At 69.3% G+C, this 55,352-nt stretch carries 33 protein-coding genes and 3 pseudogenes (1 of these 36 only partly in view); 20 read left to right on the top strand and 16 right to left on the bottom strand.

Annotated features, from left to right (window positions below; all coding sequences use genetic code 11):
- Both ACIQVD_RS28820 and ACIQVD_RS28815 read left to right on the top strand, forming a co-directional pair.
- Positions 1 to 409, top strand: a pseudogene (locus ACIQVD_RS28820) (hypothetical protein); the annotation flags it as partial.
- 223 nt (positions 410 to 632) lie between these two features.
- A complete protein-coding gene (locus ACIQVD_RS28815) occupies positions 633 to 2,075 on the top strand; it encodes a hypothetical protein (RefSeq protein WP_402292160.1) in 1,443 nt (480 codons plus the stop codon).
- A gap of 330 nt (positions 2,076 to 2,405) precedes the next feature.
- Here the strand turns inward: ACIQVD_RS28815 and ACIQVD_RS28810 are convergent, their stop codons facing one another.
- On the bottom strand, positions 2,406 to 3,620 hold the full coding sequence (locus tag ACIQVD_RS28810; RefSeq protein WP_402292159.1) for a helix-turn-helix domain-containing protein: 1,215 nt from the start codon (positions 3,618 to 3,620) through the stop codon (positions 2,406 to 2,408).
- Positions 3,621 to 3,787: 167 nt separating this feature from the next.
- Entirely contained in the window at positions 3,788 to 3,943 is a 156-nt protein-coding gene (locus ACIQVD_RS28805; protein WP_402292158.1) for a hypothetical protein, read from the bottom strand.
- 629 nt (positions 3,944 to 4,572) lie between these two features.
- On the opposite strand from ACIQVD_RS28805, the gene asnB reads away from it, so the two are divergent.
- From asnB to ACIQVD_RS28730, 15 genes are all read left to right on the top strand, one after another.
- Positions 4,573 to 6,762: an asparagine synthase (glutamine-hydrolyzing) gene (gene asnB, locus ACIQVD_RS28800; RefSeq protein WP_402292157.1), complete on the top strand. Its 2,190-nt coding sequence runs from the start codon at positions 4,573 to 4,575 to the stop codon at positions 6,760 to 6,762.
- A complete protein-coding gene (locus tag ACIQVD_RS28795; RefSeq protein ID WP_402292156.1) occupies positions 6,756 to 7,082 on the top strand; it encodes a PqqD family protein in 327 nt (108 codons plus the stop codon). Before asnB ends, ACIQVD_RS28795 begins: the two co-directional genes overlap by 7 nt.
- Entirely contained in the window at positions 7,079 to 8,332 is a 1,254-nt protein-coding gene (locus tag ACIQVD_RS28790; protein WP_402292155.1) for an MFS transporter, read from the top strand. Before ACIQVD_RS28795 ends, ACIQVD_RS28790 begins: the two co-directional genes overlap by 4 nt.
- Before the next feature lie 173 nt (positions 8,333 to 8,505).
- Positions 8,506 to 9,402, top strand: coding sequence for a diiron oxygenase (locus tag ACIQVD_RS28785; protein ID WP_402292154.1), 897 nt, complete (start codon positions 8,506 to 8,508; stop codon positions 9,400 to 9,402).
- Complete coding sequence (locus tag ACIQVD_RS28780) at positions 9,399 to 10,187, top strand: hypothetical protein (protein ID WP_402292153.1); 789 nt, start codon at positions 9,399 to 9,401, stop codon at positions 10,185 to 10,187. Before ACIQVD_RS28785 ends, ACIQVD_RS28780 begins: the two co-directional genes overlap by 4 nt.
- A 49-nt stretch (positions 10,188 to 10,236) precedes the next feature.
- On the top strand, positions 10,237 to 11,691 hold the full coding sequence (locus ACIQVD_RS28775; protein WP_402292152.1) for a radical SAM/SPASM domain-containing protein: 1,455 nt from the start codon (positions 10,237 to 10,239) through the stop codon (positions 11,689 to 11,691).
- Between the two features lie 34 nt (positions 11,692 to 11,725).
- Entirely contained in the window at positions 11,726 to 13,210 is a 1,485-nt protein-coding gene (locus tag ACIQVD_RS28770) for a B12-binding domain-containing radical SAM protein (RefSeq protein WP_402292151.1), read from the top strand.
- Positions 13,207 to 14,637 carry a histidine phosphatase family protein gene (locus ACIQVD_RS28765; protein WP_402292150.1) on the top strand — a complete coding sequence of 477 codons (1,431 nt, stop codon included), beginning with the start codon at positions 13,207 to 13,209 and terminating at the stop codon, positions 14,635 to 14,637. Before ACIQVD_RS28770 ends, ACIQVD_RS28765 begins: the two co-directional genes overlap by 4 nt.
- The gene (locus tag ACIQVD_RS28760; protein WP_402292149.1) at positions 14,637 to 15,158 is read left to right on the top strand and encodes a hypothetical protein; all 522 of its coding nucleotides are present in this window, start codon (positions 14,637 to 14,639) and stop codon (positions 15,156 to 15,158) included. Before ACIQVD_RS28765 ends, ACIQVD_RS28760 begins: the two co-directional genes overlap by 1 nt.
- Positions 15,139 to 15,942, top strand: a complete 804-nt coding sequence (locus ACIQVD_RS28755) for a nucleoside-diphosphate kinase (RefSeq protein WP_402292148.1) — start codon at positions 15,139 to 15,141, stop codon at positions 15,940 to 15,942. The genes ACIQVD_RS28760 and ACIQVD_RS28755 overlap by 20 nt, the downstream gene beginning before the upstream one ends.
- On the top strand, positions 15,939 to 16,127 hold the full coding sequence (locus tag ACIQVD_RS28750) for a hypothetical protein (RefSeq protein WP_402292147.1): 189 nt from the start codon (positions 15,939 to 15,941) through the stop codon (positions 16,125 to 16,127). The genes ACIQVD_RS28755 and ACIQVD_RS28750 overlap by 4 nt, the downstream gene beginning before the upstream one ends.
- A 50-nt stretch (positions 16,128 to 16,177) precedes the next feature.
- Positions 16,178 to 16,348 carry a hypothetical protein gene (locus ACIQVD_RS28745; RefSeq protein ID WP_402292145.1) on the top strand — a complete coding sequence of 57 codons (171 nt, stop codon included), beginning with the start codon at positions 16,178 to 16,180 and terminating at the stop codon, positions 16,346 to 16,348.
- A 4-nt stretch (positions 16,349 to 16,352) separates the two neighbouring features.
- Entirely contained in the window at positions 16,353 to 18,137 is a 1,785-nt protein-coding gene (locus ACIQVD_RS28740; protein WP_402292144.1) for a carbamoyltransferase, read from the top strand.
- Positions 18,138 to 18,361: 224 nt separating this feature from the next.
- Positions 18,362 to 19,618 carry a hypothetical protein gene (locus tag ACIQVD_RS28735; RefSeq protein WP_402292143.1) on the top strand — a complete coding sequence of 419 codons (1,257 nt, stop codon included), beginning with the start codon at positions 18,362 to 18,364 and terminating at the stop codon, positions 19,616 to 19,618.
- A gap of 151 nt (positions 19,619 to 19,769) precedes the next feature.
- On the top strand, positions 19,770 to 21,416 hold the full coding sequence (locus ACIQVD_RS28730; protein WP_402292142.1) for a proline--tRNA ligase: 1,647 nt from the start codon (positions 19,770 to 19,772) through the stop codon (positions 21,414 to 21,416).
- Between the two features lie 999 nt (positions 21,417 to 22,415).
- On the opposite strand, the gene ACIQVD_RS28725 is transcribed toward ACIQVD_RS28730, so the two are convergent.
- On the bottom strand, positions 22,416 to 22,802 hold the full coding sequence (locus ACIQVD_RS28725) for a hypothetical protein (protein ID WP_402292207.1): 387 nt from the start codon (positions 22,800 to 22,802) through the stop codon (positions 22,416 to 22,418).
- A 253-nt stretch (positions 22,803 to 23,055) separates the two neighbouring features.
- On the opposite strand from ACIQVD_RS28725, the gene ACIQVD_RS28720 reads away from it, so the two are divergent.
- The gene (locus tag ACIQVD_RS28720; RefSeq protein ID WP_402292210.1) at positions 23,056 to 23,196 is read left to right on the top strand and encodes a hypothetical protein; all 141 of its coding nucleotides are present in this window, start codon (positions 23,056 to 23,058) and stop codon (positions 23,194 to 23,196) included.
- Between the two features lie 201 nt (positions 23,197 to 23,397).
- Here the strand turns inward: ACIQVD_RS28720 and ACIQVD_RS28715 are convergent.
- The 3 genes and pseudogenes from ACIQVD_RS28715 to ACIQVD_RS28705 form a co-directional block, all read right to left on the bottom strand.
- Positions 23,398 to 23,697, bottom strand: a pseudogene (locus ACIQVD_RS28715) (hypothetical protein); the annotation flags it as partial.
- Between the two features lie 560 nt (positions 23,698 to 24,257).
- A complete protein-coding gene (locus ACIQVD_RS28710) occupies positions 24,258 to 27,152 on the bottom strand; it encodes a protein kinase (protein WP_402292141.1) in 2,895 nt (964 codons plus the stop codon).
- A 405-nt stretch (positions 27,153 to 27,557) separates the two neighbouring features.
- Complete coding sequence (locus tag ACIQVD_RS28705; RefSeq protein ID WP_402292140.1) at positions 27,558 to 30,782, bottom strand: tetratricopeptide repeat protein; 3,225 nt, start codon at positions 30,780 to 30,782, stop codon at positions 27,558 to 27,560.
- A gap of 588 nt (positions 30,783 to 31,370) precedes the next feature.
- Between ACIQVD_RS28705 and ACIQVD_RS28700 the strand changes: the two are divergent.
- Together ACIQVD_RS28700 and ACIQVD_RS28695 are read left to right on the top strand one after the other, a co-directional pair.
- Positions 31,371 to 31,958: pseudogene (locus tag ACIQVD_RS28700) on the top strand (DUF4238 domain-containing protein); the annotation flags it as partial.
- Between the two features lie 176 nt (positions 31,959 to 32,134).
- Entirely contained in the window at positions 32,135 to 32,398 is a 264-nt protein-coding gene (locus tag ACIQVD_RS28695; RefSeq protein ID WP_402292139.1) for a phospholipase D-like domain-containing protein, read from the top strand.
- A 482-nt stretch (positions 32,399 to 32,880) separates the two neighbouring features.
- On the opposite strand, the gene ACIQVD_RS28690 is transcribed toward ACIQVD_RS28695, so the two are convergent.
- The 10 genes from ACIQVD_RS28690 to ACIQVD_RS28645 all read right to left on the bottom strand — a co-directional run.
- Entirely contained in the window at positions 32,881 to 35,037 is a 2,157-nt protein-coding gene (locus tag ACIQVD_RS28690; protein WP_402292138.1) for a DEAD/DEAH box helicase, read from the bottom strand.
- A complete protein-coding gene (brxD, locus tag ACIQVD_RS28685) occupies positions 35,037 to 36,371 on the bottom strand; it encodes a BREX system ATP-binding protein BrxD (RefSeq protein WP_402292137.1) in 1,335 nt (444 codons plus the stop codon). The genes ACIQVD_RS28690 and brxD overlap by 1 nt, the downstream gene beginning before the upstream one ends.
- A 121-nt stretch (positions 36,372 to 36,492) precedes the next feature.
- Complete coding sequence (gene pglZ / locus ACIQVD_RS28680) at positions 36,493 to 39,378, bottom strand: BREX-2 system phosphatase PglZ (RefSeq protein ID WP_402292136.1); 2,886 nt, start codon at positions 39,376 to 39,378, stop codon at positions 36,493 to 36,495.
- The gene (locus ACIQVD_RS28675) at positions 39,375 to 43,295 is read right to left on the bottom strand and encodes a phage resistance protein (protein WP_402292135.1); all 3,921 of its coding nucleotides are present in this window, start codon (positions 43,293 to 43,295) and stop codon (positions 39,375 to 39,377) included. The genes pglZ and ACIQVD_RS28675 overlap by 4 nt, the downstream gene beginning before the upstream one ends.
- Positions 43,296 to 43,385: 90 nt before the next feature.
- Complete coding sequence (locus tag ACIQVD_RS28670; protein ID WP_402292134.1) at positions 43,386 to 43,856, bottom strand: type II toxin-antitoxin system VapC family toxin; 471 nt, start codon at positions 43,854 to 43,856, stop codon at positions 43,386 to 43,388.
- Entirely contained in the window at positions 43,846 to 44,115 is a 270-nt protein-coding gene (locus ACIQVD_RS28665; RefSeq protein ID WP_402292133.1) for a type II toxin-antitoxin system Phd/YefM family antitoxin, read from the bottom strand. Before ACIQVD_RS28665 ends, ACIQVD_RS28670 begins: the two co-directional genes overlap by 11 nt.
- A gap of 72 nt (positions 44,116 to 44,187) precedes the next feature.
- The gene (gene pglX, locus ACIQVD_RS28660; protein WP_402292132.1) at positions 44,188 to 47,778 is read right to left on the bottom strand and encodes a BREX-2 system adenine-specific DNA-methyltransferase PglX; all 3,591 of its coding nucleotides are present in this window, start codon (positions 47,776 to 47,778) and stop codon (positions 44,188 to 44,190) included.
- Entirely contained in the window at positions 47,775 to 52,448 is a 4,674-nt protein-coding gene (gene pglW, locus ACIQVD_RS28655) for a BREX system serine/threonine kinase PglW (RefSeq protein WP_402292206.1), read from the bottom strand. Before pglW ends, pglX begins: the two co-directional genes overlap by 4 nt.
- Before the next feature lie 164 nt (positions 52,449 to 52,612).
- Positions 52,613 to 53,650, bottom strand: coding sequence for a CBS domain-containing protein (locus ACIQVD_RS28650; protein WP_402292131.1), 1,038 nt, complete (start codon positions 53,648 to 53,650; stop codon positions 52,613 to 52,615).
- Positions 53,647 to 55,352, bottom strand: the 3' portion of a protein-coding gene (locus ACIQVD_RS28645; RefSeq protein ID WP_402292130.1) for a DUF262 domain-containing protein. The gene runs 115 nt beyond the window's last position; 1,706 of the gene's 1,821 nt are visible here — the last part of the coding sequence; the start codon falls outside the window, past its right edge; it ends in the stop codon at positions 53,647 to 53,649. The genes ACIQVD_RS28650 and ACIQVD_RS28645 overlap by 4 nt, the downstream gene beginning before the upstream one ends.

The raw sequence follows: 55,352 nt of genomic DNA, 5'->3' as shown, positions 1-55,352 counted from the left end.
CGCGGTCGGCAACGTCAACCACGTCTTCGCTGTCGCAGCGGACGGTGGCGTCTACACCCGTGACGCCGACTACAACGCGGGCACCTGGACCAACTGGGTCCCCGTCCCCGGCGGAGCCGGCGGTGCCAAGGCCGTTACCGCTGCGGCCACCGGGAGCACCGTGCGTCTGGAGATCATCGGCTCGGACGGTTCCCTGTGGACCAACGACGGCAACTACACGACCGGCACGTGGTCCACCTGGACCAAGATGGACGGCTCGAACCTGAAGTCCGTTGCCAGCGTGGCGGTCGGCAACGTCAACCACGTCTTCGCTGTCGCAGCGGACGGTGGCGTCTACACCCGTGACGCCGACTACAACGCGGGCACCTGGACCAACTGGATCCCCGTCCCCGGCGGAGCCAGCGCCTGACACGGCGCCAAGCCGCCTCTCCGGCCCGGGCCGCACGGCCTCCACCGTGTCTTGCACTGCCCGGACGGGGCCATACCGCAACCTCCCCGTCCGAGTCACGCCCTGCGCCGCGCCCGAACCGCTGTCCCTGCGGACAGTCATCGCTCGCCGCGAGCCGGGCCGTCCGACGCCATCACCCGCTGCTCGACATTCATCGCCATCCACCATCACAAGGAGTTCAGGCATGCGTTCCACCGCCTCCAAGCCCATCCGGCTCGCCCTGGCCGCCGCTGTCACCTTCTCCGGAGCCGTGGCCATGACCGCCGCCACGGTCCCCGTCGCGACCACCGCCCAGGCCGCCTCCTCGGTGGGCGGCCAGATCACCCGCTCGGAGATCATCCAGCGGGCCCAGTACTGGTACGGCAAAACCATCGCCTACGACCAGGGCAGCTCCTACCCTGACTCCAGCGGTCGTCTGTACCGCACCGACTGCGGCGGCTACGTCGACATGGCCTGGCACCTCGCCGACGGCCCCAACACCGAGGGGCTCACCAGCAGCACCTACACCACGTCGATCCCGCGCAGTGACCTCAAGCCCGGTGACATCCTCGACAGCAAGTACGACCACGTGATCCTCTTCGAGAAGTGGGACGACGCCGCGCACACCACCTTCTCCTACTACTCCTTCGGCTCCACTCCGGTGAAGCACCGCACCGGCATCTCCATCAACGCGGCGTACTTCGACTCCCACCCGAACGGCGACTACCAGGCTTACCGCTACAACAAGGTCATCAACGACAGCACGGCCGGCACCTGGGACGTCAACCAGGCAATCACTGCCTCCGCCACCGGTTCCACCGCACGGCTCAACCTGATCGGCTCGGACGGCGCGCTCTACAACACCGACGGCAACTACGGCGGCAGTGGCTGGAAGGGCCAGTGGGCACGGCTGGACGGGAGCGCACTGAAGGCGGTCACCAGCATCTCGAGCGGCAACGTGGTGCACGTGTTCGCACTGGGGGCCAACGGCCAGGTCTACAGCAAGGACGCCGACTACAACGCCGGCACGTGGTCCAGCTGGGCAGAGGTCCCCGGTGGCGCCGCCGGCGCGACCTCGCTCGCCGCCGCGATCACCGGGACCACCGTCCACCTGCAGATCGTCGGCTCGGACGGCGCGCTGTACGGGACCGACGGCAACTACGCCGGTAGCGGCTGGACCGGCAGTTGGGGACGACTGGACGGCAGCGGGCTCAAGGCGCTCACCAGCGTCTCGAGCGGCAACGTGGTGCACGTGTTCGCACTGGGGGCCAACGGCCAGGTCTACAGCAAGGACGCCGACTACAACGCCGGCACGTGGTCCAGCTGGGCAGAGGTCCCCGGCGGCGCGGCGGGCGCAAAGGGAGTGACTGCCTCGATGACCGGCAACTCCGTGCACCTTGAGATCATCGGTGCGGACGGCGCGCTCTACAGCACGGACGGCAACTACGGCGGCAGTGGCTGGACCGGCGGCTGGACCAAGATCGACGCACGTTCGTTGAAGGCGCTGAGCAGCACGGTCACCGACAACGTGATGCACGTCTACGGGGTGGGCTCCGACGGCCACGTCTACACCGTCGACGCCGACTACAACACCGGCCGGTGGGGCAGCTGGGCGGAGGTTCCCGGCGGCGCCACCACCATGTCCTGACCCGATCGTTCCTCGCGTGCCGCCCGGTTCTTCCGGGCGGCACGTCCGCGTGTCTCAGGCCGCCCCTTCCCCGCTGGGCGGCGCAGAGCCTTCTGGTCCTGATCGAAGTAGTGCTCGCAGAACAACTCTGCTGTTTGAAAGCCAGGTTGACTCGCATGTGGCTGCGTGGTGCGCCAGTGGCCAATGGCGGTGCCGCGTGGCCTTGTCAGGGGCGGTGCCGGTCCGCGGGAGCGTGAAGAGGACGTGCCGGTAGTGCGTCGGTCGTGCCGTGGCCGGGCGGAGGTCGGCGGTTTCTCGGGGGTACCGAGGTGCGGGCTGCTCGGAGGTAGGTCAGAGCTGGGCGAGGGTCTCCGCGAGGGCTCGCCAGATTTCCTTCGACAGGTCGATGCTCCCCCGGGCCTGGGCTTCCTCCGCCAGTGTTTGGAGTTCCCTGGTCCCTTCTTCCCGTTCGCCACCGAGCACGCGCAGTTGGCTGCGGAGCATCTTGAGGGCGAGCTCGTCCTGGTAGGCGAGCAGCGGTGTGGTCTCGGCGAGTTCCGCACAGCGGCGGCCTGCTTCGTCCAGGCGTCCTCGGTAGAAGGCCATCTGCGCGCTGAGCAGGGTGAATTCCTGCTGGTGCACGGCTGAGCCGACCAGTTCCACCGCAGGGTGCGCTTCCATGAGGCACTTCTCGGCCACGTCGAGGTTCCGCGGGGACATCTGCAGGTGGAGCGAGGCCGCGGCGAGGCGCAGTCGCAGCCAGAGCAGCGGGCTGACGCGGCTGTCGAGCAGACCGAGCGCCGTACCGAGGCGCTGTGCGGCGCCTGCCTGGTCGCCCAGACGCAGGTGGACGTGGGCTGCGGTCCAGAGCGCCTCGGTCTGCTGGACCTGGCCCAGTGCCTGGGCGAGTTCGCCAAGCTCGGCAGCGTGTTCGCGTGCCTCGATCAGGTTCCCCACGGCCGTCTCGGTGGAGATCAGGACCATCAGCGCCCCGGCGGTGTCGCGCGGGGGAAGGCCGTGTGCGGTGGCGGTGGCGACGGCCTGGACGGCGCTCTCGTGAGCGTGTTCCATCTGGCCCAGCGCCCGTTGGCAACGTGCCCTCGACACGTGCGAGTACACCTGGAGCTCCGGCGTGCCGATGCTGTCGGCAAGGTCGACCAGCTGGTCCAGGGTGTGCAGTTGGGCCTCGCGGTCGCCGATGTCCTGCTGGAATCCGGACATCACGCGCATCGCCTGCCACTGCAGTGCGTAGTCCTCGGAGGGGGCTCCCGCGGCTAGCGCCTCCTCCAGGACGCGCAGGGCTCGGTCAGCGTCCTCGGTCGAGGAGGCGATGGCCAGTGCCTGGGCGAGGGAGTCGCTGCGGGGGCCGCGGAATTCGGCCGTGGAGACGCCGAGTTGGGCGGCCAGGTACTCCGCCGCCTTGGCCGTCGGCGGACGGGCTCCGGATTCCAGCCGGGACAGGTACCCGGGGGACATACCACCGCCGGCCAACTGCTGCTGCGAAAGGCCGCGTTCAGCCCGCAGCGCCTTGAGGCGCTCGCCGAACTCGGGCTGCTGCAGTGACATGCGGCATCCAATCCGTTGCCGTGCTGGGTGGACAAGTGCGTCGACCGAGCTGACTCCTGCGGCCGCATGTCAAATGCTTCCAAATTTGGCAACTGCTGGCAAGTTCGGGGCACCGCTCGACAGGCACGGCCGGGGCCGCAGAGGCGGCCCCGGCCGTGCGCGGACGGCTACGGCCAGCCGATCTCCGCGTCCGTCGTGGCTCCGCCCGATGCCTGGGTGGTCTGCGTGGCCTGGGGTGCGGCCTGAGCTGCGCCCGCCTGGACGGCGAACAGGGCGGCGGCCAGAAGGCCGACTCCGGCGAGGGCGCGGAAGATGCTTTTCACGGACGTGGATCTCTCTCTTGTGGACGGCTGCGGAACAGATCCGCCCCTTGTGCCTGGAGCCAGGGGTGACGTCCCGCCACTGCTTCCCCGACGGCTGAGAAGTTAGTAGACGGATGGCATCTTGGCAACTTGGCGACACAGGGTTGCCATTTTGGAAAATCTGTCGCCCTGGGTGATTCTCCCCGGAGGGGGGCTTTGCGGGGAGAAAGGGTTGGAAGTTCTGCCCCGTGTGGCGAGGGGCGGGCCTCATGGCGCGCTGATCAGCGCGGATGGTGGAGCGCAATTTAGGAGCTATGGGGGAAAAATGGACAGACCGGATGTTTCCTAAATTGGCAACCTGTTTGACACTTCTGGCATACGAGTGTCATGGTTCAGGTCGCGGATAGCCGCATGAAAGTCCAGGAAGTCGATTTCTGGGAGGAGGAGGAATGAAGCGCTACATCAAGCCGACCGTGAAGAAGGTCGGGGCCGGGGCTGTCCTGGCCGCCGAGGTGTGATCGATCGGGTGGGCCGTGCCAGGGGCGCGGCCCACCCGGCCGGTGAAGTGACGTGCCGTCCTCGGATTCACGGGGAGGACGGCGGCGGAGCGCGGCACGGGCTCCGCGGGAAGAGACAGAGGGGATCTGACGATGTGTGGACTTGCCGGCATGGCACGTCTCGGTGGCGGTCCGGTGGAGCCCCATCAGGTGGAGCAACTGAGGGCCATGTCGCGTTGCATCGCGCACCGGGGGCCCGACGACGAGGATCTCCTGGTGGACGGTCCGGTGGGATTGGCCTTCCGGCGGCTCTCGCTCGTCGACCCCGAGCGCGGTGGACAGCCCTTCGTGAGCGAGGACGGCGCACTGGCGCTGATCGCCAACGGCGAGGTCTACAACCACCGCGCGCTGGAGGCCGGGCTGCCCGGTGGCGCCCGGATGCGTACCGACTCCGACTGCGAGGTGCTGCTGCACCTCTACCGGCACGACAACCGCCGCTTCCTGGACGCGGTCCAGGGAATGTTCGCGGTGATCGTGTGGGACCGCCGCCGAGGCAAACTGGTGCTGGCCCGCGACCGGTTCGGCATCAAGCCGCTCTACTTCCACCGAGGCCGGGACCGGATCGTGGTCGCCTCGGAGATCAAGGCGCTCTTCCAGGACCCCGGCTGCCCGCGTCGGCTCGACTGGACGCGCGCGCTCGCGGACCAGAGCCTGCAGAGCTCCGCGCTCTTCGCGCACGGCCCCGTGAACACGTGGTTCAAGGGTGTCGAAGCAGTGCCCGCCGGCACCGTGATGGAGTTCGACCTCGAGGACGGCGCGGTCACCCGCCACCGTTACTGGGAGTTCCCGGACGAGGTCGACCACAGCCTCACACCGGCCGAGTTCATCGGTGGCTACGGGGAACTGCTGGCCTCCTCCGTCGAGATGTGCGCCACCGCGGACGCGGAGCTCGGCCTGTTCCTCAGCGGCGGCATCGACTCTGCCGCGGTGGCCGCCCTGGCCTCGCGCACCACGCCCCTGACCACGTTCACCGTTGTCAATCCCGGTACGTTCGCCAACGGCGACGCGGTCAACGCCAGGCGTACCGCCGACGAGCTCGGCATCCCCAACCACCAGATCCTGCTGGACGCCGCCAGGGTGCCCGCCCCCGACGAGTGGCGAGAGCTGCTCTGGCTGCAGGAGAGCCCGCGCTGCGGCCCCGAACAGTTCTACAAGCGCGAGCTCTACCGGGCGGCCAAGGACCTCCGTCCGGAACTGCGCGGCATGCTGCTCGGCCAGGCATCCGACGAGTTCAACGGGGGTTACGCCGGACAGTTCGGCACGAGCTGGCCGCAGGCACTGGCCGCGTTCGAGCAGATGGCGGGTCGTACGGCCGTCCACCGTCATCCCGAGGTGCAGCCCTGGCTCGACCACGGCACTGCGCCGCTGCTGGGCGCTGCCGCGTTCGGTCCCGCCGACGAGCACTTCCCCGACGCCTACCACCAGTACGTCCGGTGGAAGTACCGCGACGTCCAGCAGTACAACTGCTGGCACGAGGACCGCAACGCGGCCGGCAGCGGGATCGAGGCCCGGGTCCCGTTCCTGGACCACCGCCTCGTCGAGCACGTGCTGCGGATCCCGCCCGCTCTGCGCGAGCGCCTGCTGTGGGACAAGTCCGTGCTGCGCGAGGCGATGCGCGGTGTCCTGCCCGAGCGGGTCAGGACCATGCCCAAGGTGCCGTTCTTCTACGGAAGCGGAGAGCGCCAGGTCCGCCGCACCTTCGTCGAGATGCTCGTGCAGGACGGCGGAATCCTGCTGGACCAGGCGTTCGCCGGCTCAGGGGCCCGGGAGTTCCTGAACCCCGAGGGCATCCGCGCCACCGTGGCCGGCCTGGCCCGCGACCCGGGCGGCATGCCGGTCGAGATCCTGCTGCGGCTGGTCAACCTCGGACTGTTGGAGGGGATGCTCGACACGCTCCCGCCCGCGCCGTCCGAGCGGCCGGCCCGCGATCTCGCGTCCTTCGCCACCGACGGCGACTTCGGCACGGAGGGGCGGCGGCAGCTCGCCGAACGCATGCTGCCCCACTCCGCCCTGCCCGAGGAAGCCGTCCTCCGGCTGGCGGAGCACGTGGACCTCCTGCAGTCCCGCACCACCCCGGACACCTGGTTCCTGATGGTGGGCGGGGAGATCGCCTACACCGTCGACGAGTCAGACCCGGTCGAACGGGCCTGGCTCACCCTGCTCCTCGACCTCGACGACGCCCGGCCGCTGGCCGAGTTGGTGGACCGGGCGGACGCCATGTGGCCGGATCTGGAACCGATCCTGCGCGAAGCGCTGGAAGAAGGAGTGCTGACCCGGTGCTGACCGACGACTCCGCCCGTCCCATCCGCTCCCTGCACGTCCGGGTCCGTGTCTTCGGCGACGTCGTGCTGCTCGGCTCGGCGAGCCGGCAGAGCTTCGAACTGTCCGAGCCCGCCGCGCTCCTGTGGCGGATGCTGGACGGCCGCCACAGCGTCCACGCGCTCTGCCGGGACTTCGGCGCCGAGTACGGCCTCACCGCGCAGGAGGTGCGGGAGGACGTCCTGGAGGTCCTGGCCTCCTTCGTCGAGGCGGGCCTCGTCGTCGATGCCGGACCGGGAACGGCCGCAAGGGGCCACCACACCGCCGATACGGAACAGACATGAGACTCGGGCGACCCGCGGTTCCCCCCTGGGTCCGCACCCTGACCGGGCCGGGACTGACCCGGACCCTGGGCACGGCCAACCTCTGCCGCACCGTCGGCTCCGGCATGCTGCTGTCCACCACGCTGATCTACCTGTCCGGCACGCTCCACCTCGGTACCGAGCGCATCGGTCTCGGTCTCAGCGCCGCCGCCGTGGTCGGCATGCTGGCGAGCGTGCCCGCAGGCACCCTCGCCGATCGCCGGGGCGCCCGCACCGTCGCAGTGCTCGGGCTGCGCCTCCAGGGTCTGGCCGTGATCGGGTACGCACTGGTCGGAGGGTTCACCGCGTTCCTGCTGGTGGCGTGTTCGGTCGCCGCCTTCGGTGCCGTCTCCGGCGCGGCCGCGGGCGCGTTGGTGGCCGACGTGCTGCCGCCGGCCGAGCGGACTTCGTTCCGGGCACTGATGCGTTCGCTCGGCAACACCGGGCTCGCGCTCGGTGCGCTCGGTGGTGGCGCGGCACTGCAGGTGGGCGGGGCCGACGGCGCCCGACTGCTGTTCGTGGTGGCGGGTTGCCTGCACCTCGCTTCCGCCCTCGGCTACCGGCGACTGCCCGAACCGGCGCGCGGCCGCAGCGGGCGGCCCCGCAGGCAGCGGTCCGCCCTGCGCGACGGCCGACTGCTGGCCCTGGTGGGCGCGGGTGCCGCGCTGGCGGCCAACCAGAGCCTGCTCGCGGTGGTGGTTCCGCTGTGGATCACCACCGGGACGAACGCGCCCGGCTCGCTCTACTCGGTGGTGCTGCTCCTCAACTCGGCGGCGGTGATCGCCTTCCAAGTCCGGGTGGGCCGACGGGTCACCGGACCGGTCGAGGCCGGCCGGGCGATGCTCTTCGCCGGCTGCTGCCTTGCCCTGTGCTGTCTGCTCTTCCTCGCCGCAGGCCACGGTCCGACCTGGCTGGTGGTCGCCGTCCTGCTGACCGCCGCGCTGGTCCACGTCACCGGCGAACTCCAGCACCAGGCAGGCATGTGGCTCCTGTCCTACGAGCTCGCACCGGCCGGGCGGCACGGCGAGTACCAGGGGCTGTTCCAGGCCGCGTCGCAGTTGGCCGGCGTGGTGACTCCGGCGTTCGGCACCTGGCTGATCACCCGCTTCCACGAGAACGGCTGGGTGGTGCTGGGCCTGCTGTTCGGCCTTCCCGGGTTGGCCGTTCCCGTGCTGGTTCGCCGGATGCGGTCCGCCGCGGCGGACCGGGAGGAGGCATCGTGTGCGGCGTAGTCGGGTTGTTCGTCGGTTGCGCCGCGCTGGCGTACTGTCCGCGCCGACTGTCTGCGGCGGCTTCGGCCGATCCGGCACCGGTCGATCCTGGGTCGGCCGATCCGCCACCGGCCGGCTCCGATGGAGCCGGTGACTACCGGAGCCCCTTCGGCAGCTGGTACGAACGGTCGAGCGTGCGGGCCGCGCCGCGCCGCGAGGTGGAGGTCCGGCCCGGTGCCGACCGGTTCTTCTCGCCCGAGCTGGTGCCGGTCGCCGGGCACCCGTTGGTGGCCGCGCTCCCGCCGGAGCGCTTCGACCGACTGCTGCTCCAGCACCTCTACCGCTACCTGGACTTCACCGAGAAGCTGGAGACCCTGGTGGTCAACCGGACCGCGGTGGGGATCGCCCAGGGCTCGGTGGGCGTGACGGTGCCCGAGACGATGCGCTTCGACGCGTACAAGATCTACTGCGACGAGGCGTACCACGCGCTCTTCTCCGCGGACCTCGCCCGGCAGGCCCACCGCGTGAGCGGGGTGGCACCCGTGCTGCCCGCCGAACCCCACTTCCTGCGGCGGCTGCGGGTGCTGATCGAGGACGGTAACCGGGACATCGCCCCACTCGTGGAACTCCTGTTCGTCATCGTGTCGGAGACACTGATCTCGGCCAGCCTGTCCGAGGTGCCCGACGATCCGAAGGTCGTGCCGGCGGTCCGCGAGAGCATCCGCGACCACGCCCTGGACGAAGGCCGCCACCACGCCTACTTCGCGGCCTTCCTGCGCTACCTGTGGGCGGAGCTCGACCCTGCTGAGCGACACCGTGCCGCCCTGCTGGTCCCCGACCTCGTCCACGCCTTCCTGCAGCCGGACCGTGCCGCGATGCACGTCGAGCTCGGGCGGCACGGCTTGACCGGCGACCAGGCGCGCCAAGTGGTCGCGGAGACCCTGACCGACGAGGTGGTGAACAGCCACACCGCCGCCACCGCGAGGCTCACGCTCCGCCACCTGGCCGTCCTGGACGCCTTCCGGACCACCGAGGTCCAGGAGCGCTTCTTCCTGGCCGGCATCCCGCTGAACACGGAGAGGGACACATGACCACCCCTGCGGACCACCCCGATTTCGCCACCGTGCTCGCGGCCCGCGGCATGCTGCCGACCGATCCCGTCGCCCTGTTCGTGGCCGGCTCGCTCATCCAGGGCTGGGGCAACCCGCGCAGCGACTACGACATCTACGTGGTCACCCGGACTCCCTGGCAGACCGACCGGACGGTGGCCCACCCCGTACCGCTCACCCCCGACACCTTCCACACCGACGTCCTGCACGAACAGGGGCGGTCCTGGGAGGTCCGGTACTGGCAAGCCGACCAGATCGATCAGATCCTCGCCAGGACCGCCTGGGAAGGGACTCTGGAAACGCTGCCTCCGGCCTCGCGGCTCGGCGTCGACGAGTCGGTGCTCCTGCAACGCCTCCCGCACGCCCTCGCCGTGCACGGCGCCGACTGGGTCGCCGAACGGGCCCGCCGCGCCGAACGGTCGGCCGCCCGCGCCATGTTCATCGTCAAGACCCTGGACTACGCCGACGGCTCGGTGGACGACGCCGTGGGCCAACTGGAGATCGGCGACGTCCACAGCGCGGTGCTGTCCGCCCGCCGCGCCTTCGACTTCGCCGTGGACGCCCTGCTCGCCTCACACGGCCACTACGGCGAATCGCCCAAGTGGCGGGCCCGCCGCTTCCGGGCGGTCCGACCCGCGGCGCTGTCCTTCGACGCCTACTGGAGCGTCGAGACCATGCGCGGTTACGACCCCGCCGACCCGGCCGCATGGGTCCTGAACACCGCCCGCCTGGCCAAGGACCTCCTGCTGGACACCCGGGTGTACTGACGCCGCGGCGCCCCACCGGCAATCCGAGAACCACTCCCTAGGAACACCCATGCCCACTGCAGTCCCCCTTCCCACCCCGTCCCTCCGCAGCGCCCCCACCGAACCCCTCGAAGCCGTCGACGTGGTGGTCCGGCACGAGTTCTGCGGCCCGCTGATCTGGAGCAACCGGCGCCACGCCTTCTTCCTGCCCCCGGACACGGCCACCGCTGCCCAGGTCACCCGTGCCGTCGAACGCCGCCGCGAGGGCCTGCCGTGGGAGGACGGGCTCCCCGCCGACGTGGCCGCGGAGCTGCGCATCCTCGGCCTGGACGGACGGATCCGTGAGATCCACTCCACGCATCCCAACCGGCTGAGCGGACCGCTGGAGATCTACTTCGACTACACCTGGCTGTGCAACCTGGCCCGGCACAAGTGCGGTCAGGACTCCTTCTGCTACGCCGCCGAATTCCTCGGCCCGACCACCATGCGCGAGCAGCGGGTTCGCGAACTGATGGCCGAACTCGCCCAGTGGGGCGTCATGAGGGTGCACCTGGCAGGCGGCGAGCCGACCATCAACAAGCGGGCACTCGCCAACTACCTCGACTCCGCGGCCGAACACGGCCTCTACACCTCGATGGCCACCAACGGCCTGCTGATCAACGACGAGGTGCTGGACATCGTCTTCCGGAACAACCTCAAGTCGATCAGCTTCAGCATCGACGGAGCCTCCGAGGAGACCCACGGCGCGATCCGGGGCGCCGGCCTGTTCGACAAGACGGTCGCCGCGCTGAAGTACACCGTCCGCCGCAAGCGCGAACTCGGCTCGTCGATGCGTGTGTGCGTCAAGCCGACCTACGAGCCCTCGACCCCGTACTCCGAGCTGGAGGCACTCGTCCTGCTCGGCATCGAAGCCGGCGCCGACGTCGTCAAGTTCGCCAACCCCGAACGCTGCCTGCACCACGAGGAAGGCTTCTACTCCCACCAGGTCGACGAGTACTACGCGACCATCGAGTACATCGGCGAGCTCCAGCGCACCTACGGATCGCAGATCGCCATCACCAACGTCAGCAACCCGATGGCCGGTTGCGGGGACATCGGCATCCCCGGCCTCACCGGCTGCATCGGGGGCCAGGAGCTGATCGCCCTCAACCCGGACGGCAGCGTCACCCCCTGCCTGATGCACCCGCACAAGCTCGGCAGCATCGACGGGGAGTACGCCAGTCTGCGCGACTTCTGGAACGGGTCCGGGAAGCTGACCGACTTCTGGAAAGCCCTGGAGAAGCCGGCCGCGTGCTCGGGGTGCGACATCTACAGCTCCTGCCGCTCCGGCAGCACCACCCGGCGCATCGTCCAGATCGGCCGCTTCAACCCGGACCGCACCTCCGGCGAGTTCAGCGCCGTCAAGGACCCGCTGTGCACCCGCGACTACCTGGCCCGCCACCCCGAGAAGACGCTCCCCGAGCCGGTGCAGGACCCCGCTGCGCTGCGTCACTTCCGCGAGATCGCCGTCCGCCACTCGCTCTAGCCGCCTGAGCGACGGACATGACTGGAGGACACCCGTGAAGATCGCGATCATCAGCTTCTTCGACTCGCTGCGGTTCGACGAATACCCCATCACCCACTCGCTCGGCGCGATGCGGCTCGGCGCGTACCTGCAGCAGCGTCACCCCGAGTGGGAGGTGAGACTGCGCGCCTTCGACGAGCGCACCTGGTCCGCCGAGCAGGCGGGCGCGGCCCTGTCCGCGGAGGACTTCGACACCGTCGGCGTCCCCGCATACATCTGGACGCTGCAGCGCTCCCGCGAACTCGCCGCCGTCCTCGCCGCAGCCGGCACCGCCCCGCTGGTGGTCTGCGGCGGTCCGGAGACCCGAGCCATGGACCACAGCGACTGGCCGGATCAGGCGGTCTTCGTGATGGGACAGGGCGAGGAACCACTGACCTGGTTGTGCGAACAGCGCGCCGCGGACGCCGCTTTCACCGGCCTCGTGCTCGACCCCGACCTGCCGCAGCCGATCTACTCGGCGGCCCGCCCCCGCAAGGGCGCGTTCCGCTACGCCGTCCCCGACCGCGGTGACCGCCGACTGCCGCACGGACTCCCGCTGTTCGGCAGCGACTTCGACCGGATGGCGCAGGGAGACCCGGTGGAGACCGACTTCGCCTGGTACGAGACCGCGCGCGGCTGCATCTACGACTGCAGCTTCTGCGGCCACAACACGCTGCCGTTCTTCGCCACCTTCGACCTCGACTTCGTGCGGACCGAGATCGTCAACATGCGCGACCGCGGCATCCGCCGGATCTTCCTGATCGACCCGATCCTCGGGGGGAAGCCGGCCCGGGGCAAGGAGATCATGCGGATGTTCCGCGACCTCGCTCCCGAGATCGCCATCAGCGCTTACATGCGGCCGGAGTTCCTCGACGACGAGTTCGTCGAGGTGCTGGTCGAGTCCAACATCCACGAACTGCTGATGGGGCTCCAGACCACCAATCCGAACGTCCCCAAGCACGTCCGCGGCAACCACTTCGAGAAGATCATGAAGTTCGTGCCGCACCTCGCCGCCCGCGGCATCCCCTGGCGCGCCGAACTGATCGTCGGCCTACCCGGTGACGACATGGCCGGGCTGCGCGAGTCCCTCCGCTTCACCGTCGAGGAACTGCGCCCCTGGTCCGTGCACGCCTACCACCTCACTGCCATCCCCGAGACCAAACTGTTCGAACTCCTCGACCGCACCGACGAAGACGTCTGGATCAAGGCCGACGAGCGCCTGCGGGTGGTCTCCGCCAGCAGCTACGACGAACGCGAACTGCGCGACATGCTGGTGTACGCCGGAGCCGTCACCTCGCTCCACGCCCACCTGCGCGACAGCGGCGTCACCCGGCCCGACTACGACCTGCTCGATCATGAGGTCAGCCGCATCCTCGCCGACCCGGCCGAGCGTCCGCGGGCGGCGGCGGCGTTCATCCGCATGAGTCAGGACCTGGGCCGGGAGATCTGGCGCCACCGTACCCCGGCGGCTCCTCCTGCGGCACTGGCGGGCCGGGCATGAGCGCGCCGGTCGAGTTGCTGGTCCGCCGACACGCCCGCTCGCGGTGGAACGCCGAGCACCGTATCCAGGGTCAGGCGGCCGCACCCGGTCTCGCCGCTGACGGCACTGCCGAGTCCCGAGCCTGGGCCGGTACCCTCTCCCCGGCCGACGGGATCCGGACGGTGTGGAGCAGCACCGCGGCCCGGGCGATCGAGACCGCCACGCCCGCCGCCCACGGGCTCGGTGCCCGGCTACGCAGCAACCCCGTCCTGAACGAGGTCGGCGCCGGCCGCCTCGAAGGACTCACCCACGACCAGGCCGCCCGCAGACACCCCGACTGCCACCGCGTCTGGACCGCCCGTGGCGACCTCGACGCGATCCCCGGGGCCGAGACGGGCGATGCCCTCCAGGCACGTGCCCTCGCCTTCCTCGCCATCGCCGCCGGCCCTTCGGGCGCGGCAGCCCATGGCACCCGCCAACTCGCCGTCACCCACGCCGCGTTCCTGCGCTCCCTGGTCAACACCGCGGAACGCCGCGAACGGACCTTGCCGGTCCCGATCCGGCACACCGATCTGCACCGCCTCACCGACCCGTGGGCCCGGCTGGATCCGACGGAACTCGGCGCGCCCTGGCGGCCCGCCGTCCACCGCGTCGACACCGGGCCGCACGGCACCTACCTGGTCAAGGTCCTGGCGGCGCCGGACGGCACGGCGGACCTCGCCCGCCACCGGGCACGGCACGACGCCGTCGCGGCCGCCACCGGGGCGCCGGCCCTGCTCGCCGCCGTTCCGCGTCCTGGTGGCGGTGCCGTCACTGTTCGGCGGCACCTGCCGGGCAGCACCGTTCCGCACCGCATCGGCCCCGCTGCGGAGTGGCAGCTGCACGCCTTCTACCGGCGGTTCTCCGAACGCGTAGCCGCCGCGCTCGACACCGGCGTCCGGAGCTCCCTGCCGTCGCTGCGCGAACGCGTCGACGCCGTCCTGGCGGGCCCCGCCACCGAGGCCTCCGGCGCGCTCCGCACCCTGGTCGCCGGTCGCGGTGTCGCGGCGCTGCTCGCCGACCGGTCCACGGTCGCCGACTTCGACCTGCACCGCGACAACACCTTGCGCACCGCGACGGGGCTCACCCAGATCGACTTCGACGGACTGTGCACCGGTCCCCGCCAGTGGGCCGACGCCTGCGCCCTGGTCGGCGCCTCCGCCCTCTACCCGGCCCCCGCCGACGGACACAACCGCCCGCACGTCCGCCTGCTGGCGGGCGACACGGCCGACCTGCGGGAGCTGCGTCTCCTGGTCGAGATCAGGCTGCTCCTCGGCCTGTCCTTCTTCCTCACCGGCGCCAGGGCCCACGGCGGCCAGGCCGCCGGGCACTACGCCGACCTCTACCGCCAGGCCCTCGCGGCCTATCGCCCCCTCGCCGGGCGGCACCCCGAACCGGCGGTGGCCTGATGGTCGACGGATACGAGATCGAACGCAAGTTCCTGGTGACCGATCCTCCCACGACCGACGCCGGCCCCGCCCTGCGGATCGCCCAGGCGTACCTGTTCTCCGACGCCCGGACGGTACTGCGGATCGGCCGCCGCCACGGCGGCTGGCGGCTCACGGTGAAAGACGCCGGACCGGGCCCGGCCCGACGGGAGTTCCACGCGATGCTGCCCGAGGAGCTCGGGGCCGCCCTGTTCGCCTCACCGACGGCCCGACACACCGTCAAGTACCGCCACCGGATCGACCACCGGGGCCGCACCTGGTTCGTCGACGCCTACCAGGACGCCCACGCCGGGCTGGTGCTCGCCGAGACCGAGCTCTGCGACCCCGACGAACGCGTCGACCTCCCGCCGTGGTGCGGCACCGAGGTCACCACCCGCGTCGAGTATCACGACCACGCCCTGGCTCGGCCCACGCCCACAGGTCCCGCCGCAGACCGCTGCACGCCCGCGAAGGAGGAGTACCGTGCCGACGACGGCCACTGAGGAGCGTTCCTTCCTCCTCTTCAAACCCGACGCGGTCGAACGCGGCCTCGTCGATTCCGGTGCCCGAGCCGTACGGGAGACCGGCCTGCGCACGGTGCGCCGGTACCGCACCGAGCTGACCGAGCACCAGCTCGCCGGCCTCTACGCCCAGATCGACCCGGACGACCGGCCGCTCACCGCGGGCCTGCTGCGCCGCTGCCTGGCCGGACGCCCCGTCGAAGTACTGGAAGTCCTCGGCGAGCAGGCGTGCTCCCGCCTCCTGGCCGTCAAGACCGCTCTCCGCGCCGAGCACGGCAACGTCATCTACGGCAACCTCGTGCACTGTCCAGACACGCCCGAGGAGGCCGCCGCCCAGTTCGAGGCACTGACCGACCGCACCGACCGGCCGTTCCGGCCCGTGCGGCGGCACTGGCAGGGCTGGCCACTGCCCGTCATCGAGGACGCGCTCGACCGTTGGTGGGCCGAGGTCCCGGCGGTCGGCCACCGCACACCCACCCACTGGGCGCCCCCCCACTCCGGCCACGCCTTCCTCCTGCGGATCGCCGTGCCGCGCCGCTGGGTCATCGAGTTCGACCGGATCGCCCGCTTCCTGGCCGACCTCGCCGACACCGACGACCCCGGTTACGGGCTCCGCGCGGCCCTGGCCGCCCTCTACGACGAACGGGGCCTGCCGATGTCCGCCCGTACGGCCGCCGAGGCCCACCGAACCGCCCTTCGGGTACGAGAGTTCGGCCTGACCGTCGAACTCCTCCCGACGAAGGCCCCACAAGGAGAACGGACATGACGCGACGCCGCCTTCCCGCAGCACTGGCACAGGCCGCCGTCCGAGGGCTGAGCGCCCGCCTCTTCGCCCCCGTGGCGCACCGCTTGATCCGGCGCAGGCCGTCCGCATCCGAACGCGCCACGGCGGAACTGATCGAGTTCCGCGAAGAACGCAACCGTGCCGGCGACAGCTACCCCCTGTGGTGACGGCTGTGCGGAACCTCTACTCCGGTGCCCGTTACCACCTCCTGGTCACGTTGCCCGCACTCGTCCTCCGGACCCTGCGCAGCGTCCGCGCCTCCGGCCCGCGCCTACCCGCCGACCCCGACGGGTCGCTGCTCCAGCCCGTGCACCACGACTACGGTCCCGACGACTTCACCGCCCGCGGCGCCCGCCGCCCCACACCCACCCACCGCAGGAACGACTGAACCGATGAGCACAGTGCTCGGCATCTCCGCCTTCTACCACGACAGTGCGGCCGCTCTCCTCGTGGACGGGCGGCTGGTGGCGGCCGCCCAGGAGGAACGCTTCTCCCGGCGCAAGCACGACCCGGCGTTCCCTGCCCAGGCCCTGCGCTACGTGCTCGACCAGGCCTCCGGGCGCATCGACGCCGTCGCCTACTACGAGTCGCCGTGGCTCAAGCGTCGCCGGGTCCGCGCCACCCTACTGGGCGCGGCACCGCACGGGCGCCGTGCGTTCGACCTCGCCGTCCGCGGCGGACTGCTGCGGCGCGAGTCCACCGTCCCGGCCCTGCGCACCGGCCTGCGCACCGCCGGCGTCCCCACGGACGTCCCGCTGCTGTGGTCCCGCCACCACCTCTCGCACGCCGCCAGCGCGTACTACCCCTCTCCCTTCGACGATGCCGCAGTACTGACCGCCGACGGCGTCGGCGAGTACACCACCACCGGACTGTTCCACGGTCGCGGTCCGAAGCTGCGAGCCCTGTTCGAACAGCGCTTCCCGCATTCGCTCGGACTGCTGTACTCCGGAGCCACCTACTTCTGCGGTTTCAAGGTCGACAGCGGTGAGTACAAACTGATGGGCCTGACCTCCTACGGTGACCGCGCCGGAGCGCGCACCGCGGAGCTGCGCCGACGGATCCTGGAGCACCTGATCGACCTGCGCGCCGACGGCTCCTTCGCGCTGGACCTGCGGTACTTCGCGTTCCACCGGGGCGGTTCGATCATCGACGTCCCGCGGTGGGAGCGGCTGTTCGACATGGCGCGCCGCACCCCGGAGAGCGGCACGCCCACCGCCCACGCCGACCTCGCCCTCGCCTTCCAGCAGGTCGCAGAGGAGGTGATGCTGCGCCTGGCCCGCCTGGCCCGGCGCACCACCGAGGCCTCCGACCTGTGCCTGGCCGGCGGAGTCGCCCTCAACTGCGTGGCCAATACCCGGATAGCGCGCGAGGCCGGCTTCGACCGGGTCTGGATCCAACCCGCTGCGGGCGACGCGGGCGGTGCCGTGGGAGCCGCCTACGCCGCCCACCATCTCTCGCTCGGCGCCGCCCGGCCCGCGCCGCCGGTGCCCGACGGCATGAACGGTGCCTACCTCGGGCCGGACGTGCCGCCGGCCGCGGTCCGGGAGGTGATCACCCGGTACGGAGCCCGGGCCACCCGCTACGACGATCCGCGAGCCCTTGCCGCGGCCGTCGCCGCCGACCTGGCCGCCGGCCGGGTGGTCGGCTGGGTGCAGGGCCGGATGGAATTCGGGCCCCGTGCCCTCGGCAACCGCAGCATCCTCGCCGATCCCCGCAACCCCGCCGCGAAGGAGTGGCTGAACACCCGGATCAAGGCCCGTGAGGACTTCCGCCCGTTCGCGCCGTCGATCCTCGCCGAGACCGCCGCGGACCATCTCGCGGAACCCGTCGTCTCCCCCTACATGACGCTCATCACCGAGGTCCGCGCCAGGCCGGACGGCGCCCCGGCCTTCCCCGCCGCCGTCCACGTGGACGGGACGGCCCGACACCACACCGTGGATCGGCACGCCAACCCGCGCTTCCACCGCCTGCTCACCGAGTTCCACCGGCTGACCGGTTGTCCGGCCCTGGTCAACACCAGTTTCAACGTCCGCGGCGAACCGATCGTCGCGACCGCCGCCGACGCCTACCGGTGCTTCCTGAGGGCCGGCATGGACCGGCTGGTCCTCGGCGAACACGTCTTCCGGCTGGAGGACCAGACCGCCGACCTCACCCATCCAGACCTGCCGCTCGACTGACCGGCCCGGACCGAAGGGACACCATGCTCACCGCAATCCTCTGCCCGGGATGGCCGCGCGGGCTGCAGACCGCGCTGCGTACCCTCCGCGACCGAGGACGGACCCCGGCACTGCTCCTCCTCCCCGCCGGGGTCGCCCGACGCTGGCGGGCGGCCCCGGACGACACCGAACAGCTCCCCGTCCTGGGGCTCCCCGACGGGTACACGACGGGCGGACCGCTGCCTGTGGCAACCGCAGCTGCCCTCCGGGCCGCCGGGGTCACCGGCCTGCTCGCCCACCGCAACGACGGCGGAACGGTCGACGAGGCCGCGGCGGCGACGCTGGCTCTGCGGTTCTCCCTCTCCGAGCTTCTCCTGCCCGACCCCGCCGGCGGACTCGTCCGGCACGGCCGGCTCGGCATCCTGCGAACGGCACTGCGCCGACCGGCGACCCAACGCCGTCCACGCCGCCGCACCCCCGACGGTCCCGCCACGTGGCGGCCGCAGGAACTCTTCGACCCGGTGTCCGGCCGCCACCTCCCACGCGGCGGCGACTTCTCCGGGGTCGACGCCCGCGGCGCGCTGGAGGTCGGCCCGCTCGGCTTCCTGCGGATCCCCGGCATGGCCGATCCCACCGACCTGGAACCCGTCGACCACTCACGGGTGATCCTGCTCGGCGGCAGTGCCCTGTACGGGTTGGGCCTGCCAGACAACGCCTCGACCATCCCCGCCGCACTGCACCGCGGGCTGTCGTCCCTCGGACAGCCCTGGGAGGTACTGAGCTTCGGTGTTCCCGGCGGCTGGTCGCGCGGCGAATCGGCGATGCTGCTGCATCGTCTGCGGCACAGCCGACCCGACGTGGTGGTGTCGCTGTCGGGGTGGAACGACTTCAACACGCTGTTCGCCATGGAGCTGGTGTACGGACCCGGCGCCGAGGTGCTGGGCTGGACCTTCTCCGACCACCACCACTACCTGAGGATGCACGCTCCCGAGGAGATCGGTGATCCCACCGTGCCGTTCGCGCAGTTGCCCTCGGTCCGGCGCGGACTCGCCCAGCTCGACTCGGCGGCCTTCCCCCGCTCCGGGGCACGGCTACGGGCCGAGGCATGGCTGGACAACCAGGCCCTGATGGCCCAGACCTGCGCCCGTCACGGCATCCGGTTCATCGGCGCCCTCCAACCCCACTCGCTTCTCCAACCCTCCCTCGGGGAGGAGTTCACCCGCCGCTGGGTGGAATCCCACTACGACTTCGCCTTCACCCCCGACCGGGGCGGCATCGCGGCCCTGTACGAGGACTACGCGGAAACGATCGACACCGTCTACCGCGACTACCGATCGGGCCTCCGCAGGCTTGCGGGAGAATTCCCCTCGGCCTCGTTCCTCGACCTGTCCGAGGTCTTCATGGAGGAGACCGAGCCCTGCCTGCTCGACGGCGTCCACCCCACCGTCCACGGAGCCGCACGGCTGGCGGAGCACCTCACCGCGGCGGTTGCGCGCGCCTGACCGGCACTGGAGGGCCGCAGCGGTCCCTGCACCCCCTCGCATACGATTCGACACTCGTCATCCGCCGAGTTCCCGACAGAAAGACAAGCCCATGCGTTGGTCACAGTTGTACGTTCCCACCCTGCGCGAGAACCCGGCAGACGCCGACGCCGTGAGCCACCGGCTCCTGGTGCGCGCCGGGTTCGTGCGGCAACTGATGGCCGGGCACTACTCGCTGCTGCCACTGGCGGTGCGGGTGCGGGGCAAGATCATCGAGGTGGTGCGCGAGGAGATGACGCGCATCGGCTCGCAGGAGTGGATCCTGCCCGCCATGCACCCCGCCGAGATCTGGCAGCGTTCGGGTCGCTGGGAGGTGATGGGTGACGAGATGTTCCGCCTGAAGGACCGCAAGGGCACCGACCTGGCCCTGGGCATGACGCACGAGGAGATCTTCACCACCCTGGCCCAGGAACTGTCCTCCTACCGCCAACTCCCGCAGATGTGGTACCAGTTCCAGACCAAGTTCCGCGACGAGCCCCGACCCAAGAGCGGCCTGCTGCGGGTGCGCGAATTCACCATGAAGGACTCGTACAGCTTCGACGTCGACCAGGCCGGACTGGACCGTTCCTTCGACCTGCACCACGAGGCGTACACCCGCGTCTTCGCCCGGCTCGGCATCCCTGCCCTCCCGGTCCAGGCATCCAGCGGCAGCATGGGTGGATCCGCCTCGGTGGAGTTCATGGCCCCCACCCCGGCCGGTGAGGACCTGGTCGTCCACTGCCCCTCCTGCCGGTACGCGGCCAACGTCGAGAAAGCCCTCTCCGCCCTGCCCGCCGTCCAGGACGGCGAGGCGCTCGCCACGCCCGAACGCTTCGACACCCCCGAAGTCCGCACCATCGAGGACCTGGCCCGGCTGCACGGCGTCCCCGCCGAGCACCAGATCAAGACCCTGGTGTTCATCGCCGACAGCCACCCGCTGCTCGTGCTGGTGCGCGGTGACCACAGCCTGGTCGAGCAGAAGCTCCTCGACGCCACCGGGGCCCGGGCCGTCCGCCCCGCCGACGCCGACGAGATCAAGAGCGTGCTCGGTGCCCTCCCCGGCAGCCTCGGCGCGGTCGGCGTCACCGGACTGACGGTGCTCGCCGACCACGCCCTGGCTGGTCGCACCGCCATGACCACCGGCGCCAACCAGGACGGCGTCCACCTCCGCGGCGTCGACGTCGCCCGGGACATCGCCGTCACCCACTGGGCGGACCTGCGCGAGGTCCGGGCCGGCGAGCCCTGCGTCGAGTGCGGTACCGCCCTGGAGGTGGTGCGCACGGTGGAGGTCGGCCACATCTTCAAGCTCGGCTACAAGTACACCGAGGCACTCGGCGTCACCGTGCTCGGCCAGGACGGCACCGCCGTCAAGCCGATCATGGGCAGCTACGGCATCGGCATCGAACGCGCCATCGCCGCCATCGTCGAGGCCCACCACGACGAGAAGGGCATCGTCTGGCCCGCCGCAGTCGCCCCCTTCGAGGTCGCCGTCGTTCCCATCGGGAAGAACGACGAGCAGACCGCAGCCGTGGTGGACGATCTGTACGCCCAGCTGCGGGCCGAACGCATCGACGTGGTCCTGGACGACCGGGACGAACGGCCCGGCGTCAAGTTCGCCGACATCGAACTGGTCGGCATCCCCTACCGGATCACTGTCGGCCCGCGCGGCCTGAAGGAGGGTACGGTCGAAGTCACCACCAGGGCGACCGGAGAGACCACGCAGGTCCCCGTGGAGTCCGCAACTGCCCACATTGCCGCCCTCCTGCGGTCAGCCGACTGATTGCCCTTGCTGGGGGCAATGGGGTGCAGGTTCGAATCCTGTTGTCCTGACGTGTGCGACCAGCGGGTCTGTCGGAACTGACAGGCCCGCTGGTCTCGTTCAGGTGGGCGGTGACGGCGCCGTGATGGCAGCGTCCAGCGCTCCGTCGTCAGGATTCCTGCGCTCGGTGCGGATGAGGTCGTGCGTGGTGCGCTGCTGGATGTCGAAGTCGGTGACGGCGGGAACCCGATGGACGAGGCCGGCGCGCCGCCGGTGACCGCCAGGAGCCGCTCTGGTCCTCGCCCTCGTCGCCGAGGCAGTGCCGGGCAGCGGCACCTGCGAGCTGGCGGTCCCTCCTCGTCGGCGGCTGCGGCGTCGTCCTTCGTCCGGGCGAGGCCGATGCAGTAGATCACGTTCCGTGTTCCACATCCGCGGCCGGCTGAGGGCACCACGGGTCCAACTGCTTTCCTTTGTCGTCCTGGTAGCCGCATCGCCGGTGCACCCTTGCCCCTGTGGACTCTGGCCCACGGCCCCCTCGTACTCGGTGCTCTCCGACACCAGGGCTCGCTTGCCCGTTCGGCGGGCCAGCAGGGCGTGGGAGGTGCGGCCCGAAGCATGCTGCGGCCGCCTGGCAGTGACATGCGCCAGGCCACATGCCGGGGCAGTGCGGCACGTAGCCGATGGGTGGGGAGTGTTCCCGCACACGCGGGATCAAGGGTCGCGGGCCCGATGAGCTGGCTTCTTGGCTGGGCGACGGCCGGTTCGCGTTGCGGAGACATTCGAGAGCCTTGGTTCAGCACCCTGGCGGTGGGCCGCCTCTCACGCACCTCTCACGGACCGGGTATCACGAGGCGGTACCAGGCGGCATGGAGGCTGGAAGTGATGGGCCCTGACCGGCGGAATTCGGATCGGGCTGGGGGTCAAGGGGTCGCAGGTTCAAATCCTGTCGTCCCGACCAGCGTTTTCGCAGGCTGGAGGCCGTTTCCGCAGAAATGCGGAGACGGCCTTTTTGTCGTCCCGTCAGCTTGTGGTCGCATTGTGGTCGCAGGTCTCTCTGAGGGCAGCGCGGGCAGTGGTCCAAGCGGTGGCTGTCGCAGGGAGTTTGACGTTTCTCGGCTGCTTTGGGAACCGCGTCGGGTGGTCGTGGCGTGGTCGCAGCCAGCGGGGCCAGTGGCTGTGGGCGGCGTTCTTGTCTGCTTCGGCGAGGACGGCGGCGATCGTGTCGACGGCGTCGTGGGCTGCCTGTCGGGTGAGGTGGTCGTGGATGTCGGCGGTGGTGGAGAGCGTGCCGTGCCGCAGGGTCTTGGAGACCGTAACGGGGGGAACGCCGGCGGTGATGGGGATCGTGGCGGCGAGGTGGCGCAGGTCGTGGACGCGGATGGTGGGGACGCCGGCTTCGGCCGACAGTTGACGGAGCCGGTCCAGGATGCGTTGCGGGCGCAGCGGTTAGCCGTCCGGCTTGCAGAAGACCAGGGCGCTGGGCGGTATGGGCCCTTGGGTGGTGGCGCGGTGCCGGAGTGCGGTGCCGACCCGCGGTGAGATGGCGCCCCAGTTCTTGCTGCTGCTGGTTTTGGTGCGGTGAGGACGGTGCGGGCGTTGTCGATGGCGGAGAGGGTGTAGCGGACGTAGAGGACGTGCTGGTCGAGGTGGACGTCGTCCAGTGCAGGCCGAGGACTTCGCCCTTGCGCATGCCGGTGCCGATGAGGACTTCGAACAGGTCGGCCAGGAATGGGTCGGCTTGGTGGCAGTAGCGCAGGAAGCGGGCGGCTTCGTCGGCGGTCCAGATGCGCCGCTCGGGTGACACGGGCCGGGGCAGGACGCTCGGGCGGGCGGGGTTGTGAGGGAGGCGGTCTTGTCGGACGGCGTCGCCGAGGGCGCTGGAGAGGGTCGCGAGGCAGCGGTAGAGGGTTACCCGACCGCGGCCGTGGGCGATCTGGGCGTGGGCGAAGTCGGCGATGTGCCAGTGGCTGAGCTCGTCGAGCCTGATGCGGTCGAGGTTCGGAATGAGGTCGTTGGTGACGTAGTCGCGGTAGCGGACGAGGGTGGTTGGTTTGACGGTGAGGGCCTTGGTTTGGAGCCAGCGCGTGAGGTAGTCGGCGACGGTCTGGTTGGGGTCGGCGCTGAAGCCGCCGCGGCGGAGGGTGTGGCGGCTGCCGTTGGCGGGGAGGGCGACGGCGAAGGACCAGGTGCCGTGAGCGGGGTCGGCGGAGAGTCGGGGACAGTTGGCGCCGAGTTGCTTGTGCTGCTGGTCGCGGCAGCCGCATCGACGGTAGACGCGGCCGTTGCGGGCTGAGGAGCGCATGATGATCGCATCCCGAGGCTGGATCTTCTCCTGGTCAGTCCAGTCTGCGCTCACGTGCGACCACAGGCGGCGCTGAATGCCGTCTGACCTGCGAGAACCCCTTGTCGTGGCGACAAGGGTTAATCCAGATGGCCAGCGTTCTTCCAACCCTGTCGCGGAGAGCACGGCCAAAGCGTGGCCGGAGGAAACGGGCCGGCATCCTGCTCTTCGAGACGGTGCCGCACGTGTCCGACCTCCGAAGGGTCGATGAGTCCCCTTCAAATCCGACCTCGCGTAAGCACGTCTTCGTCTGCCCAGACGTGTTGCTTGTGCATTGTGCCGTGGTCCAGCTGCCATCGCTCAAAGAAGACCGTAGTCAGGTTTGAGGCTGGAGGAATCCTCTGCCGGGTCCGCGCCAAGGCCAGGACGGGGTCGAAACGTAGTCGGACGTCCACAATTCGAAGATCAGGAGCACTGACGACAGCATTGACGGGACGCGTAGCTGGAGAAGCAAGACAAGCTCATCGAGGAGCCCGGGCGGTGCTCCTCGGCGGGAGCGGACCGCCGCGGTCCGGGGACGCTCACGGCTGGTCCTGGGCGACGTGGCGGATGGCAGAGCGGATCGCCAGGTCCACGCCCATCTCGTCGGTCAGGTCCTGATAGTGGCGGGCCGATGCCGGGAAGCGGCGCAGCACGCCAGCCACCTCGGCCGCGGCGGTGCCTCGCAGGGTGCGGAGCCACCGCAGGGTGGCGCCTTGGGGCGTCCACTGGTCATGGGCCTCGTCCCAGGAGCACAGCGCGGTGGCTGCCTCCGCCAACAGCTGGAGCTCGCTGGCGTTGCCGGCTGCCCGTGCAGCTTCCAGGAGCCACAGCATCACCCGGTCCATGGTGGCGAAGCTGGGCCAGGGGTCCGCGTGCCGGTGGGTGCCCATCGCCTGCAGCACGGTGGCGGCCCGGCGTGGGTTGCGCAGCAGCGCCGGTCCGGGCTGCTCGAGTTCGGACAGCACCTCCAGGTATAGGTAGGTGTCCGTGGGGTTCGCGGCGGCCAGGTCCAGGAGCTCGTCGGTCGCGCCGGGGCCGTTGCTGCGCTTCGTTTTGGCCTCGGCCAGCAGACGCTGCGCACGCACGGTGGGCAGTTCCCGGGACGCGGCCATTTCCCGTTCCACGAGGGTCAGAAACGCGGCGATGTCCTGCGGGCGATGGGCAGGGTCGAGCTGGGTGGCCTGCTGGACGATGTACCGCCACGGGCCCGGCGGCGGGAGCAGTGGAACGTTGGTGTGGGGCTCGTCGCCGGTGAGAGCCCAGCCGATGACCTGGCCGAGGCCGTAGATGTCGGTGGCCGGGCCGGCGTCGTGGGCTCCGGTGGGGTGGCTGAGTTCGGGGGCGGCGAAGCCGGGGCTGCCGAGGCCGAAGCGGGTTCGGTTGGGGTCAGTGGTCTCGCCGCGTGGCCGGCGCACCAGACCCCAGTCCGCGAGCCGCCAAGACCCGTTCAGAAGCAGGATGTTGGGCGGCTTGACGTCGCGGTGCACCCAGCCGTGCTTGTGGGCGGCGGCCAGCGCGGAGGCAACGGCGTCGACCAGGACCCGCAGCTGAGCGGGGTCGCGCAGGTCGGCCCAGCGGTCCTCCGCGGTCGCCTCGGCGAGCGGCATGACGAACCAACGGTGGTCGGCGGCGGCATCCAGGACCGGCATGACGTGCGGGTGGCCGCCCAGGCGCTGGCCGACCTCGATCTCACGGATCATCCGAGCCGCCGCGTCGGCCACGTCGGAGGTGCGCCGCTTGAACGCGACCTCCACTCCAGTGGACTTGTGTGTGGCGCGGGCGACTGTGCCCTGGCCGCCTGCTCCGATCTTGTCGGCCTCCTGCCGGTAGTCCCGCTTGTTCCCGGCCGCCTGCTCGGCCACCTCCCGGTACGGTTCCCGGCCCCCCTGCGAGCCGGCATCCGTCTCGTCGGCAGGGCCCTTGGGGCCGGCCGTGCCGCGGGGAAGGCCGGACAGGCGGACGAGCACCGGCACCTGCTCGCCGGGCACGCCCGGGAACATACCCAGCAGTAGGGTCGAGCCGTCTCCGGCGGCGGCGAGACCCGCGGCGATCCCGAGCGGCATGGCGGCGAGAGGCTCCGGTGCGCCGGTCATGGCCGCAGTGTCCACGTGGTGTAGGACGAGGCCGGTCCCGGATCCGTTAGGTGACAGGGTGATGGCGCCGTCCCTGCCGGCGGCCAGCGCGTGGCCGGGGTAGTGCGCGTGGGAGGGGATCCAGGCGGAGCGGGGGCCGACGTCGGTGCTGAGCGCGAGGTCGACCATTGCGTGATGGCCACCTGCCGCGAGAAGGAAGCGGCGCCGCCCCAGGCACACCGTGGAGCGCACCGCGGCGTCGAACGCGATCGGGTAGCGGACCTGGCGGCCAGCCTCGAGTCCGATCCAGGTCAGGGCGAGCGTGCCCTCGCCGGACCCGAAGGTGGCCCCCGAGCCGGACAGTACCCACACCTCACGGCGGTCCCCGGCGACCAGGCGTGCCCCCGGTGGGAACACGCCCGCCACGGCGCTCAACATGCCCTCGTGCCAGCGCAGCACCGCGCCGCCGCGCATCACCAGAAGGGAACCGTCGTCCCAGGGCAGGACAGGGCCGTCGCAGCCGGGCAGGGCCAGGTGCCAGCGGGTGGCGCCGGTGCGCAGGTCGAGGTCGACGATCCCGCTGTCCACCGTGACCAGCACCTTCCCGTCCGGTGCCACGGCCAGGCCACCCGGGACGTGGCCCTCGAGGCCGCCGACGAGCAGCGGCCGCACCTCCACGCCCCCAGCCCCTGGCGCGGTGTACGGGGCAGCGGTGAAGTCGGCGAGGAGTTCCTGCCGTCGCCCGGCCGGGTCCATCGACGCAGGAATCGCCGGGGCGGCGCGGGGCAGGACAAGATCGGCCAACGACGGGTGGAGCGCACCACCGCGGCGGAACGCAGCCCTCACGAGGTCGGCCAGCGTCGCAACCCCGCACACGGCCGCGTCCAGATGACTGCGGTCCAGGACAACGACCCGCCCCGTGAGGTCACCCAGCAACTGCGCTGCCCGCCCGGCCTGGCGTGCTGGCCCCGGGCCGGTGTGCAGCAGCACGTGCCGAACCTCGGGGGAGGCGGTGGCCAACTTGGCGAACTCCATGGCCATTTCTTCGACTTCTAGCGGCCCGGCGTCGCTCGTCAGCAGCAGGTAGTCGCGTCCCTCGTACTCGAACGCGGCCAGCGGCCCGCCGAGAGGCCCTGGGGCGACGTTGCACAGTTCGTCCGACACCTCGATGAGAGGTTGGACCACCTTGCTCAGGCGGTTCACCGCCATGACTCGGTCGGTGCCGGCCTCTGGCGGCGGTGCCGTGCGCCACCTGTCGTAGGCGGCCGTCAGGTCCTGCCCCAGGTCTGTCTCCGTGCCCATGATCCGCCCCTGTTGTTGATCGCCGCCCGCCCCGAGCCGGCGCCTCGCATTCTGGCTCACCCCACGGCCACCCGGAGGCCAGTTTGACAATCGCGGGCCGGGGTGGCCGCGGCCCGGAGCGCCGCCTAGTACTCCAGCAGGACTTCGACGTTCTGCCTGTTCAGAGGCTGTGCGCGGTGAGTGTAGTGGGGTGAAGGACCGTCAGGGGCGGTCTTCATTGGACCGCTCCTCGATCACGTGCAGGCGGCGTTGGTAGTGGCAGCGGCGGGCGGCGGCCTGGCGTTCCCTGCGCCAGGCGGACCAGTTCTACGCGGGCTCAGGCACCAGACTGGAAGTCCTTGGGCGCCGGATGGCCCAGGACCGCTCAGGTCGTCCGGCAGCAATTGTTGAGACAGATCGACCCCACGAGCGCCATCGTGCTTGTAGTCGCCTCAACTCCAGACGAGACACGCTCCAAGTGCGGCGTCAGCCCAGTTGACGTTGCAGGTCCTGCACGAAGGCCAACAGTTCGTCAGAGGGGCGACGACCATGCTCGTAAGCCACCACGACCTCGGTCAGCTGCCGTTCTGCCGCTGCGGGGTCGCCGTTGAGTAGATGTGCGTAGGCCAGGTTCAGCCGTGCGCTCAACGTGTCCTCGCCGTCGCTGCCGAAGTGCAAGGCCAACGGGTCGACCAGGGCAGCCAGTTCGCGGGAGGCAGGGCCGACCTGGCCGTGACGGAGAGCGGCCGCTGCCGCGTGGCTGACGGTTTTCAAGGTCTCAGGGTGACCGGGGCCCAGGGTATCGCTCTGTGCCTCAGCCAGCAGCCGTAGCTGGTGCTCCGCAGCTGCGTCCTGCTTGAGCTCGAAGCACACGTCCGCCAAGTGCCGGCGTAGCAGGAGCAGGCTGGGATGACCGGGGCCATGGAAGCCGAGGACAGTGGTCGACAGTGACTCCAGTACGGCCTGGGCCTCGGTGCGTCTGTCGAGCCGACGAAGGCTTTCGGCGTGGCCCAGACGGGCGTCAACTGTCTCTGGATGGGTGGGACCAAGTGCTGCTGCCAATGCTTCGGACGCTGCCCGAAAGTGTCCTTCTGCCTCAGCGGGCCTTCCCGTCGCGACGAGCAGCCCGGCGAGTGTGCTCTGGGCCCGGAAGGAGGATGTATGTCCGCCGGGGGTGATACGGCTCCAGGTCGCTTGAATCTCGCGCAACTCGGCCTCAGCCTCGTCGAACAACTCGAGACTCAGAAGCGCGCAGCTGAGGTTGTGTCGGGTGACCAGGGTGCTCGGATGGTTGTTGCCCAGCGTCCGTCGTTCCAAGTGGAGAGTTGCCGTGATCTCGTCGAGGGCCTGCTCGCCCTTACCGAGTTCGAGCAGCAGGTCCGCTAGTTCGTGGCGAGCGGTGAGTGTCGCAGGGGCGGTGTCGCCCAACGCGTTCGCCGTGTCGTGGACCAGTTGCTCAAATGCGCCGTAGGCCGCGACAAGGTGTCCTCGGCCACGCAGCGATCTGGCGAGCTCGTGCCGCGAAGCGAGGGTGGTCCTATGGTCAGGGCCCAGGACAGCGGTCAACTGTGGAACCAGTTGCGAGAATTCCGTGTGCGCGCCCTCGGTGTCTCCCCGCTGAAGGCGGATCCGGACAAGCTCATGGCGCGTGGTCAAGGTCGTTTCGTGGTCCGGACCGAGGGCCTGGGTCGCTGCAAGCAGCACGGCATCAAGGTCTGCCTCCGCTTCGTCGAATCGGCCTTGATCGTGCTTTAGCACGGCGAAGTTATGCCTTGTAGTCAGTATGGTCCTGAGGCCGTCGGCCGGAGCGGTGATTGCGAACGCGCTGAGGGCATGGATGAATTGATCCTCTGCCACCGACCACTGGCCTGACTGCTGAGCGTACACCGCAGCGCGCGTCGCGAGTTCGCCGCGCATCTGGTGCTCCAGCGCGGCGGCGTGCATCGTGTCTGACGCGACGTGGACACAGTGGGGCAGCAGTAGTTGCCAAAGTGGCCAGTTCGCGGGGGCGGTTGGGGCGATCCCCTTCGCCACCATCGCGAGGAGGGCCGCCGACAGAGTCGAGTAGACCGGTGTTGCCGAGATGGCAGCCGGCTGGGTACGGGTGATCTCTCGGACCAGGGGGTGGACGACCAGAGTCTCCAGCGTTGAACCATGTCCATGGAACCGCCGACGGTGCAGCAAGCCGCACCCCAGCAATCCACGTACAGCTACATCAAGATCAGAAGATGACAATCCCGCGAAGTCGTTTGCGGCGGCGAGCACGCTCCTCCGAAGCAGGACGGCTGGCAGCGGCTCAGATGCGAAGAACGAGATCAGCCGGAACAGCGGGCGTGCGGCCGTCATACCCCGCATTTCCAGCAGATCCAGGGACATCTCCCATGTCTGGGCAAGTGGGGCGTGCAGATCGTGAGGTAGCGCTGCGATCGCCTCGGTGAACTCCGCGTCCAGTGCCTCCTGGTACGCGGCAAACGTCCGAGGGGCCTCCGACTCAGGAAGCATCAGGTCGATGCTGGTCATCGCCAGATACTTACCGACGAGTAGAAGAGCGAGAGGCAGACCGCCCAACCTTCGGGCCAGGCATGCTGCGTCGCCCTCGGGGCCAGCGCTCGGGGCCAGTTCACGCAGCAATGCGGCACCCTGAACCTCGGAGATCGGGCCGACGTGGTGGACCTCCGTCGACGTCCACCACGAGCCAGGGGCGTGGTCGCGGCTCGTCACCAGCACCGTGTTCCCAGCAACCGGGTACCTGATCCAGTCCCGTACCATCGCCGGGTCGTCGGCGTTGTCTACGATCAGCAGCCAGCGTCCCGCGTTCACGTTGTCCAGAGCATCCCACAGCACATCGCGGGCGGCCTCGTGGTTGTGCCACACTTCGCGAGCCACAGCACGCTTCACCCCTGCCCGAACGGCGACCTCACGCAGCGCCGCCACGAAGGTGGCTGGGGTCGTGGCGTCGACCCACCACACCCTCCGCTCGGCGGCGACCCGTCGAGCTACCGCCAGCGCGACCGTGCTCTTGCCGCTGCCGCCTACCCCAGACAAGACCAACCGACCGCCGGCGTGAGCTACCCGTTCCTCCAAGGCGGCCAATAGCGCATCCCGCCCGTGGACTCGGTGTTCGACCGAGTCCACGGGCACTGCCACTGAAAGGTCGCTGACGGAGGACTCACTAGTACGGGGAAGTGGCGGAAGACCCAGGTACCGCTCGGCCAGGAAGTAGAGGTCGGGGTCGGTCAGGAACTGTGTCAGAAGAGCCGCATCGAAGATGTCGAGCTCAACCTGGTGGGCATCGCGCACCTCGTTCTCCAGTTGGTGTCGCGCGCCTACCGTCACCGGGGCGACCGTGAAGTACAGCACGTGCTGTACGGGGCTGCCCTGGCCGCAGATCGACGCTATATCCTTTCTGATCTTGGCGGGAACGTTGTCCTTCTGAATCGTGCACGCCAAGACGACCTTCGCCCCGGAGGCCAAGCGGGCGAAAGCTGAGACCGGCGATCGGGTTCCTGCGAGATCCGTCCAGAAACTTTCGGAGTCCCGGCCCTGATCACCCCTACTGCTCACCGGGCCGGTTGCTGGCGCCAGATTGCTCACGATTCTACGGCGAGCCACTTCCAGGCAGAGCTGTTCAAAGTCGTGGTGCGCGTTGCGCTCCCCAAGAGTGTCCAGGGCGAACCGGATCAACAGACCGAACTGCATGGTGGCGTTCACCAGTTGGCTCCTTGCCCCAGGGCTCCACACGGATCGCTAACAGTCTGCCTTATCTCCCTGTCAGTGCTCGGATCGCATCGCAACACTCGAGTTGTTTTGATGAGTTCGCGCCAGTTGGCACCGGCGGGCCGGGTCCTCGTGCGCTCAAGGGTGGGCCACAGTGAGGAGGCTCACTGCGGCTCACTGCCCACTCACGCGCCTCTCACGGACTCGGTGTCATGAGGCTGGATCAGGCGTCGTGGGAAGTGGACGAGATAGACCCAGACCTGAACGAACCGGACAGGAGAACGATAGACGCACTTGTTTTCGGCTGCTGGGGGTCAAGGGGTCGCAGGTTCAAATCCTGTCGTCCCGACAGTGATGTCGGAAGGCCGTTGATCGGGAGAAATCCCAGATCAGCAGCCTTTTCTGCTGTCTACCTCTTGATGCCGCCACCTGCCCCTGCCATGCTTCGGGCGATCTTGCCAGGGACCAGCCGGGGACCGCGGTGCCGGCCAGGCACAGCCGGGAGGGCAATTGGGCAGAGCCTCATCGGGAAAGAAGACGGCGCGCGAAGCCGGGAGAATCCGGGACCACACGGTGCCGCAGATGTACCTGCGGCGGTTCGCCGAGCACCGCGGCCGACGTCAGCACGAACTCACTGTGCGCAGGACCGCCGCCATCGACGCGCCGTTCCCCACGATGGTCGGCAACATCCTTGCCGAGCGCGGCTATTACTGGGGTACCACCCTGGAAGGCGTGCCCCACCATGCGGTCGAGGAACTCTTTTCGCAGCTCGAAACCAAGGCGAAGCCTGTCTTCGACGCCATGCTGGATGCCCCCGAGGGGGCGCTGCCCCAGCGGTGGCCGCTGACGGCCGACGAGCGGCTTCGCCTGGCCTGGTGGATGGCCGCGCAGGTGCTGCGGACCACTCGCCAGAGGAAGCGGCTGATGTTCGACGTCGGCCCGGCAGAGGTGGCGCAGTTGCCGGCGGATATCGCCGCGATTGCCGCCAACAATCCGCACCTGTGCTACATGGCCGAACACCTTGCTGCGCTCGCGCTGGTTCTCTTCGCCAGACCGTGGGGCCTGGGGTTCAGCGACATGTGTCTGCTCACCGGCGACGTGCCTATGGTGATGCTGAACGGCCAAGACACAGGCAGCCAGCCGGCGGCGGTGGAGGTCTGCGACATTCTTCTCCCGCTCGATCCCCACCGGTTTTTATTCCTGCCCGGCCGTGGAATGCAGGAGCAGGACCCGCTCAAGCGCTCGGACCACCGGATGAAGTTCCACGGCGGGGTGGGGATGGCTCTGGTGCAGATCGTCTACGACGTGGCGGATGCCTTCGTCCTCCACCATCCCCGGCATGACCCGTGGCGTCACTGGAAGCCGGACGGTCCCAGGCCCGGTACTCTCTGTGGATCTGGACCCCGTGGGTCGCGAAGCGCGTACGCAGCCTGCTCCCCGCCCTGGAGGACGCCGTGCGTCGCGGCGTGCGGATCACCGTGTTCGTCCGCGACCAGAGCGACCAGAACCAGCAGCGCTTCACCGAGTACCTCGACGAACTCAAGGCCGTCACCTCCTCCGTGATCCCCGTCAACGTCATGCACCAGAAGATCGTTGTCATCGACGAGTAGACCGTCCTGCTCGGCAGCCTCAACGCCCTCTCCCAGAGCCACTCCCGCGAGATCATGATGACCGTGCGAGGCGCCCACTTCGCCCGCAAGATCCTTGACCACGAGCACGCCGAGGACTTCGCCCGCCCTCCGCGGTGCGGCGGCTGCCGGGGAGACCAACTCGACCTCAGACGGGGCAAAACCGGCTGGTACTGGCGCTGCTATGACAGGGGCTGCCCCGCCCGCAAGGGCGACCGCGTCTGGACCGCTTCCGTCCAGTTCACGACGCACCGACCCAAGCAGGGAGCCCGCTGAATCCGGTGTCAGCCGATCACCTCTCGCTCTCGCTCGCCGAGCCCCGAGCCAGCCAATGGCCTGGGCGGCTCAGTATCTAAGGAGGCCGGATCAGCGAGATGCCAGCCCCTCTGATCCGTGAGACCGACGCTCGAGACAACCTTCGCGTCATGCACTGGTCACTCTGTAAACAGCGGGAGGGTCGATCCTCAGCGATGGGCGACGTGCAGTCTGGTCGGCTCGCGGAGCGCGGCTGATGCTCCCTCGAAGTCGGCAAGGCGGGCAGCGACCGAGGCGATGGCGAGCCGCTCGGGCAGCGCCGTGGAGAACTTGAGCCCCTTCACAGCCCGGTGGTCGATATCCGGAAACACCAGGTGGTCGCCGATAGCCGTGCGCGCCGCGTGCCACATCTCGGCCGTCATGTCCTCGCGGAGCCGGACGTAGCAGTCAGTGGGGCGCTGCACGGGATCGGCCACTGCCGGAAGAGTGGCAGCCAGTGTCGCATTGGCGCGGAAGCCGGCCCAGGTCCACCACCGCACGTCCTCTCCGGCTCGAGTGACGAGGGTGCCGGCAGGATGCACGCTGTCAGGTGCTTCTTCGTCACGCAGTTGTTGAAGGCGAGCCTCTGCCCTACGGGTGAGGGAGACCGGAGGCTCGGAACCGAGAAGGATGTCCCGCATGGCTCGGGTCAGTTCGTACGAGAGGCCGGCGATGCCAGTTCCAGTCCACTTGGCGACGCCGCCGCTGTCGGTGGGTTCCACGAAGGCCCGACGCCTTCCCCAATCGATGAACGTGACCTGCCAGTTGCGACCACCGAGCAGCAGTCGACGCGGGCCAGGCCGCTCCTCGGTGAGTACGGATGGATCGGTCTGCCCGATCTCGGTGCGCCCCGACAGCACGGTGAACTGGGGTGGTGCGGTGAAAGAAGCCGTGAGCTCGATGAAGTGACGCTGCCCGAAGCGCTGTTCCGCCTCCGGGCCTATGAAGAGCAGGCCACCGTCCTGGTCGAGAAATCCTTGATCGACCAAGTGCCGCAGGATGGGCTCGGAGGACCGGTCGAACGGTGGGAGCCCGTTCCACTCCCGGTCCCACAGATGCTCGCCGATCTTGTGATGTTGGAGGGTCACGGCCAGCAACTGCTGTGCGACCAGATGACGGGGTTCGGGTGGCGGGACGACTGGCTCGACCCAGTTCCGTCCCCACAGTAGGAGTAGGCCGGCTGCTTGGAGCAGGGACTCCTCGCAGGTGGCCAGGAACAAGCAGTTGCGGACGCTGTCGACTCGGCGACCGGTCCGTCCGATGCGCTGCAGGAAGGAGGCGACGGTGCGGGGCGAGTCGATCTGGATCACACGGTCCAGGTCGCCGACGTCGATGCCGAGTTCCAGGGTGGAGGTCGAGACGATCACACAGTCACGGGCTTCGGCGAACGCCTGCTCCGAGCGCGCACGTTCCTCTGCGGAGAGGGACGCGTGCGACAGGAAGGTGGTGACCTCACGGGCGCGCAGTGCGGCCCCGAGCTCCTCGACCTGCCTGCGGGAGTCGCAGAAGACGAGCCGCTTCTCGCCGCGGTGTAGGGCCGAGATGAGCTTGGCGGCGTTCTCCAACGAGCCGACGTAGTCGAGTTCCACGTCACCGGCGGGCGGGGCACCGCTAGGTGCAGCCGCGAGGTCGGGTGCGACTACTTCCCCGGTGCGGCTCCCCGCCCCGGACCCTTGCAACCAGGTCAGCAGCTGCTGAGGATTGCCGACCGTGGCCGACAGCCCGATGCGCTGGATGGGCCGCCCGGTGACCCGCTCGAGCCGCTCCAGCACGGCGAGCAGGTGCCACCCACGGTCGTCCCCCGCGAAGGCGTGGACCTCGTCCACCACGACTGCGCGGACGGACCCGAGAAGGCGTGCATGGTCGGTCTTCACACCGATGAGCATCGCCTCGAGCGACTCGGGAGTGGTCAGAAGGACGTCCGGCGACTCGCTGCGGATGCGACGACGTTGGGACTCCTTGGTGTCGCCGTGCCACAGTTCCGCTCGCCGACCGAGCCACTGTGCGTACGAGTCGACGCGTGTCACCAGGTTGTTCAGGAGCGCCTTCAGCGGGCACAGGTACAGCACGGAGGTGCCGGTCCAGCCTTGCTGAACCATCGTGGAGAGCACGGGAAAGCAGGCGGCTTCGGTTTTGCCGCCCGCGGTCGGCGCGAGCAGCACCACGTCCTTGCCGTCCATCAGCGGGTTGATCGCGGCTCGCTGCAGGGGACGAAGATCGGGCCAGCCGAGAGTGTTCACGATGTGGTGCAGGACGACCGGGTCGAGCCGTTCGACGGGATCCGTGCCGCGCACAGAACTCGGCAGGGAACCCTCGAGTCCTTCCATCACAGCTCCAGCTCGATGTCGTCGGCTGATCCGGCTGCTGCGAGGTTCCGCTCCGTATCGGTGAGTTCGTTGCTGGAGACGGTGAGACGGTAGTGCTGCCGCGGGTCGAAGTCGTCGAACTGGTCGATGCGGTCGAGCACGTCGCCGACGAGCTTCTTGAGGAACAGCCGCGGCGCCACGCCGATCTTGCCACCCAGTGCTCCGCCCACCGCCTTGGCCAGATCGGCGACGTAGGGATCGTCCGCGAGGGTCTTCACCCGTTCGGGCGAGTCCGCGCCCTCGGCGTACAGATCCCGGATCGTCGATCCGAGGCCGGTCAGCGAGTCCAGGGTGAAGCCGGGCAACCGGAGTTGGACAGCGCGCGGGTTGTCGAAGCGCGGGTCGGTCGTGAAGTCCGTGGCGAGTCGCTGGGCGAGCGGGGCAAGTCGCTGGACGCCCTGTTGCCCGTCGTAGAAGGCAGGTGTGCCGGTGATGACCAGGTAGAGACCGGGGAAACGGCCGGAGTGCACCTCGTCGATGAGCTGGCGCAGCGCGTTGAGCGCCTTGTCGCGGGCATCGGAGCGTACCCGCTGCAGGGTCTCGACCTCGTCGAGGACGAGGAAGAGCCCCGCGTGACCGGAGTCCCGCAGGACCGCGAGCAGCCCCTGCAGGAAGCCGAGGGCACCGAAGTGATCCAGATTGCCCCGCACGCCGGCGGCCCGGCGGGCCGAGGCCGCGACGTTGGGCTGGCCGCCGAGCCAGGCCAGAATGGCGCCGGCCGTGCTCTCGTCGCCCCCACTGAGCGCGGTGCGGTACCCGCGAAGCGCGGCTGCGAACGACGGCGCGTGCCGGGAGACCTCGCTGAGCCTGGCGGCGAGCAGCCGCTCGACCTCCTCGGGCAGCTGCTCCTCGGTCGCTCCGGCGGCGAGCGCGTCCTCCTCCAGCGCGTAGAACCAGGCGTCTACCACGGCGCGCAGGGCGCTGGGCGGGAAACTGGCCGTGGTCAGCTGCTCGGTGAGTCGGCGGTAGACGGTCTCCAGCCGGTGCAGCGGCGTCTCCGTCTCGGAGATCTGGATCTCGGCGACGGCGAAGTTCCGGCGCTTGGCCCGCTCCCCGAGCCATCGGGTGAAGAACGTCTTGCCCGATCCGTACTCACCACGTACCGCTTTGAAGACCGAAGCGCCCGAGGCGACTGCTTCCAACTCGCCGTCCAGCGCGGACTCGAACCGGCCGAGCCCGGTGGCGAGCAGGTCGAGTCCGTTCTCGGGAACGGCGCCTCGACGCAGCGCGTCGATCACGTCCCGGCGGCGGGCCGCGCTGACGGACGTGGGGCGGGGGTATCCGGCGGTGCTCACGCGGACAGTCTTCCATTACGGCGAACCACGATCGGGCCGATGTTCAGTACTTCGGCCGGACCGTGACTGCTGCGCAGCTCAACCGTTGCGCCGGGGCAGGAACGCCCGCCCCGGCCGCGGGTCACTTCAGCCCGAACTGGGTGCGCAGCAGCCCCGTGTCGAGCCGCAGGGTGCGGCCGTCGGGGAGTGTTTCGAGCACCTGGATGCTGTCGTAGTTGAGCAGCTGCCGCAGGACGGCGGCGAAGCCGTCGGCGCGGGTCGTGAGCAGGCCGATCCGTTGGGCCAACGCGGTCACGGGTAGTGTCCCGCCTGCGTCCAGCAACACGTGCACGGCCTTCTCGACCTTCGCCAGGTCCGGCTTGCGGGCGAGCAGGTCCACCTGGTCCAGGAAGACCTGCGAGACGAGCAGACCGCTGACCAGGGTGTCCTGAGGGGACACCACGGTGGGCGCCAGCAGCGTCTCGCCGTCGAGCGAGGGGGCGAGCGCGACCTCGAACAGGGCGTCGTGACCGGCCGGCGGCTGAGCAGGCGCCTTCGCGGGCCGAGTCGGCTTGGTGGCTTTCTTCGGCGGAACGACGGCGACCGGTGCCGGTCGAGGCTTCGCGCCCGAGGCCACCGCCCACCATTCGGGCTCCGGGCTGCCCAGCTCCCGCCATCCCTTGGGCGGAGCGGCTCCGAACGGCAGCAAGGCAAGGACCGGGATGGCGAATTCGGCCAGGGAAGCCCCGCCGTGGTATCCGGCCTTCAGCGCGGTGTACCGGGAGTCGGCGTCCCACAGCGCCACGATTTCACCGCCGGTCTCCGACGAGATCACACGTGGCCCGGACAGCACGATCTCGTTGTCGGCCAGGGGTCCGCCTGGCGCGCGGTGCCGGGCCGAGGCGGCGCCGTCGCGGTCGACCTTGAGTCCCCGCCGGTCGACGACATGCCCGTGGTCGCTGGTGAGGATCACCGCCCGCCCCTGGGTGGCGGCGATGCTCAGCAGGTCCTGCAGCCCTCCTATCTCGCTGAGCCTCCAGGCGCCGTCGCCGAGCTTCTGCTCCTTCGCGAGCCGGTCGTCGACGGTGTTGAGCACCACCGCCACGTGCGTGTCACCGACCAGGGCCTCGGACAGCCCGGGCCCGAACGTGTCACCGCCCGTCTCGCTGCGCAGGTCGTCCTTGTGGAAGACCGCGACCTTCTGGCCACCCCAGAACCGGTGCGTCGGGAAGATCCGCTTCTCGTCGGCCTGCGATCCCTTCATCAGCTTCGCCGCGAACAGCGAGGTACGGGAGACGGAGGTGATGGTGGGCAAGGCAGCGGCGATCGCACGCCGCTGGGGGGAACTTGACGAGCTTTCGGGCGCAGGGCCGGTGGAAGGCCGCGGGTACGGGTCGTACTCGGCCCAGTGCTCGCGCAGCTCGGCCCCGAGTTCCGTGGCGATGGCGGCACTCATCCCGTCGACGACCACCAGCAGCAGGCGGCGCTCGGCCGCCTTCACCACCGGTCCGACGACCCGAGGCAGGAAGGTCTCCACCGTCAGCATGGAGCCGGGGTCCGTCCCGGCCGCTGTCCAGGTGGCGAGGGTCTGCGCGAAACGGCGGTCGATCTCCCGTCGTCGGGCGCGGACCGAGGTGCAGAGCTCGTCATAAGCGGACTTGAGGACGTGGTTGGGGTCGCCGCCCGCCTCGACGTGCTCGAGCGCCAGGTCGACCCAGGCGGTCTCGGCGAGGTGACGGTCGATGCCGGCCGCGACCGTCGTGCTCTCGGTCGCCGGGTCGGTGGCCAGCCACTGGGTGAGCCGCTGCGCCATGTGCGTCCGTTCGACCCTGGTCCGGACAGTCCGGCCCGGGGCCAGCCGGTGGTCGCCCAGGGCCCTCACCGCCGCTGCCGTACGCGCCGGGTCGCCCTTGCCGAGAGCTCGACCGACGGCGGCGAAGCGGGCCTCCAGCCCGGCGACCAGGACCGGGCTGGACTCGGCGGCGCGCTGCGCGCCCAACTGCTCGACCAGCGAGGCCGCGCGATCCAGAACGGCTCCGGTCAGCCGACGGGCGGCCGCCGCATCGTCGTCGAACCCGGAACGGCCGGACAGCAGCAGGACCGACACGAACTCCTCGCACGAGCGACCGAAGGCGGCGACGAGTGCGTCCAGCGCCTCGCCGTGCGCGGGCGGCTCGTCACCGAACCACCGCTCGGCCCGCCCGCGCGCCCGGTAGTCCTCGGCATCCGCTGCGGCGTCCGCGTGCACCCACAGTGCTGCGCAGACCAGCCCGAATGCGACCGCGTCCGGACCATGATCGGCTTCCACCAGCGCCAACAGGGCCCGGCCGGTGAGCCCGGCCTGGTCGGCCTCGCCGAGGAGCCCGGCCAGCCCTGACCGTTCCGGGGCTCGCAGTGCCAGGAAGCGGTCCGGCCCGCCGGGCGTGAGCGACCAGCGCAGCAGGGCGGGTACGTCCAGGCCGCTGTCAGGAGCCGATCGCTCGTCCCGGTCCGGGTCGAAGCGACCGATGCCGAGCCGCCGCAGGGCGAGCGCACCGAGGGCGCCGCGCCGGGACAGCACGCCGCCCGCCAGCTGCGGCCAGCCTGCCGGCGGCGTGGCGTCGAGCAGCGCCTCGGCGGCCCAGTTGTCCTTGAGCAGCCGATTGTCGGTGCTGCCGGCGCCGAATGCCTGCCGGACCACGTCCCAGGTGTCGACGGCGTTGACCCGCTGCTTGTGCACCCTGGCCAGCAGGTCGGGTCCGAGCTCGGACTCCTCCTGGTCCGTGAGCACGACCAGCACCTCCGGGCCCGGTGCCTCCGGTGCCAGGTGCGTCAGCACCAGCTCGTACACGGCGAGCGCTGACGGCGCCGCGGCGACCCGGGCCCGGCGCTCGCCCCAGCCGAGCTCGGCTGGGCCGTCCCATTCCGGGGCGGCTCGCAGCAGGACGGCCTTCCGTCGGCCCGCAGCGAGCCCGGACTGCGAGGCCAGGTACTGGGTGACGGTGGCGGTGTTGAGGCGCACCGCGCTGGTGACGACCGGAGTGCTCATTCCACAACCCGCCAGGTGATCTCGACCGTCACGTCGGGCTCACGCGCCGCCAGTTCGTCCAGTTCGGCCCGCAGTTCGGCGACCGCCCGTGCTGCGGTGGTCCGACCTCCACCGGAGCGGCTGGGACGGCGGGTGGTGGGCTCGGTCGACACCGAGGGGTGGCTGGTGGGCGTCGTGAGGTCCAACGAGTCGGGCCCGGGGACGGCCTTCGCCGGCTGCTCCGGTGCAGGTGTCCTCGCGGGGGACGGCGTGGGGACGGCAGCGGCCTGGCTGCGCTCGACGACCCTGATGATGGCACGCCGGGCATCCGTCAGTGCCTCGGGCAGGTTACTGGTGCGCTGGTCGACGCGCGCCGCACCGCGCAGCTCTGCGAGCACAGCCATGCCCTCGGGACCGTAGTTGGGCGCGAGCTTGAGCATGTCCCAGGCTGCCCTGGCGAGGGCCGAGGCGACGGACTCGGCCTGCTTGACGGACGTTCCGTACCGGTCGCCCGAGACCTCACCGAGGTCGAAGCCGGCGAGGACGCCGATGATCTGCTTGGCCGAACCGGAACCGGCGGCCGCGCCCTTGTCAGCGGCGAGGAGCGCGTCGAGCAGCGCGAGGGAGCGCCGGGCCAGGGCGAGCCGGCCGGAGCCGTCCGCGTCGTCCAGACCGAGCAGTTCGGCGCGCTTCTCCAGCTCCTTGACGAGGTCGGTGGCGTGCGGCTGGTAGCGGCGCGCGGCGTCCACGATGTCGCGGGCGAACCGGCCGACGATCCGGCTGCGCCGCAGGGTGGGCGCCTTGCTGCCGAAGATCTCCTCGTACCGGCGGCGAGCCTCCTGCCAGGTGTCCTCCTCGGGCAGCGGCTGGGTGCGCAGGGCGTCACCGGATTTGATCGCCGATGGCTCCGGGGCCGGGTCGAGCAGCCCGCCACCGCGGACCCAGACGCGGTCGTCGAGTTCGGCGAAGGAGGCGATCACCAGGTTGGCCAGGAACGGATCGAGCCCCATCGGCTCCGGGCGGTCCAGCCACTCGGTGAGCCGGACCACGCCGAGGTCGCCGGTGACGCCGTCGACGCGTGCCTGCTGGCGGAAGTGGTCGGCCCAGCGGGTGGACAGCTCGAAGTACGCCTCCTTCTGCTGGCCGAGGCCGAGCGGCCCCGCGATCCGCTTCATCAGCGGGCGGTCCTTGGCCGGAATTTCGACGCGGCGGTCGCTGGCCTCGCTCGCGGCCCGTACGTGTGTGAAGACGGTACGAGCGTCGGCCGGCTTGACCGGGATGCCGTGGCCGTCCGGGTCGAGGTCGGGGTGGGCCGGGTACTGGTGGGTGAGGAGCTTGCCGGCCACGTGCCGGGCGGCATCGTGCAACGACTGGCCGATGGACGGACGCAGATCGGGCACGTCCGGCAGCGGCTCGAAATGGTCGTCGAAGCCGAGCTCGACGTCGGAGCTCTTCTTCTCCGCCAGCCCGTACGCCTGCTTGAGGGCGGCCTTCACCGTCTTGGCGAGCGATTCACGCTGGCCCTCCAGGAGGGCCTTGGCCCGTGCCCGGTTGTCGGCGTTCAGGTGCCCGGCGTACTGGGTGTCGAAGCGGCGCTGGTCGCTGAGCGCGTAGTCGATGGTGACCAGACGCCGGAAGTCCTGGAAGCGCGCAGCCGACAGGCGCGTCGGAATCCAGGCCATCGTCCGGGGGCGCTGCTCGCCACCGCGTGCCCGCAGGTCGCGGATGCGGTTGGCGTCCTCGGCCGGGCCGTACTCGTTCTCGTCGTACGGGAAGTCGACGACGAACCGCCAGGAGCCCTCGAAGCTCGGGGTGAACTCGTGGTCGGGCAGGCTGTCCGGGTCGGCGATGTTGCCGAACACCACCTCGACCGACCGGTTGGAGCCGCGCCAGACGAGCTTCAGCTCGTCGGCGTCCAGGCGTCCGTCATGCGTTTCGACGCCCAGTTCCTCGGCCAGCAGCCGACGGGCCAGGGCACGCCGGTTGCCGGGGTTGTCGTTGACGTTGGCGTTGGCGATGACGGAGTCCACGTCCACGCCGGCGAGTTCGAGCCGCACGCCCGGGTTGACCTGGGTGCCGGTCTCCTTGATCTCGGCGAAGCGGGCGGCCCAATCGGCGACCTTCGACTTGATGACGCCGACCTCGGCACCAGGGATCGGCGAGACGACCGAGCCGTGGTTGAGCGCACCGAGCCGACGGATCGTCAGGTCGCGCAGCGCGGGCACGCTGGGCGCGAGGGCGGAGAGGAGGAGAGTGCACATCAGTCGGTTGTCACCGATGAAGTTGCGGCAACGCTGGGCGAGTTGCGGATCGGTGATACTGTCCGGCCGGTTCCGGTAGCGCTCGATGTCCTCCTCCGTGATCTCGCTGACGCCCAGGAGGTACGGGCGCAGCTTGGTCCGGTAGAGCTTGTCGGCGGCCTGGAACTCGGCCTTCAGGCTGTCGACGAACGGTTTGTCGCCACCGTCCGCGATGACCGGGTAGAGGTCGCCGAGCGGGATCAGCTGCTCGAGGCGGGCCTCGTCGCGGTGGTCGGCGAGCAGCTGGCCCATCAGCTTCAGACCGGTGCGGGAGCGCTGCAGGGCGGAGGAGATGTGGACGAGGGTGTCCATGAAGGCGGGGGAAAAGGGGTACGTCAGGCGGAACGACTCCTCGTCCGCGCCGGTGGTGCCCTCCTCGGAGCCGAGCAGGACGTCCCAGACCTGCGGTCCGACCCGCTTGGCCTTCGTGAACGCCGCGTCGAGCTTGGCGGCTGCCTCGGTGTCCTTCGGCCTGAGGAGGCGGGCGTGGGCGATCTGGGGGAGGTTGCGGTCCTCGAGGGTGATCTTGTCGAACCGGCCGGAGGCGAGGTTCAGACTGTCCTGGATCGCGGTCTCGGCCGCGCCCGACACCTCCTCGCCAACCAGCTCGCGCAGGTCGCGCTGGCGGGCGATGAACGACACCACCGGGATCGCGCGCCGGGAGTCGGCGCCCTCCACGAAGTTGGTGATCTTGTCTGCCTCGCGGGAGACGAACTTCTGGTCGTGGATGCGGTTGGCGAGCCACAGGATCAGCTCGTCCATGAAGAGGATCAGGCCGTCGTAACCGAGTGCCTTCGCGTGCGCGGCGATGACGGCCAGGCCGGCGTCCAGGGAGATGAAGCCGAACTCGTCCTCCTTCGCGTTCTGCGCGAAGCCCGGGAACCAACCGGCGATGGCGTCGTGGACGAGCTTGGCGCGCAGTTCGGCGGGGGTGGTGGGGCTGACGATGTTGAGGTTGGCGTCGGTGCTGTCCACCTGTTCGGCAGTGAGCGCGGTGTCGAGGAGGGCTGAGGTCCACGAGAAGGCCTCGCCCCACTCGTCGTCCTCGTCGACGGCGTTTGCGGTGCCGCCGGCGAGGCCCGCGATGAACTTCTCGTCGCCGACGTTGGCGCGCAGGCGACGGACGTCCTCGAAGAGTGAGTCCGTGCGGTACACCTGCGGGGTCGGCGCGTCCGGGTGCAGGGCCTTGACGTGTGAGACGTAACCGCCAAGGACGCGCTGCTCCAGGGACTTCGCGCCAAGCATGTGGTACGGCACCAGCAGGAACCGCTTGCGTTCGACGCTCAACCACTCGTGCTTGGTCAGGAGGGAATCGAACTCGGTCCGGGCGAGAGCAGTCTGGTTGCCCCGGAGGAGGGCGTGCAGGACGGCCATGAAGTGCGACTTACCGGAACCGAATGAACCGTGGAGATAGGCGGCCTTGGAGGTGTGCCCGTCGAGAGCCGCCTTGATGAGACCCAGGGCTTCGTCGAAGTTCTCCAGCAGACGGTCGGTGACGACGTAGTCTCGCAGCGCCGCGGCGGCGCCCTTATCGCTCACGGCCTCGGCGAGCTTCAGGACGAAGTCTGAGGTGGAGATGGACGGCTTGATGTCGATGACATCGCGGAGGAGGGGCGGTTGGGCCGGGGTCGAGGCCATGATCTCTTTCTTCCGTTCCGTCTTCGTCTTCGTCGTCATCTCGTGCTGGGGCGTTGTGCGCGGACGGCACAGCGCCGATCGCTCACTGCATCAGCGATCATGGAGCACCACCGGCCGGGTCACCGGCACGATGGTGAGCAGGCTCTCGAGCCCCTTGAAGTCATCAGGGTTGGTGGTGAACAGCGGCAGATCCTGGGCGATCGCGATGGCGGCGATCATCAGATCCGCCACCCGGCACCTGGGCTTACGGCCGGAGCCGATCACAGCTGCGCAGACCCTCCCGTAGATGCGTGCGGCCTCGGCGTCGAACGGGATCGGGTCGAACTCGTTCTCGGCGCGCTGGAGTACGTCCATGCGGCGGGCACGCTCGGCGTACTCGTCGTAGTCGTCCTGCTCGGCGTTGCCACGCACCTCGTGCGGCCCGGCGGAGAGCTCGGCGAGCGTGATGGCGGTGATCGCCATCTCGTCGGGGAGTTCCGCCGGGTCCAACCACTTGCGCAAGATCATGATGTTGGTGTCGAGCAGCCCCTGTGCGTGCTGCTGCTTCGGCTCAACGGGCATACGGGTCGTCCGGGTGCTGATCGGCTGTCGCGTCCTGGTCGGCCCGGAAGGCGTCGAGGGAGATGTCCGGAGCGCTCCGGGACATCGCCGCGAACTCGCTGCGCGAGACGAATCGCCTGCGCCGCCGCAGCGGGACGAGCTCGCCGATCCGGTGCCCGTCGCGGGTGACGGTGAAGGCCTGGCCGGCCTGGACCGCGTCCATGATCTCTTTGGATCTGCTGCGCAGGTCCCGCTGGGTGATCTCGGGCTGGGCCGTCATGTCATCCATGGTATGTCGGGGGTGCCACGCTGTGCTACTGAGTAGCACAGCGTGGCAGTGCTGGTTTTCTGTTTACTTCTTGGCGGGGCGGCCGCCACCGCGGCGAGTGGGGGCTGCGGGACGCCAGGCGCGGAGGTCGTCGTCGGTCAGGCCGTGCTCGCCCTGGATCTGCGAGCGGTAGCCGGCGAAGAAGTCGGCGGGGGAGCCGCCGTACATCGCGTCGAACTCGTCGTGCCACTGGGTCAGCCAGGGCTGGAGCTCCAGCAGGCCTGCGAGAAGAGGGGTCAACTCCTCGGTGGAGAAGTGGTTGTTGGTGAAGTACGTGGTGAGGGCCTGTGCCTGCTCGCGATGGTCCCAGCCGGCCCAACCGTAGAGGTCGGGAGTTCCGGAAGTGGCCGTCGAGTAAGAGATGAACCGCTCCTTGGGTACGTCGAGCTTGCCCCGGGCTTTCCAGTAGGACGGCTTGAGGAAGTCGGCCGAGGTGTACTTCGGCGGGACGGGGATCGAGTCCCGGATCTTCCGCTTGGCTGGTTCGTCCGGGGCAGCGTCCTCCTGGCGCTGGAGGTCCCACACCTGTTCCCAGTCCGCGCGCTTCTTCAGCCCGGAGGGCTTGTAGCGCAGAGAGGAGAGGAACGGCACATGCTCATCGGCGAGTAGGTTGGTGACGACGGCCGCGAGCTCATTTCGGGGAGCGTAGAGTCCTGCAACGGAGACGAAGGCCTCGTCGCGGGAGAGTGCATCGATGAGCTGAGCTCCGGTGAGGAGGGCGGGCTGGTAATCCTGGAACCAGTGCTCGCGGCGCTCGATGCGGTCAAGCAGCCAGGAGCGTAGGGCCTTAGCCTGGAGTGCGTCCCAGCCCTCTGTCGCCCAGCGACGCTTGTATTCGGGCCGCTCGATCATGCCGATAGCGCGGGAGGTTGCGATGGCCTCCATGCGTTTCTCCACGACGGCCTTGTAGGTGTCGGACCAGTGGGACGGGAACTCAACGATGGCCGTAGAGCCATGCCGCTTGAACCATTCGTCGGAAGCATGCCCCACAGCGACTCTGCGAGCTAGCGCGATCTCGAATGCTCGCTCGCCCAGTGCTAGTTCAGGGACATAATCCTCGGGTGCGCGCAGATCGGTGGGGTGAAGGCCGTAGAGAGAATAGACCTGCCAATCCAGCTCTTCTTGGAGCGCGATCATGCGAGAACGGATCGTGTTCCATTTAATCTTCGCCTCGCGCGCCGACGTGGCAGTCAGGGCGCGCGCATTGGCGCCGATCAGCGATTCTGGACGGGCGGCAGCGAGCTCTTGGGCAAGTGAGTCGAGTGCAGTAGCAAGAGCAATGGGATAGTCGGTAGGGAGAGGGAAGCGCTCCACATTGGAGCCATTGAACTGATAGAAACGTTCCCAATCGTCGCTCGTGAAGCCTCCGCCCTCTCCACGAATACCCTTGTCGTGGCAGTTTAGCTTTAGCCATAGGCAAGCTGTCGAACTGTTAAGTAGTCCAACCAGTTGTAGATGTTCCTCCCTGCTAGATCCTTCTCGCAGCTTGATCACTGGCGCGGTCTGTTTGAGTACGTTACTGCCGCGATTCAGTACGAAATGGTTATGTGTAGAAACCTCTGCGAATGCAATTAGATGCTTCGCGTTGAGTCGGCCCTCTTTGTGAAATGTGTAGCTTGACCACGGTAGACCGCGCTGCTCCTTTGTTTGAGAGAAGTAGAGACTGTTCCGTAGTACCTGGCGACCTGGCCACAAGGGGCCTGATTCCAGGCGATTTCGGTCAATCTCGTTTGTGCCAACCGGAAATATGGCGTACGCACTGGGCTCGCCATACCAGTCTCGAATTTGGTCACCTTCAACAAAGGGTCGCACTCGTACCGCATGTGCAGGGAGCCAGGTTGCCGACGGGGATTCAAAAACGAACATGTCATCTTCGCCGGTGACCGCGGCGACTCCGACTGATTCTGATACCTCCTTGATGGTGGCAGGCGCATGTTCAGCCATCTGTTCAACCATCTCGAGGCCGCCGTCCGCCATGATCCACGGGTGGCTCCCGAAAAATCGTGACCTCTGTAGATCTTCCACGGAAACCCATTGGCTTACCGACCCGCGCTTGTCGATCTGGCTCACGATGGCACGCCAAACCAGCCCCTCTGCTGCATTCTTCGGAGCTGAAGGTTCCCCTTGGATGCTTCGCACGGTTCGGACTGTCTCTGACCGGCCGGTGGATCGGCGCCGTCCAACCAGAATGAGTGTCGGCGTGCCGTGCCCGGGAATATAGGAGCCGGAGGTATCGATGATTTCCGAAAGCTCGACCCTGTGTGCGAAGTAGTCCTTGATCAGCTTGCTCCCGAACTCTCGCTTCATGAATGAGTTCGCTGTGATTTGGCCGACCATGCCATACCCGCGCCCGTCCGTGCCCCCGGCCTTCGCCAGCTCGAAGAAGCGTTGAGCGAACGGAACCGAGAGCGCGTACTTTCCTGTGCAAGCGTCGTACAGCTCGCGGTAAAGTGAATTGAGCTGTTTGTCCTTGACCGTGATGTACGGCGGGTTACCCACCACCAAGTGGTAGCGCCCCTCCTCCAGGATGCCTGGGTGCTCGTGCACGTCCTCGGTCGCGTACGCGAACTCCGCGAGCTCGTCGCCTGACTCCTCACCCAGCAAGGTGAGTTCGAGCTGTCGGGCCTTGATCAGCGAGTCTCCCACGGCCAGGTGGATTGGCCAGTCATACTTCCCAGCCTCCGCCAGCGTGCGCACCTGCGCCGCCGCCATTGCCGCGACGAGTAGCCGGAAGCGCGCGATGGCGACTGCGAACGGGTTAATGTCGACGCCATGCACCGAGTCCAGTGCCGCCCGCACCCGCTCGTGCAAGTCGCGATGAGGCTGGCCCTCGCTCCACAGCCGTACCAGCCGCCGGAAGGCGCCCAGCACGAAGTGGCCTGACCCACACGTGGGGTCGATCATCTTTAGGTCCGCGTACCCGAACTCCCGCACTGCAGGGTCCATCGCCCGGTCGAGGATGAACTCCTCAACGAACTCAGGGGTCTGGAGCAGTGCGTACGTCTTCCGCGCCGCCTCTGACAGGTCCTGGTACAGGTCGCCAAGGAAGCGAGTGTCCCACCCCTCTGTACCGTCCTCGTTCAGCAGGTCGGTGAAGTCGTGGACTAGGACGCCCGCCTCGTCCCGCTCACGCCAGAACTCGACCAGCTCCCGCGCGCCGTCATGCGAGAGCGGGATCTGGTACAGCGGGTTGTGGCGCCGGTCGAACAGCAGCTTCCCGGCCTGTCCGGTGCCCAGCTCTGCGAACGAGCGCTCCAGCCAGCCGCGGTACGTCGGGTCGGCGTCCTCATCGACGTACGCTGCGTACCGCTCCAGGGCGAGGTCGCGCTGCTCGTCCGACGGACCGGTCAAGTACGGCTCGGGGATCAGCTGGTTGTCCTCGCAGAACCGCACGAACACCGTGCCCAGCACCCACGCGACCGCCACCTGCGTGATGCGCTCGTCGAGCCACGAAGTCCACGTCGCCGCCGTACGTCCGAGCTTGCGCGCCCGGTCGTACTCACCGCGCAGCCGTACCCGGACCTCCTCGACGGCCTTGGCTTGCGCGCCGAGGTCCGCTTCGACCGCCTTGACCTGCTTGATGAGGTCAGCCAACAGCGCCTTGCGGTCGATCACTTCGCCACTTCTCCCATCTCGCCGGCTCGGTGGGCGTTGTTGACCCACGAGTCCGGAAGTTCGATCCATTCCCCGAGCCCCGCCTGGTACGGGACGGCCACCGTCCCAAGACGGGGGTCGCGCGCCGGGTCGCTCTGCGGGCAGAGCAGCCACAGCGGCCGGCCGCCGTTGCGGGAGCGCCCTGCCAGCCGGTCGAGCACGCCCATGGCGTCGTACCGCGCGAACACTCCGCCGTCGACCAGCAGGACAGGCCGCCCAGGGGTGCTCGCCGTCACCAGCTCGCCGATCCTCGGTTCGACCGCGCCCCAGGCCGTCTGTGCGTACTCGGCGAACTTCATCGCCGCTGTGGTCCCCGGCTCGGCCGCGTCGGCGCGCAGAATGGTTGCCCAGGTCGGCTTCGGTCGGGCGTCCACCAGCTCGTGCAGGGCAGCGATCAGCAGCTCAGCCACCGACACCGTCTCGGCGCCGAACCTGCTTCCCTCGCCGCCTAGTTCGCGCACTGCCTCCCGCGCGAGACCGGTCCGTACCGTCAGCGCGCGGAAGCCGTCGCGGCGCGCCGACGAGGCGAGCCGCTCCTCCGCCTGGACGGCGCCCGCCAGCAGCGGGTCGTCCGCGTAGCGGGTGACGTGCGCGGTGCGCGTCGCTTGGCGACCGGCGCCCGAGCTGAGGTAGCTGGAGCCGCTTTCCGCCCGGCGCGGCAGGTAGCGCGGGGTCCGGGTGTCTTCGCGCATCCCGAGGACCAGGTCGAAGCCGGCCTCCCGGAGGGCCGCCGTCAGTCGTCCGCCGGTGGGCAACGAGTAGCCGCCGCGCTCGTCCAGCAGCTCCGGGAAGCGGGCGCGGATGCGCTCGTGCACGTCCTCGGCCGTGAGACCGGGCTGCCGCGCCTCCGGCACGCCGGGTGTGATCCGAACCAGGCCCGCCTGGGTCAGGCGCAGCGCCCGTACCAGCGAAAGATCGCGCGGGTAGATCTCAAGGCGAGGAGTCGCGGCCGCGTTGCGGGAGGCCGCGGCGGCCACCTCCACCAGCCGTCGCTCGTCCCACTCCACCACGCCGTTCGGTGGGGTGACGGCGCCCAGCTCGGCCAGGACCGTCGCTGCGGTCGGCAGCGTGTCGAGCCTCGCCAGCCGGTCGGCGACCTTGCCGAGCCGTTGCGCGTAGTCCAGCAGACCCGGTGCGGACGGGGTCGCGGGGTCGTCATCCTCGCCGACCTCCAACGCCAGCAGGCCGGCGCCCATGCCTTCGTCGGCCGCGTCACGGTTGGCGACGTGCCGGAACTCGCTCGTCTCCGGGTCGAGTTGTTCGATCTCCAGCACCGCTCGCACCGCCGCCAGGGCGAGCGCCCGGCGCTGCTCGCGCCCCTGGAGCCAGGTGCCGCGCCGGACGGCGAGGGCGTCCGCGATCTCGGCGGCCGACGCGACCCGGCCCAGCGACCGCAGCAGCTCCAGGACCTCCTCGCGTAGGACCTGCACCGCTGGCTGCTTGCGCCAGCGGGTGCGCTGCGTCTTCAGCATCTGCGGGATGCGGCCGGCCGTCAGACCGAGGGCGTCCGCAACGTCCTTCTGCTTCGGCCACACGCCGATCTCGGGGAGGACGCCGCTCTCGTTCGGAAGGCGCAGCAGCAGCCGCACCATCTCGACCTCGTTGCGGTTGAGGTCGTTCTTCTTCAGCTCCGGTACGAAGACGGTCGCCAGGGTATCCAGGCTGACGGCGCGCAGGCTGTGACCCGGCACGTTGGCCGCGCCGCCGTCCGAGACCATGGCGTTCACGACCGCGGTCTCCGCCGCCGTCAGCTCCTCCAGCTCCGCCTTCGCGGCTTTGCGGCCCTCGGGGGTGAGCGGGCCGGCGGATTGCTCGGACAGGAGGCGCCGCCAGCCCTTGATCCGGCTCAGCACCTCCTTGCGCGTCTTGGCCCCCAGGCCGGGTGCGTTGACGAGCTGACGCTGGCTCAGGTCAAGCAGCTCGCCGACCGTGTGGACACCGAGCCCGAACACGAAAGACTGCGCTGCCAAGCTGAGCCCGGACGCCGAGATCGCTGTCTCCCGGGTCGCCGCAGCGGCCAGACGGTCTCGTTCCAGTTCGGCGTTCTCCGGCTCGGCGTCCGCGATCACCGGCGGGGTGGCGTGGGCCTGCGTGCCCTCGGCAGCTACCGATTCGGCGCTCCCGGAGTCAAGAGCCGCCCCGGGCTTGCTTCGCCGGGAGCTCGGAGTGGCGTCCAGCTCCAGGAAGATCTTCTTCCAGGCGTCCCGCATCGGCTTCAGATCGGTGAAACGCTGGGACGCATCCCGGTGCAGAGCCTTGCGGAAGAACGCAGTCAGGCCCTGCTGGATCGCCGGATCGAAGGCTTCGACCGCGATCGTCGGGTACGGCTCCTTCGTCGGGTCGGTCTGACGCGGGGAGACCCGACCGCCTCCCCACACCGGCAGCTCGCCCGAGGCCATCTCGTGCAGGGTCGCCGCGACGGCGTACCGCTCGGCGTGCGCGTCGTACACCGAGCGCGTGATCGTGCCGATGAACGGGTCGAGGTAGCCGTCGGTGCCGGCCGTGGTGTCCTGCACGCGCAGGCCCGCCAGCGAGAAGTCGATCAGTACCAGCTCGCGCGTGCGGTTGGGGCGGATGCGGATCGCGATGTTGTCCGGCTTGATGTCCCGGTGCCAGACGCCCTCGCCCTCCAGGAAGTCGACCGCGCCGAAGAGGTAGTCGCCGTACGCCTCCAGCTGGTCGACCGAGAGACGGCCCTGCTCGCGCAGCTGCCGGGCGACGGTCTCCTCGCGGCGCCGACTTCGCGCACCGGGCGCTGCGGCCTCCTCGATCTCGCGCTCATCGCCGACGTACTCCAGGACGAGCACTGCGCGCCCGCCGATGCGCACCGGCTCGGGCTCGACGAGGCGGATGATCCGGGAGTCAGGACGCAGCCGGCCCATCACCTCCGCCTCATGGGCGAGCACCTCGCCACGACTGTCGCTCAGCGCGACCTTCAGCACCGCGAAGGCCTTCGACCGGCGTCCGCTCGGGTCGGCTGCCAGGTCGCGGACGAGGAAGGCCCGGCTGGTGGAACCGGTGCCCAGGCGACGTCGGACTTCCCAGCGCCCGCTCAGTACGTCGCCCGCGACCGCTTCGAGCGGGTCCTTCTCGGGCCGTTCGGCGGCAGGTTCGAGCGGCTGGGCACCCTCGGCGGGCGGGGGAGCGGTCAGGCTCTCCTCGACGAACTCCAGCATCTCCAGGAACTCGTCCACCGAGGCGAGCCGCTGAGCGGGCAGGTAGGCCGTCGAGGCCTGGACCAGGTCGTCGATGTCCTCGGACAGGCCGTCCACCACCGCGCTGGGACGCAGACCCTCGCCCGCTTCCAACCGTGCGACCAGCTCGGCCTGGCTCGCGGCCGGGGCCTGGAGGGTCGCGAGCAGGTAGGTGAGCACACCGAGCCCGTACACGTCCAAGGTGATCGGGTCGGCGTTGAGAGCGGTCAGCTCGGGCGAGAGGTACGGATCGGCCGCCTCCGCCAGGTGCGCGCCGGCCTGTGAGAGGGCGGTCGGCGCATGCCGTGCACCGCCCTGGGAGCTGTCCCCGGACGGACGGTGCACGGCGATCTGCCAGTCGGAGATCTGCAGGTGGGGGTTGAGCCAGCCCGCGTCCTCGCCTTCCGCGCCCGCAGCACGGCTACGGCCGCGCGGGACCACGTGGATGGCCCGGGCCGCCAGCGTGCGGTGGAAGATGCGATTGCTGTGCGCGGAGCGCATCGTCTCGGCGAGCTGCCGCACCAATGACATTCGGGTGAGGATGTCGAGCTTCGGGCCGTACTGCACCAGGTACTCGTCCAGCCGCAGCGTCCGTGGGTCGTAATCGAAGATCAGGGCCGGGCCGGCCGAGTGCCCCGAGGAGTCGTACTGGCGCAGCTGCACCACCCCGGGGTGACGGAACCGCCGCAACACCGCTGCCTCGCGCAGAGCAGCCCGCTCGACCGAGGCACGCAGGCCGGAGTCCGAGCCTCGCTCCCGCAGGTAGATGCGAACCCGCGCGACCTCCGACAGTTCGTCGTGTCGGGCCAGGTAGTCGGCCCAGGTCGGGCCGGAGTCGAACGACTTCCGCTGCAGGAGGTACGGGCCGACCTTGTACTCGGCATCACTGCGCGCGATCCCGACGCGTTCCAGCGCCGCCTTGATCTCGCGGGACGACGGTGCATCGATGCGCCGCCGCTCCTCCCGCGGAGGGCGGCGCAGCATCTCCAGCAGTTGGTCGACCGTGTACACGCCGTGCTGGTCGGCGGCCGCCAGCCGCAGCCGCAGGGAGGCGTCCGTGAAGCACACAGCCTCCGACACCCAGACCCGCTTGCCGTGATGCGCGAGGAGTCCGGCCAGCTCCTTGGCCTTCTTGTTCGCCAGGTGCAGAGGGTTACCGTGGGTGATCTGGCGTCCGCTCGGCTGGGTCTGGAGCCAGGTGCCGTTGCGGGACTCGACGCTACCGTGCCAGTCCTTCAGCTCGATCAGGTGCACGCCGCCCGGGGCGACGACCAGCAAGTCGACCTCCCGGACGTGACCGGTGTTGGCAGTGAACGTGAAGTTCGACCAGGCACGCCACGGATCGGAGTCCGACAGCTTCTCGCGGATAGCCTCCAGGCCGCGGCGCTCGTGTTGGAACTCCGAGTCGGTGACCGTCACCCACCGGCCGTCCCGCATGTGCCGCCCCGCTTCTCGTCGCGTTCTGTTGCCACTGCTCAGCAGACAGATCAACACCCCAGATGGTAGCCGGTGCAGGTGGTGTGCGGAGGAGGCGTGTGAAATTCGAACAGGGTGGACATCGGGACACTCGTGGGTGCAGCCAGACTGCCGGGAGCGGCGGCTCAGGAGGCGAAGTCACGCAGCAGCTTGGTGAAGGCAACCAGCTCCTCGATCATCTCCGCAGGCAGGGGTTTCGCATCGAAGTGGGCGATCCGGTTGCGGATGTCCTTCACCCGCTCCAGGTGACGGACGAACTGGGTGCGGTCCATGGCGGTCCAGCCGAGCGCGGCCCAGTTCGCGTCGGCGTTGGCAGCCATGACCGGCTTGGACTGGGTCCCGTCCAGAAGGCGAAGGTAGTCGCCGAACATCAGATCGGTCACCAGGCCCGACCGCTGGTCCGCCTTCTTGTTGGTCTGCACCGCCCGGATCGCCTCCTGATCGAGAGCTGCGCCGAGGCACCTGCGCAGCAAGGACTCGATCTCACCAACCAGGAAGAAGGGGCGCGCCGCGCCCTCGAAGCGCTCGGTGACGTCCGCCGCCGTCACCAGACCTGACAGGCAACCGTCGTCGCCGCGCACCAGAAGGTAGCCGTGCTCCTTGATCACGGGTAGGCAGCTGAAGAACTCCTGACGGGCGTCCGCCACCGGAAGGGAGTCCTTCTGCATCGCATTCTCGAGCGTCGGCGACTTACCCGTCTCGTACATCCGTGCCAGCGAGCTCCAGGTCACGACACCGTGCAGCGCCGCCATGCCGGTAATGACCGGGATATGGGCGAGCCCCTTGGTGCGCATCAAGTAGGTCGCCTGCGACACCGTGCCGTTGAGGTTGACTGTCGTGACGCCGCGGCGGGCAGCCTCGAGCTCACCGATCTGGATCCGCCGCGGAAGGATGTGTGAGGGCAGCGGATCCTCGTCGTCTTCCTCCTCGGCATCCTTTTCGGGCACGACCGCGGCCAAGGCCACTACGTCGACGTAGTCATGCTGGTGGCAGACGGCGAAGTCCGGGACGGTAGCCAGCCCGACGTCCGCCAAGGCCCGGGAGATCATGTACACGGTCTGGTGGTTGCGGACCCGGACCCCGAAGAGTGTGAGGATCTGCTCCACGGGGACCCGGGAGTCCTTGAGCACCAGGATCTCCTGGTCAGACGGGGTGCTGGTCATCGCGGGCCGTCACCGTCCACCAGCCCGCGGAGCGCGGTCCGCTTGCCCATGGCTGTCTGGACCAGATCCACCAACTGCTTGGAACGGTCGATGTAGAAGCGCTCGTAGTCGTTGTTGCGCAACGCGTCCGGGTCGATGAGGTGGGTGGCGATCACGTCGTCGAACCACTCCGGCCGCATGTCCGACGCCGCGACCAGCGAGGGCAGATAGGTGGCAGGCGGCCCCGTCATCGCCTGGGAGGCGCGGTACGAGAGCGGCGTCTTGTTCACGATCGAGTTGGTCGGATACGTCTGCCCGCGGGTCTTGCTGACCCAACCCTTGGGAAAGATCTGCCGGACGTACACGCTGTGCTCGTCCAACCGCTTGGGGCTGAGCGGAGCACCCGTGAAGTGCCAGTCCACTGCGCCTTGCTTGATCAGCAGGGCGTAGATCCCCTTGTAGGCGGCACTGTTGCGGGTGGTGAGGGTGTCCAGGCGCTCCGCGAAGAAATAGGAGTCGGCGATCGTGTCGGGGACGTCCCCCGCCCCGCGAATCCAGGCAATGAGCTGTTCGACGTCACGGGTGAAGCGGGTCTCCGTGGATCCGCCGTACATCTCGCCCAGTACCCCGCACCAGTACCACTGGGTGATCATCTCCTCGGCCGCGAGGCCCTCGGTCTCTGCGCCGAGGATGGCACGGACTGCGGCGAGCGGGACGAGCTGAGTCCGGTAGGGCAGGTCGGTCCCGCGCACGATGCACTGCTGCTGCAGGAAATCTCCGACCCAGTCGAACGCCTTCGCCAGCAGGGGGGCGAGCCGGTCGAAGTCGGCGAGCGGAAGCTCGAGGAGGTCGCGCCGCTTGCACGAGACCGCGGTGCCTGGCCGCGACTGCTTGCGTTCCCAGGTGCGTACCAGGGCGACGGCCTGCAGGAAGTCGCTGCTGCTCAGGCCGTCTTCGAGGCCTTGGTCCAACCGGCCGAACACCGGGAACCGGGTGGCCAGGTCGTGCTTGATGGTCTGCCAGATGACGGGGAGCTGGTAGTAGTCTCCACCGCTCTTCTCGGTGTAGGCCCGGTCCCCGGCGTAGGTAGCGGTGAGCAGCTCGAAAACGTTCAGCGGGACGCCGCCCGTGTTGACCCGCTCGAAGACTGCGCAGACAGCGTCCATCGAGGTCGACGCGGCCAGCCGGATCATCGGCACCTGGAAGGTCCGCACCTGGTCCAGCACCCGCTGCTCGAACTGGCTCCACAGATCCCAGTTCCGGTCCTCGTCCGCCTTGACGAATGCCTTCTGCCAGGTGTTCACGCGCTTGGCGTCGAAGACGAAGTGCAGCGGGAAGAGACCGGCGGCGCACTCGTTCTCGGTGGTCTGAAGGTCCAGGACGACCGTCCGGGCGAAGTCGGTGCGCAGAACCTTGTTCTCGGGCACGGAGACGATCGCCTCGTCCCGGTCCGCGGAGGACCCGACAGCCTTGGCGATATCGACGTAGTACCAGCGCTTGATCGCTTTGCCTCGCGCGTCGACCGTCTCGACCGGCGCGTCGAGGTACAGGGCCTGGAAGAGCGAGGTGAGTCGCTGCTGGCCGTCAAGCAGGAGAAGGCTCGGTACCTTGTCCTCGACCAAGCTGGCACCAGTGAGCGTGCGGGCCCGGAACGGGGAGTGGCCGCCAGTCTCGAGCGTCATGACGACGCCGAGCGGATAGTCGAGCGTCACCGTGGCGATGA

The organism is Kitasatospora sp. NPDC090308 (genome assembly GCF_044769485.1).
Lineage (GTDB): Bacteria > Actinomycetota > Actinomycetes > Streptomycetales > Streptomycetaceae > Kitasatospora > Kitasatospora fiedleri.
Note: the sequence above shows the minus strand (reverse complement) of the source record. Positions and strands in the feature narration are given on the sequence as shown.

Bases quoted from the DNA above. Each gene is read 5' to 3' on its own strand.
- ACIQVD_RS28780 (WP_402292153.1), top strand. From the start codon at position 9,399: ATGACCACCCCTGCGGACCACCCCGATTTCGCCACCGTGCTCGCGGCC.
- pglZ (WP_402292136.1), bottom strand. From the start codon at position 39,378: ATGAGCACTCCGGTCGTCACCAGCGCGGTGCGCCTCAACACCGCCACC.
- ACIQVD_RS28775 (WP_402292152.1), top strand. From the start codon at position 10,237: ATGCCCACTGCAGTCCCCCTTCCCACCCCGTCCCTCCGCAGCGCCCCC.
- ACIQVD_RS28670 (WP_402292134.1), bottom strand. From the start codon at position 43,856: ATGCCCGTTGAGCCGAAGCAGCAGCACGCACAGGGGCTGCTCGACACC.
- ACIQVD_RS28665 (WP_402292133.1), bottom strand. From the start codon at position 44,115: ATGACGGCCCAGCCCGAGATCACCCAGCGGGACCTGCGCAGCAGATCC.
- ACIQVD_RS28790 (WP_402292155.1), top strand. From the start codon at position 7,079: ATGAGACTCGGGCGACCCGCGGTTCCCCCCTGGGTCCGCACCCTGACC.
- ACIQVD_RS28760 (WP_402292149.1), top strand. From the start codon at position 14,637: ATGGTCGACGGATACGAGATCGAACGCAAGTTCCTGGTGACCGATCCT.
- pglW (WP_402292206.1), bottom strand. From the start codon at position 52,448: ATGCGGGACGGCCGGTGGGTGACGGTCACCGACTCGGAGTTCCAACAC.
- asnB (WP_402292157.1), top strand. From the start codon at position 4,573: ATGTGTGGACTTGCCGGCATGGCACGTCTCGGTGGCGGTCCGGTGGAG.
- ACIQVD_RS28675 (WP_402292135.1), bottom strand. From the start codon at position 43,295: ATGGCCTCGACCCCGGCCCAACCGCCCCTCCTCCGCGATGTCATCGAC.
- ACIQVD_RS28690 (WP_402292138.1), bottom strand. From the start codon at position 35,037: ATGGAAGGACTCGAGGGTTCCCTGCCGAGTTCTGTGCGCGGCACGGAT.
- ACIQVD_RS28740 (WP_402292144.1), top strand. From the start codon at position 16,353: ATGAGCACAGTGCTCGGCATCTCCGCCTTCTACCACGACAGTGCGGCC.
- ACIQVD_RS28750 (WP_402292147.1), top strand. From the start codon at position 15,939: ATGACGCGACGCCGCCTTCCCGCAGCACTGGCACAGGCCGCCGTCCGA.
- ACIQVD_RS28650 (WP_402292131.1), bottom strand. From the start codon at position 53,650: ATGACCAGCACCCCGTCTGACCAGGAGATCCTGGTGCTCAAGGACTCC.
- ACIQVD_RS28765 (WP_402292150.1), top strand. From the start codon at position 13,207: ATGAGCGCGCCGGTCGAGTTGCTGGTCCGCCGACACGCCCGCTCGCGG.
- ACIQVD_RS28810 (WP_402292159.1), bottom strand. From the start codon at position 3,620: ATGTCACTGCAGCAGCCCGAGTTCGGCGAGCGCCTCAAGGCGCTGCGG.
- ACIQVD_RS28815 (WP_402292160.1), top strand. From the start codon at position 633: ATGCGTTCCACCGCCTCCAAGCCCATCCGGCTCGCCCTGGCCGCCGCT.